This window comes from Halomonas dongshanensis, from assembly GCF_024790395.1.
Lineage (GTDB): Bacteria > Pseudomonadota > Gammaproteobacteria > Pseudomonadales > Halomonadaceae > Vreelandella > Vreelandella dongshanensis.
Genome location: NZ_JAJISC010000009.1, coordinates 115,344 through 169,404, shown reverse-complemented (window position 1 = coordinate 169,404; position 54,061 = coordinate 115,344). Strand labels below are relative to the sequence as shown.

General features: G+C 57.1%; 67 protein-coding genes (2 of these 67 only partly in view). 60 read left to right on the top strand and 7 right to left on the bottom strand.

Annotation, left to right across the window (positions count from 1 at the left end; genetic code table 11):
- From LLY24_RS17330 to LLY24_RS17260, 15 genes are all read left to right on the top strand, one after another.
- On the top strand, nt 1–616 hold the 3' portion of the coding sequence (locus LLY24_RS17330) for a ParA family protein (protein ID WP_259037562.1). 260 nt of this gene lie to the left of the window's left edge; the window shows 616 of its 876 coding nt (coding positions 261–876); its start codon lies off the left edge, out of view; it ends in the stop codon at nt 614–616.
- A complete protein-coding gene (gene dnaB / locus LLY24_RS17325) occupies nt 606–2,015 on the top strand; it encodes a replicative DNA helicase (protein ID WP_259037561.1) in 1,410 nt (469 codons plus the stop codon). Before LLY24_RS17330 ends, dnaB begins: the two co-directional genes overlap by 11 nt.
- Entirely contained in the window at nt 2,012–2,848 is an 837-nt protein-coding gene (locus tag LLY24_RS17320) for a hypothetical protein (RefSeq protein WP_259037560.1), read from the top strand. Before dnaB ends, LLY24_RS17320 begins: the two co-directional genes overlap by 4 nt.
- Nucleotides 2,845–3,714, top strand: a complete 870-nt coding sequence (locus tag LLY24_RS17315) for a DNA adenine methylase (RefSeq protein WP_259037559.1) — start codon at nt 2,845–2,847, stop codon at nt 3,712–3,714. The genes LLY24_RS17320 and LLY24_RS17315 overlap by 4 nt, the downstream gene beginning before the upstream one ends.
- Entirely contained in the window at nt 3,707–3,937 is a 231-nt protein-coding gene (locus tag LLY24_RS17310; RefSeq protein WP_259037558.1) for a type II toxin-antitoxin system HicA family toxin, read from the top strand. Before LLY24_RS17315 ends, LLY24_RS17310 begins: the two co-directional genes overlap by 8 nt.
- Nucleotides 3,934–4,623, top strand: coding sequence for a DUF2786 domain-containing protein (locus LLY24_RS17305; RefSeq protein ID WP_259037557.1), 690 nt, complete (start codon nt 3,934–3,936; stop codon nt 4,621–4,623). The genes LLY24_RS17310 and LLY24_RS17305 overlap by 4 nt, the downstream gene beginning before the upstream one ends.
- The gene (locus LLY24_RS17300) at nt 4,616–5,122 is read left to right on the top strand and encodes a hypothetical protein (protein WP_259037556.1); all 507 of its coding nucleotides are present in this window, start codon (nt 4,616–4,618) and stop codon (nt 5,120–5,122) included. Before LLY24_RS17305 ends, LLY24_RS17300 begins: the two co-directional genes overlap by 8 nt.
- Nucleotides 5,119–7,164 (top strand): ParB family protein, encoded by a 2,046-nt coding sequence (locus LLY24_RS17295; RefSeq protein WP_259037555.1) that lies wholly within the window; start codon nt 5,119–5,121, stop codon nt 7,162–7,164. The genes LLY24_RS17300 and LLY24_RS17295 overlap by 4 nt, the downstream gene beginning before the upstream one ends.
- Complete coding sequence (locus LLY24_RS17290) at nt 7,164–7,775, top strand: DUF2857 domain-containing protein (protein ID WP_259037554.1); 612 nt, start codon at nt 7,164–7,166, stop codon at nt 7,773–7,775. Before LLY24_RS17295 ends, LLY24_RS17290 begins: the two co-directional genes overlap by 1 nt.
- Complete coding sequence (locus tag LLY24_RS17285) at nt 7,775–9,025, top strand: STY4528 family pathogenicity island replication protein (RefSeq protein WP_259037553.1); 1,251 nt, start codon at nt 7,775–7,777, stop codon at nt 9,023–9,025. The genes LLY24_RS17290 and LLY24_RS17285 overlap by 1 nt, the downstream gene beginning before the upstream one ends.
- 98 nt (nt 9,026–9,123) lie before the next feature.
- Nucleotides 9,124–9,897, top strand: coding sequence for a PFL_4669 family integrating conjugative element protein (locus LLY24_RS17280; protein WP_259037552.1), 774 nt, complete (start codon nt 9,124–9,126; stop codon nt 9,895–9,897).
- 421 nt (nt 9,898–10,318) lie between these two features.
- Nucleotides 10,319–10,765 carry a DUF3158 family protein gene (locus tag LLY24_RS17275; RefSeq protein WP_259037551.1) on the top strand — a complete coding sequence of 149 codons (447 nt, stop codon included), beginning with the start codon at nt 10,319–10,321 and terminating at the stop codon, nt 10,763–10,765.
- Between the two features lie 111 nt (nt 10,766–10,876).
- Nucleotides 10,877–11,359 carry a single-stranded DNA-binding protein gene (locus LLY24_RS17270; protein WP_259037550.1) on the top strand — a complete coding sequence of 161 codons (483 nt, stop codon included), beginning with the start codon at nt 10,877–10,879 and terminating at the stop codon, nt 11,357–11,359.
- A 30-nt stretch (nt 11,360–11,389) separates the two neighbouring features.
- A complete protein-coding gene (locus LLY24_RS17265; RefSeq protein ID WP_259037549.1) occupies nt 11,390–11,986 on the top strand; it encodes a hypothetical protein in 597 nt (198 codons plus the stop codon).
- 174 nt (nt 11,987–12,160) lie between these two features.
- Nucleotides 12,161–14,182 (top strand): DNA topoisomerase III, encoded by a 2,022-nt coding sequence (locus tag LLY24_RS17260; RefSeq protein WP_259037548.1) that lies wholly within the window; start codon nt 12,161–12,163, stop codon nt 14,180–14,182.
- A 16-nt stretch (nt 14,183–14,198) separates the two neighbouring features.
- Here LLY24_RS17260 and LLY24_RS17255 read toward each other — a convergent pair whose 3' ends face one another.
- On the bottom strand, nt 14,199–15,035 hold the full coding sequence (locus LLY24_RS17255) for a tetratricopeptide repeat protein (RefSeq protein ID WP_259037547.1): 837 nt from the start codon (nt 15,033–15,035) through the stop codon (nt 14,199–14,201).
- A 1,072-nt stretch (nt 15,036–16,107) separates the two neighbouring features.
- Here LLY24_RS17255 and LLY24_RS17250 point away from each other — a divergent pair.
- The 24 genes from LLY24_RS17250 (at nt 16,108) to LLY24_RS17135 (ending at nt 35,664) form a co-directional block, all read left to right on the top strand.
- Nucleotides 16,108–16,545 (top strand): CCDC90 family protein, encoded by a 438-nt coding sequence (locus LLY24_RS17250; RefSeq protein WP_259037546.1) that lies wholly within the window; start codon nt 16,108–16,110, stop codon nt 16,543–16,545.
- Nucleotides 16,546–16,648: 103 nt separating this feature from the next.
- A complete protein-coding gene (locus LLY24_RS17245) occupies nt 16,649–17,185 on the top strand; it encodes an STY4534 family ICE replication protein (RefSeq protein ID WP_259037545.1) in 537 nt (178 codons plus the stop codon).
- Between the two features lie 168 nt (nt 17,186–17,353).
- Nucleotides 17,354–18,127: a hypothetical protein gene (locus LLY24_RS17240; RefSeq protein ID WP_259037544.1), complete on the top strand. Its 774-nt coding sequence runs from the start codon at nt 17,354–17,356 to the stop codon at nt 18,125–18,127.
- A 474-nt stretch (nt 18,128–18,601) separates the two neighbouring features.
- On the top strand, nt 18,602–19,087 hold the full coding sequence (pilL2, locus tag LLY24_RS17235) for a PFGI-1 class ICE element type IV pilus protein PilL2 (protein ID WP_259037543.1): 486 nt from the start codon (nt 18,602–18,604) through the stop codon (nt 19,085–19,087).
- Complete coding sequence (locus LLY24_RS17230) at nt 19,077–19,811, top strand: hypothetical protein (protein WP_259037542.1); 735 nt, start codon at nt 19,077–19,079, stop codon at nt 19,809–19,811. The genes pilL2 and LLY24_RS17230 overlap by 11 nt, the downstream gene beginning before the upstream one ends.
- Before the next feature lie 10 nt (nt 19,812–19,821).
- A complete protein-coding gene (locus tag LLY24_RS17225; protein ID WP_259037541.1) occupies nt 19,822–20,538 on the top strand; it encodes a TIGR03759 family integrating conjugative element protein in 717 nt (238 codons plus the stop codon).
- Between the two features lie 42 nt (nt 20,539–20,580).
- The gene (locus LLY24_RS17220; protein WP_259037540.1) at nt 20,581–21,315 is read left to right on the top strand and encodes a lysozyme family protein; all 735 of its coding nucleotides are present in this window, start codon (nt 20,581–20,583) and stop codon (nt 21,313–21,315) included.
- Between the two features lie 33 nt (nt 21,316–21,348).
- Nucleotides 21,349–21,897, top strand: a complete 549-nt coding sequence (locus LLY24_RS17215; RefSeq protein ID WP_259037539.1) for an integrating conjugative element protein — start codon at nt 21,349–21,351, stop codon at nt 21,895–21,897.
- A complete protein-coding gene (traD, locus tag LLY24_RS17210; RefSeq protein WP_259037538.1) occupies nt 21,894–24,071 on the top strand; it encodes a type IV conjugative transfer system coupling protein TraD in 2,178 nt (725 codons plus the stop codon). Before LLY24_RS17215 ends, traD begins: the two co-directional genes overlap by 4 nt.
- Nucleotides 24,058–24,762: a TIGR03747 family integrating conjugative element membrane protein gene (locus tag LLY24_RS17205; protein ID WP_259037537.1), complete on the top strand. Its 705-nt coding sequence runs from the start codon at nt 24,058–24,060 to the stop codon at nt 24,760–24,762. The genes traD and LLY24_RS17205 overlap by 14 nt, the downstream gene beginning before the upstream one ends.
- A gap of 181 nt (nt 24,763–24,943) precedes the next feature.
- Nucleotides 24,944–25,291 (top strand): integrative conjugative element protein, RAQPRD family, encoded by a 348-nt coding sequence (locus LLY24_RS17200; RefSeq protein WP_259037536.1) that lies wholly within the window; start codon nt 24,944–24,946, stop codon nt 25,289–25,291.
- 40 nt (nt 25,292–25,331) lie between these two features.
- The gene (locus tag LLY24_RS17195; protein ID WP_259037535.1) at nt 25,332–25,508 is read left to right on the top strand and encodes a TIGR03758 family integrating conjugative element protein; all 177 of its coding nucleotides are present in this window, start codon (nt 25,332–25,334) and stop codon (nt 25,506–25,508) included.
- Nucleotides 25,509–25,612: 104 nt separating this feature from the next.
- Nucleotides 25,613–25,987, top strand: coding sequence for a TIGR03745 family integrating conjugative element membrane protein (locus LLY24_RS17190; protein ID WP_259037534.1), 375 nt, complete (start codon nt 25,613–25,615; stop codon nt 25,985–25,987).
- 10 nt (nt 25,988–25,997) lie between these two features.
- On the top strand, nt 25,998–26,375 hold the full coding sequence (locus LLY24_RS17185; RefSeq protein ID WP_259037533.1) for a TIGR03750 family conjugal transfer protein: 378 nt from the start codon (nt 25,998–26,000) through the stop codon (nt 26,373–26,375).
- A complete protein-coding gene (locus LLY24_RS17180; RefSeq protein ID WP_259037532.1) occupies nt 26,372–27,022 on the top strand; it encodes a PFL_4703 family integrating conjugative element protein in 651 nt (216 codons plus the stop codon). Before LLY24_RS17185 ends, LLY24_RS17180 begins: the two co-directional genes overlap by 4 nt.
- Nucleotides 27,019–27,873 (top strand): TIGR03749 family integrating conjugative element protein, encoded by an 855-nt coding sequence (locus LLY24_RS17175; protein ID WP_259037531.1) that lies wholly within the window; start codon nt 27,019–27,021, stop codon nt 27,871–27,873. The genes LLY24_RS17180 and LLY24_RS17175 overlap by 4 nt, the downstream gene beginning before the upstream one ends.
- Nucleotides 27,870–29,345 carry a TIGR03752 family integrating conjugative element protein gene (locus LLY24_RS17170; RefSeq protein ID WP_259037530.1) on the top strand — a complete coding sequence of 492 codons (1,476 nt, stop codon included), beginning with the start codon at nt 27,870–27,872 and terminating at the stop codon, nt 29,343–29,345. The genes LLY24_RS17175 and LLY24_RS17170 overlap by 4 nt, the downstream gene beginning before the upstream one ends.
- Nucleotides 29,308–29,790: a TIGR03751 family conjugal transfer lipoprotein gene (locus tag LLY24_RS17165; RefSeq protein ID WP_427854575.1), complete on the top strand. Its 483-nt coding sequence runs from the start codon at nt 29,308–29,310 to the stop codon at nt 29,788–29,790. Before LLY24_RS17170 ends, LLY24_RS17165 begins: the two co-directional genes overlap by 38 nt.
- Nucleotides 29,791–29,936: 146 nt before the next feature.
- Entirely contained in the window at nt 29,937–32,747 is a 2,811-nt protein-coding gene (locus LLY24_RS17160; RefSeq protein WP_259037529.1) for a conjugative transfer ATPase, read from the top strand.
- Nucleotides 32,740–33,294 carry a DUF2726 domain-containing protein gene (locus tag LLY24_RS17155; RefSeq protein WP_259037528.1) on the top strand — a complete coding sequence of 185 codons (555 nt, stop codon included), beginning with the start codon at nt 32,740–32,742 and terminating at the stop codon, nt 33,292–33,294. Before LLY24_RS17160 ends, LLY24_RS17155 begins: the two co-directional genes overlap by 8 nt.
- Entirely contained in the window at nt 33,264–33,917 is a 654-nt protein-coding gene (locus tag LLY24_RS17150) for a hypothetical protein (protein WP_259037527.1), read from the top strand. Before LLY24_RS17155 ends, LLY24_RS17150 begins: the two co-directional genes overlap by 31 nt.
- On the top strand, nt 33,914–34,687 hold the full coding sequence (locus tag LLY24_RS17145) for a DsbC family protein (RefSeq protein WP_259037526.1): 774 nt from the start codon (nt 33,914–33,916) through the stop codon (nt 34,685–34,687). The genes LLY24_RS17150 and LLY24_RS17145 overlap by 4 nt, the downstream gene beginning before the upstream one ends.
- Nucleotides 34,684–35,271 carry a hypothetical protein gene (locus LLY24_RS17140; protein ID WP_259037525.1) on the top strand — a complete coding sequence of 196 codons (588 nt, stop codon included), beginning with the start codon at nt 34,684–34,686 and terminating at the stop codon, nt 35,269–35,271. The genes LLY24_RS17145 and LLY24_RS17140 overlap by 4 nt, the downstream gene beginning before the upstream one ends.
- A 123-nt stretch (nt 35,272–35,394) precedes the next feature.
- Nucleotides 35,395–35,664 carry a hypothetical protein gene (locus LLY24_RS17135; protein WP_259037524.1) on the top strand — a complete coding sequence of 90 codons (270 nt, stop codon included), beginning with the start codon at nt 35,395–35,397 and terminating at the stop codon, nt 35,662–35,664.
- Between the two features lie 34 nt (nt 35,665–35,698).
- Here the strand turns inward: LLY24_RS17135 and LLY24_RS17130 are convergent, their stop codons facing one another.
- Entirely contained in the window at nt 35,699–36,595 is an 897-nt protein-coding gene (locus LLY24_RS17130; protein WP_259037523.1) for a hypothetical protein, read from the bottom strand.
- Between the two features lie 188 nt (nt 36,596–36,783).
- On the opposite strand from LLY24_RS17130, the gene LLY24_RS17125 reads away from it, so the two are divergent.
- The 5 genes from LLY24_RS17125 to LLY24_RS17105 are packed head-to-tail and all read left to right on the top strand — an operon-like array spanning nt 36,784 to nt 41,481.
- On the top strand, nt 36,784–37,212 hold the full coding sequence (locus LLY24_RS17125) for a TIGR03757 family integrating conjugative element protein (RefSeq protein ID WP_259037522.1): 429 nt from the start codon (nt 36,784–36,786) through the stop codon (nt 37,210–37,212).
- Nucleotides 37,209–38,159 (top strand): TIGR03756 family integrating conjugative element protein, encoded by a 951-nt coding sequence (locus tag LLY24_RS17120; RefSeq protein ID WP_427854574.1) that lies wholly within the window; start codon nt 37,209–37,211, stop codon nt 38,157–38,159. Before LLY24_RS17125 ends, LLY24_RS17120 begins: the two co-directional genes overlap by 4 nt.
- A gap of 3 nt (nt 38,160–38,162) precedes the next feature.
- Nucleotides 38,163–39,587, top strand: a complete 1,425-nt coding sequence (locus tag LLY24_RS17115; protein ID WP_259037521.1) for a hypothetical protein — start codon at nt 38,163–38,165, stop codon at nt 39,585–39,587.
- Nucleotides 39,587–39,964: a hypothetical protein gene (locus tag LLY24_RS17110; RefSeq protein ID WP_259037520.1), complete on the top strand. Its 378-nt coding sequence runs from the start codon at nt 39,587–39,589 to the stop codon at nt 39,962–39,964. The genes LLY24_RS17115 and LLY24_RS17110 overlap by 1 nt, the downstream gene beginning before the upstream one ends.
- Entirely contained in the window at nt 39,961–41,481 is a 1,521-nt protein-coding gene (locus LLY24_RS17105; RefSeq protein ID WP_259037519.1) for a conjugal transfer protein TraG N-terminal domain-containing protein, read from the top strand. The genes LLY24_RS17110 and LLY24_RS17105 overlap by 4 nt, the downstream gene beginning before the upstream one ends.
- A 40-nt stretch (nt 41,482–41,521) precedes the next feature.
- Here LLY24_RS17105 and LLY24_RS17100 read toward each other — a convergent pair whose 3' ends face one another.
- Together LLY24_RS17100 and LLY24_RS17095 are read right to left on the bottom strand one after the other, a co-directional pair.
- Entirely contained in the window at nt 41,522–41,779 is a 258-nt protein-coding gene (locus LLY24_RS17100; RefSeq protein WP_259037518.1) for a hypothetical protein, read from the bottom strand.
- Nucleotides 41,780–42,017: 238 nt separating this feature from the next.
- On the bottom strand, nt 42,018–42,287 hold the full coding sequence (locus tag LLY24_RS17095; protein WP_259037517.1) for a hypothetical protein: 270 nt from the start codon (nt 42,285–42,287) through the stop codon (nt 42,018–42,020).
- A gap of 197 nt (nt 42,288–42,484) precedes the next feature.
- Here LLY24_RS17095 and LLY24_RS17090 point away from each other — a divergent pair, with 197 nt between their 5' ends.
- The 3 genes from LLY24_RS17090 to LLY24_RS17080 are packed head-to-tail and all read left to right on the top strand — an operon-like array spanning nt 42,485 to nt 43,717.
- Nucleotides 42,485–42,739 (top strand): AbrB/MazE/SpoVT family DNA-binding domain-containing protein, encoded by a 255-nt coding sequence (locus LLY24_RS17090; RefSeq protein ID WP_259037516.1) that lies wholly within the window; start codon nt 42,485–42,487, stop codon nt 42,737–42,739.
- Complete coding sequence (locus LLY24_RS17085; RefSeq protein WP_259037515.1) at nt 42,736–43,083, top strand: type II toxin-antitoxin system ChpB family toxin; 348 nt, start codon at nt 42,736–42,738, stop codon at nt 43,081–43,083. The genes LLY24_RS17090 and LLY24_RS17085 overlap by 4 nt, the downstream gene beginning before the upstream one ends.
- Nucleotides 43,084–43,114: 31 nt before the next feature.
- Nucleotides 43,115–43,717 (top strand): hypothetical protein, encoded by a 603-nt coding sequence (locus LLY24_RS17080; RefSeq protein ID WP_259037514.1) that lies wholly within the window; start codon nt 43,115–43,117, stop codon nt 43,715–43,717.
- A 26-nt stretch (nt 43,718–43,743) separates the two neighbouring features.
- On the opposite strand, the gene LLY24_RS17075 is transcribed toward LLY24_RS17080, so the two are convergent.
- The 3 genes from LLY24_RS17075 to LLY24_RS17065 all read right to left on the bottom strand — a co-directional run bounded on the left by LLY24_RS17075 (nt 43,744) and on the right by LLY24_RS17065 (nt 45,387).
- A complete protein-coding gene (locus tag LLY24_RS17075) occupies nt 43,744–44,031 on the bottom strand; it encodes a type II toxin-antitoxin system RelE family toxin (RefSeq protein ID WP_259037513.1) in 288 nt (95 codons plus the stop codon).
- A 3-nt stretch (nt 44,032–44,034) separates the two neighbouring features.
- Nucleotides 44,035–44,325, bottom strand: a complete 291-nt coding sequence (locus LLY24_RS17070; RefSeq protein WP_259037512.1) for a hypothetical protein — start codon at nt 44,323–44,325, stop codon at nt 44,035–44,037.
- Nucleotides 44,326–44,925: 600 nt separating this feature from the next.
- On the bottom strand, nt 44,926–45,387 hold the full coding sequence (locus LLY24_RS17065) for an Rrf2 family transcriptional regulator (RefSeq protein WP_259037511.1): 462 nt from the start codon (nt 45,385–45,387) through the stop codon (nt 44,926–44,928).
- 110 nt (nt 45,388–45,497) lie between these two features.
- Between LLY24_RS17065 and LLY24_RS17060 the strand changes: the two genes are divergently transcribed.
- From LLY24_RS17060 to LLY24_RS17000, 13 genes are all read left to right on the top strand, one after another.
- Nucleotides 45,498–45,980, top strand: a complete 483-nt coding sequence (locus tag LLY24_RS17060) for a DUF2938 domain-containing protein (RefSeq protein WP_259037510.1) — start codon at nt 45,498–45,500, stop codon at nt 45,978–45,980.
- Nucleotides 45,981–46,255: 275 nt separating this feature from the next.
- Nucleotides 46,256–47,323 (top strand): helix-turn-helix domain-containing protein, encoded by a 1,068-nt coding sequence (locus LLY24_RS17055; protein ID WP_259037509.1) that lies wholly within the window; start codon nt 46,256–46,258, stop codon nt 47,321–47,323.
- Nucleotides 47,304–47,486: a PIN domain-containing protein gene (locus LLY24_RS17050; RefSeq protein WP_259037508.1), complete on the top strand. Its 183-nt coding sequence runs from the start codon at nt 47,304–47,306 to the stop codon at nt 47,484–47,486. Before LLY24_RS17055 ends, LLY24_RS17050 begins: the two co-directional genes overlap by 20 nt.
- A 21-nt stretch (nt 47,487–47,507) precedes the next feature.
- The gene (locus tag LLY24_RS17045; RefSeq protein ID WP_259037507.1) at nt 47,508–47,792 is read left to right on the top strand and encodes a PIN domain-containing protein; all 285 of its coding nucleotides are present in this window, start codon (nt 47,508–47,510) and stop codon (nt 47,790–47,792) included.
- A gap of 196 nt (nt 47,793–47,988) precedes the next feature.
- On the top strand, nt 47,989–48,303 hold the full coding sequence (locus LLY24_RS17040; RefSeq protein WP_259037506.1) for a type II toxin-antitoxin system TacA family antitoxin: 315 nt from the start codon (nt 47,989–47,991) through the stop codon (nt 48,301–48,303).
- On the top strand, nt 48,303–48,845 hold the full coding sequence (locus LLY24_RS17035) for a GNAT family N-acetyltransferase (RefSeq protein WP_259037505.1): 543 nt from the start codon (nt 48,303–48,305) through the stop codon (nt 48,843–48,845). Before LLY24_RS17040 ends, LLY24_RS17035 begins: the two co-directional genes overlap by 1 nt.
- Before the next feature lie 452 nt (nt 48,846–49,297).
- Nucleotides 49,298–49,522: a hypothetical protein gene (locus LLY24_RS17030; RefSeq protein ID WP_259037504.1), complete on the top strand. Its 225-nt coding sequence runs from the start codon at nt 49,298–49,300 to the stop codon at nt 49,520–49,522.
- 101 nt (nt 49,523–49,623) lie between these two features.
- Complete coding sequence (locus tag LLY24_RS17025) at nt 49,624–50,160, top strand: hypothetical protein (RefSeq protein ID WP_259037503.1); 537 nt, start codon at nt 49,624–49,626, stop codon at nt 50,158–50,160.
- A gap of 85 nt (nt 50,161–50,245) precedes the next feature.
- On the top strand, nt 50,246–50,644 hold the full coding sequence (locus LLY24_RS17020) for a hypothetical protein (protein ID WP_259037502.1): 399 nt from the start codon (nt 50,246–50,248) through the stop codon (nt 50,642–50,644).
- Between the two features lie 114 nt (nt 50,645–50,758).
- Nucleotides 50,759–51,910 carry a DUF3275 family protein gene (locus LLY24_RS17015; RefSeq protein ID WP_259037501.1) on the top strand — a complete coding sequence of 384 codons (1,152 nt, stop codon included), beginning with the start codon at nt 50,759–50,761 and terminating at the stop codon, nt 51,908–51,910.
- Nucleotides 51,911–51,925: 15 nt separating this feature from the next.
- A complete protein-coding gene (locus tag LLY24_RS17010) occupies nt 51,926–52,204 on the top strand; it encodes a hypothetical protein (protein ID WP_259037500.1) in 279 nt (92 codons plus the stop codon).
- A gap of 74 nt (nt 52,205–52,278) precedes the next feature.
- Nucleotides 52,279–52,875 carry a hypothetical protein gene (locus LLY24_RS17005; RefSeq protein WP_259037499.1) on the top strand — a complete coding sequence of 199 codons (597 nt, stop codon included), beginning with the start codon at nt 52,279–52,281 and terminating at the stop codon, nt 52,873–52,875.
- Between the two features lie 16 nt (nt 52,876–52,891).
- A protein-coding gene (locus LLY24_RS17000) for a DUF6094 domain-containing protein (protein WP_427854573.1) crosses the window boundary here: on the top strand, nt 52,892–54,061 show its 5' portion. 9 nt of this gene lie beyond the right edge of the window; only the first 1,170 of its 1,179 coding nucleotides appear in the window; the start codon lies at nt 52,892–52,894; its stop codon lies beyond the right edge, outside the window.

Below are 54,061 nucleotides of genomic sequence, written 5' to 3'. Positions count from 1 at the left end.
CGACTATCGGAACCAACTGCAGCAACTATTGCTGAACGCCCCGAATGGTCGCTTCCGACTAATCGACCTGCTCGATCGCTTTGCTGATCGCTACGACGCCATTCTGATCGATACGCAGGGCGCACGCTCCGTCATCCTCGAGATGGCCGTGATGGCCGCCGATCGGCTGATTTCTCCCATTGTCCCCGAACTGCTCACCGCCCGCGAATTCGTGCGCGGCACCCAAGGCATGCTCGACGAGCTACGCGAGTTGGCACGCTACACCCGCTTCGAAGTGCCTCCGGTATCCATCCTGCTCAATAAGATGACCGACCAATTGCGTGATGCTCGGGACATCGCTGAGAGCATACGAAGCATGTATGCAGAGGTCGAAGATCACGGCATCAGCGTGCTTAAAACGCCGCTGGTCAATCTTTCGGCCTATCGTTCTGCCGCACTTCAAGGCCTCCCTGTCCATCGTGTCGAACCGCGCAAGCCTTCCAGCCGCAAGGCTCCGGCCTGCGCCGATCAGCTCAAGGCGGTTGCCATCGATCTCTATCCCGAGTGGGCTGATGCCATTCGAGCGGTAGGTGCTACCTCTCCCAACGGTAAATCGGGGGTGGGGCATGTCCATTGAGACCGTATCTCCGGCATCTCTAGAAGCAGAGGTCATGGAGCTCCTCCCACCGCATAGCATTGAGGCCGAGCAATCCACGCTGGGTGCGTTGATGCTCGACAACACAAAGTGGGATGACATCTGCGAAATCGTTGATGCGGGCGCTTTCTACCACTACGCGCATCGACTGATCTTCAAGGCAATGGAGGAGCTTTCGCACGATGAGAAGCCGCTGGATGTAGTGACGCTCTCCGAGGTTCTGGAGCGTGATGGGCATCTCGATACATGCGGAGGGCTTTCCTGTCTGGCCGAGTTGGCCCGCAATACGCCGTCGGCGACCAATGTAGTCGCTTATGCCGGCATCGTGCGTGAGCATTACCGTCGTCGGCAACTGGCCAACATGGGGCGTGATCTTAGTCAGCGGGCGCTGGATGGACAGCAGCTCAGCCAGGCGTTGATTGACGCCACCGAGCGTCAGTTGTTCGAGCTGGCCGAAAATCGGCAGTGCAAGGAAACCGGCATACGTCCAGCGTTGATGGCCGCGATCGACACTATTGATCGCGCCTTCAACGCCAAGGATGGCATTACCGGCACACCCACCGGCTATCAGGATCTCGACGCGCTCACCTGTGGCTGGCAGGACTCGGATCTAATTGTCATTGCTGGTCGCCCATCAATGGGTAAAACCACGCTGGGGATGAACCTCGTCGAGAATGCGCTAGTGGCCACGGCGGGGCGTACTGAATTGGCCACTGCACCGATCTTCGTCTTCTCGCTCGAGATGCCAGAGGAGCAACTGATGCTTCGCCTGATGGCGAGCATGGGTCGACTGGATTTAAGTAAGCTCCGCTCAGGAAAGTTGGAGGGTGGGGAATGGGAGACGCTGACGGCTTCCACAAACCGCATACTTGGGTTCGAGAAGCGCCTGTTCGTGGACGACGCCAGCGGTCTCTCAGCAACCTCGCTCAAGTCTCGTGCTCGTCGTCTAATGCGTCGCCACGGCAAACCGGCGCTTATCCTCATCGACTACCTGCAGCTACTCGAGGAGCCTGGCTGCGAAAACCGTAACACCGAGATTTCCGCGATCTCGCGCATCCTCAAGGCCACCGCCAAGGATCTCAACTGCCCGGTGGTGGCACTCTCGCAGCTCAACCGTGCACTTGAAAATCGCCCCAATAAGCGGCCCTGCATGGCCGATTTGCGCGACTCCGGCGCGATTGAGCAGGACGCCGACGTCATCGGCTTCGTCTACCGCGATGAGGTCTACGACACGGATAACCCCGACAACAAGGGACTAGCCGAACTGATCATCGGCAAGCAGCGCAATGGTCCTACCGGCACGGTGCATCTGGCGTTCGTGGGCTCGAGCACCCGGTTCGAGTCTTTGGCATGGAAACAGGTTCAGGAGGGGCGGTCATGACGCAAATCACACTCAGCCAGCCATCAACCCTGGTATATAACTGGGTCGAATCGGACAACCGGTGTCTCCATACGCTATGGGTGCAAGTCGATACATATATCATCACTGAGGAAGTTTTGGCTTGGGTCGATGGCGAGTCTCTCCAGAGCGCTATTGATGGTGGGGAGCTACCGGCTGGCACTCAGCCTAACTGGTTTCACGTATTGCTGGTCGATGAGAAGGGAGCAGTTGATAGCGTCTTAATGGGCCATGAAACGTGTGGTGGATCGTCCGCGACTGGTCCAGTAGAGCGCTTTATTGAGCATCAAATACAAGAGAAACTTGAACGCCTTCGTAAAAGTGGGCGACCGTCGGCATATCCCCTACAACAGATCACGATCAAGTCATTATCTACCGACAGCGCTACTCCACTCCGATACAGGGCAGAGGCGTGTCTCAATGGCGTTCTGCTAAATCCTGTTTTGCCTGCGAGTGTTGGGGAGAAGGAGACGGGACTAACGCTGCGCGAGCAAATGCGCTGGTTGAACCGTCCTTACATTATTAGCAATGAGAGTGAAGCAGAGAGCATCTTCGATGTGTTTTGTTTCGATGACAGCGCTATTGGAAGTGTGCCTTCCAGGTGGGGGCGTGTCGATACTTTGGAAGCAGCGCTTGAGATCATACGATGCAAGACGAACTCACTGGATCCGTTAAGGGAGCTTTATGAGCTCCAGAAGTTAGAAGTTCTTTTACTGTCTTTTCGTGACGATTTAACAATATTCAAAGAGAACCTTCTCTCCGACGAACCGCTTCCACGGACGTTTGATGACGATGGGCAGGAGGAGTGCCCATGACCATCAATGCTCCTCTCATGCGCTACCACGGCGGTAAATTTCGCTTGGCACCTTGGATCATGGCGCATTTTCCACCGATGTCTGCCTTCGATGTCTATGTCGAATCCTTTGGCGGCGCCGCTGGCGTGCTCCTACAGAAGCCACGTAGCTATGCCGAGGTCTACAACGATCTGGACGGCGATGTCGTTAATCTGTTCGAGGTATTGCGTAGCCACGAACAGCGTGAGTGCCTCATTGAGCAGGTTGCTCTGACGCCCTATGCGCGACTCGAATTCAAGCGTGCTTGGGATCCTGTGCAGGATCAAGTAGAGCGTGCTCGACGCCTGTTAATTCGTGCCTATATGGGGTTCGGATCTGCAGGTGCGACGCGAGGCAATTCCGGCTTTCGCACCGACACTCGACGAGCTCATGGCACGACACAGCATCACTGGCAGCGCTTGCCCAGCGTGATCGGTCGTGTCGCTGAGCGCCTGTCGGGTGTACTGATCGAAAACCGAGATGCTCTGACAGTGATTGCCCAGCATGACTCACCGCGCACACTGCACTATGTCGATCCTCCTTATCTAGAGGAAACCCGGGAGAAGGGGCATCGACATGTTTATGGCTACGAGTTGAGCGATCAGCGTCATATCGAATTGCTTGAGCATCTCCGGCTCGCCAAGGGCTACGTGATCCTCTCCGGTTACGATGCCCCTCTCTATCGAGAGACGCTGCGCGACTGGCGTATGGCCCGGCGGCATGTACAGGTATCGGCCCAACGGGGCTCGGGTCAGCGTACTGAGTGCCTTTGGCTCAACCCGCGCGCGGCTGAATGGGCCGGACAGATGGAACTCAATCTGCCGTGTCAGGAGGTGGCCTATGCCTGACGCACTCCCGATCCGCTGCTCGACCCGCGCCTTGAAGCGTGTAGTACGTTATGCCGTGACTCACGGCTGGCACGTCGAGCGTACACGAGGCGGTCACGTTCGTTTCATCAAGCCGGGCTGCCCGCCCGTATTCACTGGTTTTTCACCCAGCGATGCGCGTGCCGAGAAAAACGTGCTGGCACGACTGCGTCGGGTACATCGGCAACGGGGGAAAGACGCATGACTCCCGATCGCATCCTTCGCAAGATCGAGCGCTGCCTGGCGCTATCGCGCTCTGCCAACGAGCACGAGGCCGGAACGGCCCTGCGTCAGGCGCAGCATCTGATGGACGAGTACGGCGTCAGTGAGATCGATGTCGCGGCATCGACCATCGACCGTGTGGCCGTCAAGTCGCCAACCGGGCGCAAGCCGCCGCGCTGGCTCGATCATCTGGCCAGCCTGGTCAATGCCGCCTTCGGTACCGCCACGGTCTACGAACCGCGTCCCACGTTCGAGAGCTGGCAGGGGTACTTCGCCTTCCTCGGCGAGGCGAGCCAGGTGCGCATCGCGGCGTATGCCTTCGAGGTACTGCAGCGTCAGCTGATCAGCGATCGCAAGTCATTCTTGAACGGTATGCACAAGCGCGCGAAGCGCGTCACGAAGACCCGCCGGGCAGATGCCTATGCCTTGGCATGGGTCGTTGGAGCGTATGAGCACATCGTTCCGGTGCAGAAGACGGAGGCGTTGGTCGCGGCGATCGAGCACTTTCAGCAGCGCTTCTACCCACAGCTCGAAGCGATGGTGGCCATCGATCGCGGTCAACGCCGGGACGATCAGCGGGCAATGGCTCGGGGGTACGCCGCTGGTCGTAACGCGCGCTTGCATGGTGGCGTTGATCGCGACCAATACAAGGAGCTCTCCCATGGCTGAGATATTAACGTTTCCGACGCGTGCTGCGACTGGTCGGGGCATGGAGCGCTATCTACAGGACCGAGAATGTCTGGCCCTGGGACTGCTCGATCCCTTTGCCAGTTGGGTCGAGACACTGGAGTCCTGGTTCGCCGCGCACCCCCGGGCGCACAACAAGCGCAATGATGCGTTGCGCTTGCTGCTCGTCGATACCTGGCTGGTCTTCCATATGGCCTGCGACAAGGCCAGTCGGCTCGAGATGAAGCCGCACCACCACCTGCGCTGGGCGCAGCTCCAGTATTTCGACCTTAGCGATTTCGAACTGCTGGTGATCGTCAACGACAACCTGCTCGACCTGCGTCGTGGCCTGCAGGCGCTATGCCAGCAGCATCCCCCGCAGACGCGCAGTGACCTGAGTCTGCACGGGTTGAGCCAGAGCATTGATCGCCTCAACCAGCAGTTGAACTATTTTTTCGATTCTGATGGCTGCGCTTCGCGGCAGCCGGAGTGGACTTCATGAGTAAAGCATCCGTTACCCCCGATCAGATTATGGCCAAGTTGAACCAGCCGGGGCCGATGCTCAAGAGCCAGCCCACCGATCGGCTGCCAGCACCGACCCGCGAGCAGGCGATGTCGCTGACGCTGGATCAACTGCGCCCCTACGATCGCAATCCTCGTACTCATCGCAACTCGAAATATGAGGAGATCAAGGCATCGATCAAGGCGGTCGGGCTCAAGCAGAAGTTGACCGTCACGCAGCGTCCCGGTGATGACCGCTACATGATTTCCGACGGAGGCAATACCCGCCTGACGATTCTCAATGAGCTGTACCAGGAGACAGGCGATCAGCGCTTCTACCATCAGGATTGTCACTTCATTCCGTGGCAGGGCGAGATCTACGTGCTCGCCGGCCATCTGGCTGAGAACGACAACCGGGGTCAGTTGAGCTGGATCGAGCGAGCGCTCGGAATATTTGAGGCCAAGCGCATGATCGAGGAGGAGGAGTACGCTGGCGAGACCATGTCCCAGCGTGAGCTGGCCAAGCGGCTGCGAATGCTTGGGTACACCATCAATCACAGCCATGTCTCGAAAATGCTCTACACCATCGAGCATTTTCTCCCGACCTTGCCGCTGACTCTTGACGCTGGCATGGGCCGTCCCCAGATCGAGAAGCTGATTTCGTATCGCCAGTTCTGTGACGAGTGCTGGACTCGCTGCGCCGACTACTGGATCGAGCACGCCGATGACCTGGGCGCAGGCGAGCAGTGGGCCAACAACGTTGTTGATGGTGATTTTGCGCTGGCCTGGCATGAAGAGATGGCTCAGCTCGATCACGAGGGTCAGACCGAGTTTCGCTGGAACATCGTCGAGGATCGCTTGAAGGGCATGCTCAATGAGCACACCGGGCTGCACTTCAACCCGATCGACATGGCGTGGAAGAACTGGTTCACCGTGCGCAAGTACGCCCGGGCGGCAACGGATGAGGAACGTGCGGATGTCTGGACTACCGTCGATAGTGAACTTGAGCGCCTGCGTCATCCCCAGGAGCGCCACCTCTATCCACCAAAAGTGGACACCTCCTCGGGCGGCTCGTCATCCCGCAAGACGCCGAGTGCCTCCTCGTTGCCATCGACCATCAAAACCTCTCAAGGCGGTAGTGAGCTCCCCGGCAGCGGAGGTGAACTCGACCCCAATGATCTGACATTCGGTGATGGTCAGAGCGACCTCGATCCCACGCCGGAACCGTCGCCGGAGCGCGGTGTGCCGGAGGCTGGCGGGGTGGGCGAGTCGGTCGCCATGCAACAGATGCGCGCCCAGCTAGAGCAGTTAGAGCAGCGCAACGCCGAACTCGAGGCCCAGACCCAGCGAACACCGCTGGCCCCACAGGGTGGTAGCTTCGGTGACGACTGGAACGACAACACCGGTGGGCTGCTGGACAGTGATGGTCTGCTGCAGGAGCTCACACCTCAGCCAACGCGCTCTGCCGAGGAGCAGGCGACCATCGTCGCCGATCTAACGCTCTCTCCTCATCACGAGACGGAAGGCCATCGCCAGTTGCGTCACTGGCAGGCGAAGGAGCACGGCGAGGAGGCCATCGATTTCGAAGCAGCGGCCCTCAAGAGCGTGCCGCTCCAGGACGGTGGTCGCGTTGCCCCGATCACGGATCTTTGGCATGTGCCAACCTGGCGTCGCAACGCCCAGGGTCTACGCATGCAGATCGGTGAAGTGGTCCAGGTGCTGGCCAACTGGGCGGGGGTTGAGGCGAGCGGTTCCAGCGAGGTCATCCGCCTCAACGCTCGCGACGGTATCGGTTACGAACTCGGTCCGCTCGAGGGTGCACCCAGTCGCCGCGCACAGCTCGTTTGGCAATTGCTAGCCGGTCTTGAGGGCAACATCGATCCGGTGATGCCGAGCGATATCTCGCTTCTGGGTGAACTTGTGGGGAGCCATGGTGAGGACACCGAGGTGCGCCTGCCCGACGGTCTTTTCATTCGTGTGTTCTGGCTGACCCGACTGATTCGGGTGCTGCGTGATGTGCTTAAGACGGAGGGGGATTCGTGATGGCGACACCGCAACTCAACCATGCGCTGTTCAACCAAGCGCTAATCCTGATCCGTGAGGGCGACATGCGTCGTGCTCGAGCGTTGGGGTTTCGTGACGACGAACTACAGCGCCTCAGCCGTTTGAGGGCCAGCGAGATCGAGTCGCTGATCCACGAATTTCCGGGCGTGGCTCGATTCGAGCTTGATCACGACACCTTTAAGGCGGCGCTGCGCCGCGTTGATCGCGACCAGGATCGTGATGAACTGGTCGATCACTGCATTCGACTCGGGGCCAGCGTACACATGTTATCCGCCTTCTTCGGGCTGACCCCGAACGACTGCTCGGCGCGTCGCACTTTGCTGGGTGTGCCGAGCCGTCAGGGACGGCTGCCCATGCCGGAAGAGGCGGTGGAGCACGAGGCGTACCATCGTTGGCAGACCATCTCTGACGACCCCGCAGGCCCAGGCGCTGTGGAGGACATTCGCGGCATGCTGGTACTGGCCGAGGAGGTCGCGCTGCCCTTGGCGGTGATTTGGACCCTGATCAAACAGTGGACTCAACCGGAGCAGGCGCGACAGCAAAGCCTGCCTGCTGAGGATGAGGGAATGGTGCGTGAAGGGGTGGCGTGATGAAAAATTTTGACGCGCTCATCGGGCGCGCCGCGTCATCCATGACTCAGCGCCGAGGCGAAGCCGCCTCGGCGTCAAACGGTCAGGAGGATACGCTCGACGGTCTGCTATTCATGGGAAATCCCCATGAAACCGTTCCAAGAGCCTTGCTACTCGACCAACGCCTGGGCGCGGTTGACGTGCTTGGGTGGCAGATGATCCGGTTACTCTCGAACGCCGATCGCACCACCGCATTCCCCACCTATGACGAACTGGAACCGCTATTACGCTCTGGTGCCAATCGGAAGGCGTCACGCAAGACTGTCGCGCGCGTCATCGCGATTCTTCGACTGACCCGTTGGATGACGTTGGGCATGAAAGCGCGCAACACCGACAACGGCCGCATGATCGGCAACGTCTACGTGCTGCACGACGAGCCGCTGGCACCCGCCGAGTCGTTGTCCTTGGATGCCGAGTACATCGAGTACGTTATCCGCTGCACGCGACATCACAATCGCGATGTCGCTGAGGTGGCAAAACTAGTCCGCGATGAACTGGCTGAAGGCGGTGTGCTTGAGCTACCGACCCGACTGGACGTCATCGACCAACGGGCTGAGCGGCAAAGACGTGCTGAGTTTCCAGAGGAAACTCAGTCATTAGACACCCAGTTTCCAGCGGAAACTCAGGCAAATTCACCCAGTTTCCAGCGGAAACTTGGGCAGTTTCCTGAGCGCGAAGACCCTAGTTTCCAGCGGAAACTCATGCGCGAATCAGACACTTACGACGCAGTTTCCGATTTGATCAACCCTACAGTACGTAGTTATACAAACAGTGTATGTAAAACTACCGCGCGCGAGCCGAATGCCTCGTCGTTGATCTGGAGCTGGCCGCTCGAACTGACTGCTGACGAGCGTGAATCGATCACATTCCTGCTGACGGGGCTGTCGACCGAGACGCAGCAGGCGGTGATCGACGAAGCCGCTGGCCGAGTCGATGCCGGCAAAGTCAAGAACACCCTGGGCTTCCTGCACACACTGGCCAAGCGTGCCGCCTCGGACAATTTCCAGCTGACGCACTTTGGGCGAGGTGTGGCCAATAAACGACGTAGCCATGGCCAAGCTGAGGTGAGTGATCAACAGAATCGGGTTTTGGCTGCGCCGGTTGGGGCGGTATCGCCGCCACAACCGGCCGAGCCGGAACCGCAGCCGCTTTCGGAAGCAGACGAAAACGCGCGAAGAGCACTGCTGAAGCGTCTTGGATTGCGACGCTAGAAACCTTTGAGATCGCGCTTAACGTTTTTGATGGGACGGAACCTGATAAATGGTGATGCTGGCACCCCATCCAGTGCATTGACGACTCAGGAGTGATTATGGCCAGCACTGAGCCCCGTGTAGGGCAGCTACGCAGCAAGATCGAGATGACCCTGCACACTTATCCGGCAGTGCTTGCCTGGCACGGGCGCGGGGTCGAAAGCGGAAAGCCTCAAGTGGTCGGACTCAAGCAGTTTTTGTCGCTGGCTGGTCGTGTTCATCAGGCAGCGGGCCGGGACGACCCCTATGCCGATAGCTATTTGATCATGCTTGAGGAGAAGGTCAACGAGACTCGACAGGCGCTGCAGCAACTGGAAGCTCGAATCAGCAGTGTGTTGAAGCAGATCCCAGAAGGACTCGATGTCAGTCGCAATGTCAGTCAGCAACCGTTCGTGACGCCCGTGTTCACTGGCGGGCAGATGGGCTGGCAGGCCGTCATGTTGCTGATGCAGTACGACAGCATCGTGCGTGATGTCCTGCTGGCTCATCACATTGGCTTGCTGGGCAACAAACAACGCGGCGCGATGATTCGTGATCAGGGCGGCCATGCACTGCGTTCGCTCTGCTACGCCCCCGTCAAGTTCCCCGGTTTCAGCGGTGCAACGCGAGATGATTTCGCGGCCAATAACGCCAAAGCAAGAAATGCTCTCGAAAAATATGGTGAGCTGCCGCAGGACATTCTGGAAGGGACGCGCCGCAGCGAGTTTGCGCCGACGATCCGGCGTGAGGAAGCCTCGCTGTCAGGCAACGCCAGTGCACTTGAACTCGAAGGCGCGGACCTGGACGACGATCAATTGCTGCCCCAGTCCGGTGCCTCCGAGGACCAAATCTAGAAGACCAGGCCGGGGTGTTGCCACTGGCAACACTTCCACCCGGGTCGAGCTGGCGTGTTTCCACTGGAAACACTTCCACCCGGGTCGAGCCAGGGTGATTCCGGGGGAATCACTTCCGCCCGGGGCGAGACAGGGTGATTCCGGGGGAATCACTTCCGCCCGGGGCGAGACAGGGTGATGGCACTGCCATCACTTCCGCCAGGGTCGAGCTGGCGTGTTTCCACTGGAAACACTTCCACCCGGGGCGAGACAGGGTGTTGCCACTGGCAACACTTCCGCCAGGGTCGAGCTGGCGTGTTTCCACTGGAAACACTTCCACCCGGGGCGAGACAGGGTGATTCCGGGGGAATCACTTCGCCAGAGGCGGTGGGGCAACGAAACCAAATATTTGCAACGAAAACAGCACAGGACCGTGAACACGATGACTGCACTGGAACAGCACCAGGACTTTGCACTGAATCAGTACGCAAAGGGCCTTTTAAAACCCTTTAAGGGTAAGGGGGAGCTTCTTCGATACCGGGACGAACTGGACGTGGAGTGTCGCCGAATGTGGCAGGAGGCGGCGGACTTTGCCAATCGCTATAACCGCACGGTGGTGCAGGCGGGGCTGTGGCTCAAGGCGCATAACAACAGCGGGGGGCGAGTTCGCGCAGTGCAATGGCGTGATAAAGCTCAGACCCAGATGGGGCGACGCCTTCTCGAAGCCGTACTGCAATATGGCGACGTATCGATAGGCATGAAGCGTCAACTGGTCGAGATAGAGACTGAGCGCGCGATCTTCAACGCCAAGATCGCGGCAGCCACACGCCAGGTCGATCGATTGAATCGCCTGCTCAATGATCTCGATGAGATTGAGGCCATGATCTAACCCTGCTCTCAAGGGTGGAATGGTGAGACTTCGGCCTTAACGTTTCCCACTGACGACCTTGGTCGACTGCCGCCACTGTAGTCAGGCATTTATTCGATTCAGGAGATTCATATGAGCACCCATTTCATGGGCGAGGGTAACATCGGTTCGGATCCAGAAGTGAAGATGTTATCTCCCAACGGTAATCAGCCACCACGTGGTCTTTTGCGGCTGAACGTCCGCTTCGATAATCCGGTGCCGACGGAGAATGGCAATGTCGACAAGGGTGGGTTCTGGGCAAATGTCGAGATATGGCATCGCGATGTCGAGCAGTGGGCACGGCTTTACCAGAGGGGCATGCGAATCATGGTCTCGGGCCGTATGGTGCTGGACGAGTGGAAGGATAGTGAGGGGAATGGCCGGTCTCAGTTCAAGGTGCAGGCCGTTCGCATCGGTATTCTACCGTTCCGTGTCGCCCAGGTCGTGTTTGAGTCGGCGCAAGGTCAGCACACTCCTCGTCAGCCGCCTTCGCAGCAGGGTGCGTACTCCAAGTCCGCTGGACCAGACGGAGAGTGGGACAATCCGGTAAGCACAAATGCGGGCGGACTGGGATAAGCGCATTACGAGCATCAGGAGCGATTCAACATGAGACAAACAAGGAATGCAGGGATAAAGCACTGGGTAGTGGCAGTGGGGGTGGTGGTGTTAGCCGGATGCGCGGCGCAGGATCACTATTACTCGAACGGTGTGTGTGTTACCTGCTTTGACAACCCGGTCACAGGTGAACCGCTGAACTACGACCCTAGCGAGACGCCGCAGCAGGTGGCGACCAATGCCGAGGGGCAAACGGTCGATGCCAAGAGTCTGGGTAATCAGAGTGGCTCCGTCGCTATTGATTCTTACGTCGATGTCGATACTGCCTATGCTCGGATTAAGTCGGCGATGGGGTTCCGTTCTGCCAACGATTTCGAGAGCCCGGAGAGTATAACGGCCAAAATGCAGATGGGCGATGTGGCATGGAAACACGACCGCACGCCGGGGGCCTATTACAATCTCGGCGATTACGGTCGGCAGGCCCTTGGCGGGATACAATATTCGATTCTGCAGCGGGTTCAGATCGAAAAGAATGGCTCGGGCTCGCGTATCCATTACAGCTGGGCGCCGGCTGACCAGCGAACTTTGTATGATGGTGACGCCATGGAATCCCTGCTAACACAGCGACTCAACGCCGCGCTTGACTGAGCATTTACTCGACGACACGCACGCGATTGAGCGGGTTGTCGAGTTTCATACGCGTTGGATGATGCATCCATGAAAACGCGTATTACCTGCTCTAGTTTGATTAACATTCCTCACTGAAGACACTGATCCAGCCCGTTACGCTGAGGCCATACACATTCTGTGAGGCCCGGTGTTATGTCTCGTTTGTTTCTCTGTGAAAAACCCTCTCAGGCGCGTGATATCGGCGCGGTCTTGGGAGCGACCCGTAAAGCCAATGGGTGCCTACAGGGTGATGGCATCGTCGTTACCTGGGCGTTTGGCCATCTCCTCGAGCAGGCCCCGCCCGAAGCCTACGATCCCGAGCTGAAACGCTGGTCATTGGATTCGCTGCCGATCCGCCCGACGCAATGGAAGAACACGGTGCGCAAGGATGCCAGCAAGCAGTTCAAGGTGATCCAGGGGCTGCTGAAGCAGTGCAGCGAAGTGGTGGTGGCCACTGATGCTGATCGGGAGGGCGAAACTATCGGTCGTGAGATTCTTGATGCCTGTCGCTATCAGGGGCGCGTTTCCCGACTCTGGCTGTCCGCGCTCGACCAGGCATCGATTCGGAAGGCGCTGGCCAATATCCGGCCAGGAGAGTCGACATATCCGCTGTATCAGGCGGGACTGGGCCGTTCCCGGGCGGACTGGCTGGTCGGGATGAATCTGACTCGCGCCTTTTCGGTACTGGCTCAGCAGCAAGGGCATCAGGGGGTCTTGTCCGTCGGCCGTGTCCAGACACCGACCCTAGCTCTCGTCGTGCGGCGCGATCAGGCGATCGCGAATTTCGTCCCTACACCGTTCTGGGAGGTGGTGGCCAACCTCCAGGCGCAGGGCGGTTATTTTCAGGCATCGTGGTTGCCGGGCAACGCCGATTGGCTCGACGAGGAGGGGCGTTGCATCAATCGAGAGGCAGCGCGAGCGGTAGCCTCCAAATGCCAGGGCGCGGTGGCGACATTGGCAGCCATCGAGACGGTACGCAAAAAAGAGTCGGCGCCGCTGGTGATGGATCTCGGCACGCTGCAGCAGGAGTGTTCGAAGCGCTTTGGTTTCGGTGCCCAGCAAGTGCTCGATATTGCTCAGTCTCTTTACGAGACCCACAAAGCGACGAGCTACCCGCGTACCGACTGCCGCTATCTGCCTACGTCGATGTTGTCCGAGGTTGGGGCTGTCGTGACGGCGCTCCTGCATTCGGATGAGAAGCTTTCCCCGGTGATCGGTCGACTGGACCAGACGCTCAAGAGCCGCGTCTGGAACGACAGCAAGATCACGGCTCACCACGGCATCATTCCCACCACGGCACCTTGTCGCATTGATCGGATGAGTGAGGAGGAGTTTCGAGTCTACGATCTCGTCCGACGACACTATCTGGCGCAGTTTCTGCCAGCCCACGAGTACGATCAGACCGATGCCAGGCTAAATCTCGTCGGCGAGACCTTCGTCGCGTCGGGGCGACAGATACAGGTCGAGGGCTGGAAAGTGCTCTTTCCCCGAGGGAAGGGCAAAGGGCAGGACGGTGACGACGAGGAGCAAGATGGTTCCGGCGCGCAGGCGCTCCCGCCTCTCCGTCAAGGGGAGAGCTGTTCGGTACAGGATCTACTGGTGAGGGATCGTCAGACTCAGCCGCCGAAGCCCTTCACCGAGGGTGCGCTGATCTCGGCGATGAAGAACGCGGCCCGGTTCGTTACAGATGAGCGGCTACGAGCGCGACTACGAGAGAGTTCGGGCATCGGTACTGAAGCCACTCGCGCTGGTATCATTGAAACGCTACTCAAGCGTGGTTTCATCCGGAAAAAGGGGCGCTCGATTGTGTCGACACCGGTCGGCCAGGGACTCATTGCGGCGTTACCGCCTCAGATTAGCAACCCGGGGATGACAGCCCTCTGGGAGCAGGCGCTGGATCAGGTTGCCGAGGGGGCGATGACGCTTGAGGACTTTATGAAACGCCAAAGCGCGTTGCTCGACAAGCTCATCGGTATCGCGCTTCAGCGTCCCCAATTGAATCTCCCCGAAGCACCGAGCGAGACCTGTCCCAAGTGCCAGGCGAAGATGCGCAAGCGCAAGGGTCGCGATGGACTCTTCTGGTCTTGCTCCCGTTACCCTGAGTGTGACGGCACTAAGCCTATCGGCAAGAGCGGGGTGAAGCGTCGTGCTCGAAACCGGACCAGTAGGCCATGAGAGGAGGTGTATTTTTTCATTGCGTTGAAACGTGCTCTTCATCTGCCGCTTCTTCGCAGCCTTGCTGATAATTGGACGACATGCACACGCTAGCTCGCTCCTCCGCTTCGGCTTTAGCCTCTTCCGACATTACCTCTTCCAGGTCACTTTTATTGGAGCTTGTCATGTCGCTTGTGGCCTCACCAATGGTGTACCACATATAAGCTGTTGTATTGTCTTGATCTACTCCGGATCCAAATTCGTATTGCGCTCCAAGTGCAAATAGGGCCTCGGTATACTCTTGCGCCGCAGCAAGACGAAACCACTTTATCGCTTCTACACGATCGGTTGGTACACCCCAGCCGTGCTGGTACCTTCGCCCAAGCTTGTGCTGAGCTTCAGCGTCACCTTCTTCAGCGGCGAGCCGATTCCATTTCACACCTTCAGAGGTAAAAGGAGCCATGTTGCTAAGCTGGATCATGGCTTCTATGCTGCCTTCCCCGGCGGCTAAAATATACCACTCGCTTGCTTCTTCTCTGCTTCTTTCAATGCCCCAGAACGCGTCATTCATGCTGTTGTGGTACACATCCCCAATTTTGTAGAGCGCTCCCGCATGATTCTGTTCGGCAGCCCTGTGCCACCATTCTAGTGCTTCAACGCCGTTGCTTCTGACTCCTCGCCCCCTGTTGTACATGAACCCGAGTGTGTACTGGGCTTCGGCATTACCTTGTTCTGCGAGCGGCCTCAATTCCTCCAGTGCGCTTGCATAATCTCCTGACTCATAGGCTGCTATTCCGGCATTCAGGTCGTTTGCTACTCCAAGGGTGGGAAAAAGCATTAACGCTACGGCTGAGTACTGAATAAATTTTTTCATTGGCATCCTTTCCATCATACCTGTGGTTTTGAATTGACCGATAATGGCACTGTGCAGGGAGAGACCTAACACCAAACGTTGCAATTCAGTGGTGGGCTTAGGTCATGGCAGCGAAGAGTTATGCCATAACGGTGCAAACTATTACAAATCGTGCAGCAACTCTCGCACGAAACTGTGCTTAGTTGACTTGAGTTGTTGCCTAAGAGCAGATTTTTCAAAAAATGAGGCATCCCGAGCCGTGAGCAAAGCTTATGGCTCTCTGCAATAAAGAGGAAAAAGCATTCTGCCTTGCCAGATTGGCGACACTCCTCGATAATTGCCCGTGTACCCCGTTGCCAACTGGCGGTTATCAGTTGGTCCCTTTGGACTCTTCTTGAGTCCGAACCCAAAGCGCTATCACCTGGCGAAAGAGCGCACCCCTTCGCAAGGCTCTCTTGCACTACATTGGCATGTATGCGGGTTCCAGGTTCCTTATGTTTCAGGTCGACCGGTCGTCGACCATTTCTTAAAGCCTATCTCGACCAGCCAGCGAGCCATCTCCTGTGGGGTGGCTCGTTGGCCGGTTGGACTTTGTTTCACAGCGGCGGAGCCCACCGCCTGACCCATGGGCTCCCTTTGTGCGGGGATCCGCGCACAATCGTATCGGTCCAGCGCCATGATTCGGGACCGGATGCAGCGGCAATCGTTACCATGACTACGAGGGGCATGGCCGATAGTCGGCATAATGGCTGATTCCTACTTGCTACCCGAGCCGGTATCGGTAGTTAACTAGACGCGCAGTACTAGTCCTCAATCCCAAGGCGAGGCGACGAGACTTCGTTGCCCCGGCTTGCGATTGGAGATCAAGATTGGGGGTTGACGCCGTGACGATGTGGCGCAATCCTATTGGTGTAAGCCGCTGGTCACTGACGGTTATCAGTGACGCCCTTTGCCTTCGGGCAATGCCCAAAACCGTAACGCATTCTGAGAGACGGTGCCTATTGAGGCTGAATGCTACCTAACGGCAACCCATCTGGGGATTCACCTCCCTAATGGGCGTGTCTCCCCCATAACGATTAGGAGGAGACCGGAGATGTCCATGTACGCCATTGATACGCTGGAATTTGCTAAGCGATTACGCACGGCTGGGCTCTCTCAGGAGCAGTCTGAGGCGATTGCGGAAGCGCATGGCCAGGCGTTTCGCGAAGCAGCGGAACATACCCTGGCTACCAAGCAGGATTTGGCTAATCATCCTACGACGGTAGAGATCAAGCAGTTGCTTGAGCCTTATGCCACAAAGCAGGATATTACAGAGCTTCGCTCTGAGCTGAAGCAGGATACTGCAGAAGTTCGCTCTGAACTGAAGCAGGACATTGCAGAAGTTCGCGCTGAACTGAAGCAGGATATTGCAGAAGTTCGTTCTGAACTGAAGCAGGATATTAAAAGTTTGGAACTGAGAATGACAAGTCGCCTTGGCGCGATGATTGTGGCAGCAACGGGCATCATGCTCGCGGCGATGCGCTTCATGTAAGTCATTCACGCACTTTCTTTTTTATACCCATCCGGGGGAGAGCTTTCCCCGATGGGGAAGGTGTATCTCCTGGAATCATTGACTTGATCCAAGGAGTAACACCATGTCCAATTCGACTGATAACCAGTTCTTCGATCTCCATATCACCGGCGTTGGCTACGTCAATCGGATCCGCAAGGTCACACCCAAGCGTGGCGATGCCTTCTGGGCTTGCGACATATCCGCATTGAATGGTCCCGCCAATGAGGTTGAGTATCGCCGGTTCGACTGCCGCGTTAGTGGTGCTGAAGCGGAAAGGCTGGTTAAGAAGTTCGCCGCAACCGTGGTTGATCGTAAGGCTAAAGGAGTCAACGAGCCCAAGATCCTGATCGGTTTTAAGCTCGGCGATCTCTATCCCGATCTTTTTACTCGGACGAAGGGTGACCGTGCTGGTGAAACAGCGGTGAGTCTCAAGGCGCGTCTACTGTTCATCAATTGGGCCAAGGTGGATGGCGACAAGGTTTATGAAGCGCCACGGCGTGAAGAAACCTCTTTCGACGACACTAAGACCCAGGAACACACTTCACCGACTCAGAACGTTGCTGTGCCTAACCGATCCTCCGTTAGTGGGTCGGTCGGTGCAGCTGAAGCAGTCGTCTGATTCTACCTCAACCACCTCACCCTCCGGGATAGCGTTAGCTTCCCGGGGGTGTGGTTCAACCCACTTGCTTGCGGGGAGATAGAACCACCTCTAAACCTATCACCCAATCGGGGGCCACGCCCCTGAAGGGATGGCTCCTATTCATCCAATAGACGAAGGAGCAATCCCATGAGTGACACACTTACTTACCAACTGGCTCAAGAAGACGTGGATGTGATCTTGGCGGCGCTGAGACTATTGCAGCGGACATTGGGATGGGACATACCCGATGAGATTCAGGATATCGGTGGAGAAAGCCTTGATGTGGTCAATATCGACAGGCTATGCGAGAGGCTTAATCTAGACGGTAACGCTGATGATCAGGATGAGCGCGACGTACTGATCCGGCGCTTTCGCGCCGAGCTGTCGAGACCGGACTGGAACTCGGATACAGCGGCCAATCTGGCAACGGCCTTGGGCGATGCAGGTTGGCCAATATTTACACCTCTAAGTGAGGGGTGGTATCTGGATGTCGAGGATGGCTGCTATGCCGTCGCGGCTTGCGCGGATGGTCCGTTTCAGTCCAACGCCCAAGCCGTCACATCGATTGCCCTACAGTTTGCCACGGGGAGTCGATGGCACGGTCAGGTACTCGACAGCATCGGTATGACTGCCTGCGGGCATGGAATGCCGTTGATGCGAATCCTGGGCTACGGTCCCAATGCTATCGACGTTGTGGTTTGTAATGAGCTTCGCCCAGACGACTGTCTCGAGATTGGCTATCGCCCGCATCCGTTTGAGTCGGCCACTTGGTCGGTCTTCCGGCGCGACACCAGTAACGGTGAAGTAAAGTGGATCGCCGATCAGCCTGACCAGCGGGGAGCGTTGCGATATTGTGCTGCGAAACTTGGCGTGGCACTTAACGATGAAATATTGAAGTCGTTTTCCACCTACTTTCAGTGATTCACTCCAAGCGCCCTTCGGGGCGTTTTTTTTGCCGCCAACCACGTTGGGCTGTGCCCTGGATTGACCCTGAAGTGGCATCCTTGCCCGACAGCATCCTTGCCGATGTTCCTGGGGTCGTATCGTCCCTTGCGCGCATCTTGGAACAAACGCTGCGCAATTGATAGGGCCCTTGAAAGAAATAGCCCAAGGCTCCGATCGTTTTCTGAAGGCGAGATAGCCGACCGTTCGCAAAAGCCTTGTTAGTGTAATTAACATTTCCCGTCGCAAGTACCGTCGGCCTTCGGCACGGTGAACCAGATCACGAACATTCAGGTTCCCCGCGCGAGGCCAAACTCGATGTATCCCTTCCAGAAACCCCGTGTCGTCCTCTTAGGATTTTTGATTGCGCTGATCGCTGGCTGCGCTCATCAACAACAGCCGCCGCCCAGTGAGAGTGAGCGTTTGTCAGCTGACTACCCCGACGCTGAGAATATGACCCTTCCTTACAGCGCGGGTATGCGTTATCCACGCGTAGTGACCACTGGGCTGGATCAGCCCACTCATGAGGTCGAACCCGATGTCTACCGTGATCGCGATACGTCGCGAGTCGAGGTGATACGAGGCGGGCGATATGCCCTGGTCACGGCCAGCGCGACGTTGCAGCAGCGCAATCTCCTCGAACAGACCGTCAATGTTTCGATCCCTGCTTCTATGAGTCCGTCGGTGGAGGACGGCTTGCGTTACACCCTGCAGCACACCGGTTACAGCCTCTGTGCGCCGCAGGGAAAGCCGCAGCAGTTGCTTTATAGCCGCCCTCTGCCAGCAGCACACTTCCGCCTGGGACCGATGCCGCTTCGCGAGGCGTTGCAGGTGCTCGCTGGTAGTGCTTTCGAGGTTCAGGCCGACCCCATTGCGCGCAACATCTGTTACCAAGTTCGCGATCAGCGACTGATCGAGGAAGTTGGCCATGACAGGTGATCGCCAGACACCCAAAGAGAGGCGTCATCGTTGGCGTCCGCTGCGATTGATGCTTATGGGGCTTGGGATTCTCGCCATTCTGGTGCTGCTCTATTTGATCCTTGTTGATAGTGAGCCTGAAGGGCCAACGCTTGAGTCTCGGCTGCAGTCCCAGCAGCAGGTCATCGACCAACTGCGCGTGCGCATTGAGGAGTTGCAGAGCGGCCAGGATGAGCGCCGCAGCCAGGCCGAGGGCACCAGTAACCGCCTTGGCGAAATCGCCTCGCGCCTCAACGACCTCGAGGCGAGCCGACAGGATTCGCCGCTGCAGGCGCTGCCCGAGCGCGTCCAAGCGCTCTCCCATCGCGTCGATGAGCTATCCAGTTCCGTGGACGTGCGGTTCAGTGCGGCGCAGGAAAAAGAGCAGTCACTCGAATCGTCGATTGAGGAGTTGCGCATGCTCCGAGCGAACCAGCAGACCAGTACCCAGCAAAGCCAGCCCAATCGGCAACGTCAGGCCCGCCCCCAACCCGAGCCGCCGTCACCGCCTTTCTCAGTGTCTGGCGTGGAGCTGCGAGGCGGACGCAGCTATCTAGCCGTGGCATCCGGGGCTGCTGGGCGCTTGAGCGATCTGCGCCTGGTTGGTGAGGGGCAGAACATCGGGCAGTGGCATCTGTCGTCGATCGAGGGCCACTCGGCGGCGTTCATCATCAACGGCCAGACCGTGGTCGTTCCGGTTCCTTGAGGAGGGCCCCATGACGCTTAATCGCAATCAACGCTTGTCTACCGCGCTGCTGCTGTTCGCGGCGTTGCCCGTTTGGGCTCAGCAGGGGCAAGAGAGTGAAGCGACTCGTATCGAGCAGACACGACTGGAGCAGAGCAGCCAACGGGCTGCCGAGGCTTGGGGGCTGAACCAGCAGGAGTATCGACGCTATGAATCGATCATGGAGGGGCCGCGTGGCATTTGGTCTCCGGGGCTGGATCCGCTGACCGCATTGGGCTTGGAGGCTCGCAGTCAGGCAGAGCGTCAGCGGTACGCCGAGAAGCTGGTTGAGACCGAGCGCGCTCGCGTTGAAGCGGAGCTCGCGTTTCAGCGTGCCTACGACGATGCCTGGCAGAGACTTTATCCCAACGACATGCCAGTCAATTCATTCTCTACGAGAGGCGGTGAAGACGCGACACGATCGGTGTTCGGCAGCAACCCGTCGGCAGCCAGTCAACGCCTGAATGTGGTGGTGGCCACCGAGGGATGCGATCAGTGTGAAGCCACCGTAAAGCGTCTGCTCAATAACGGCGTGGTCATGGATATTTGGGTCGTCGATTCCAACGGCGACGATGATCGTATTCGACGTTGGGCGGCTCAGATCGGCATCCCGCCAGCGCAAGTGCGTGCCGGTACGGTGACGCTCAATCATGGTGGCTCACTGAACGTCGACAGAGCTGAGCTGCCGAGCGTCGCGCCGAGGGGGTAAGCGATGATGCCTAGCACGCTGAAAGTGGTGATGACTGGGCTGATGACGATCATAGTTGCCGACGTGGCTCACGCCCAGCAACCCGATATTCCATCAGCCTATGTGGTCGCCGCCGAGGATCATGGTGTACCGCCGGCGGTGCTCTACGCAGTAGCCAGCGCGGAATCGGTGGTCCGTCTCGATGCGGGGCGCCGCCCTTGGCCTTGGACGTTGAACGTCGCTGGCACGTCGATGCGCTTCGGCGATCGCAGTTCCGCGTGCCAGGCGTTGACCGATGCGCTTGAGACAACCCAGATCGTCGACGTGGGGATTGCACAATTGAACGTGCGCTGGCAACCGCAACTGTTTGGTGCTGGTCAGCGCTTTGCGGATCCCTGTGAGGGGCTCGACCCCTATGCCAACCTGGATGAGGCAGCGGCGTTGATTCGAGGCCACTTCGATGATGCTGGCGACTGGCTGATCGCCGCCGGACGCTACCATCGTCCGGCAGGTGGTCGTCCTGCCGAACGTTATCGGGCCGTGGTCAGTCAGGAGCTGGCTCGGCTTGGTACATCCCCCACGCTAGAAATAGGCTCATCGGCACGTATAGCTGCACGCCAGACCTCCAGACCAACGCGATTCCATCGATCTGAAATGACGTCAGTTGAAAGCGACAGCTTGATGTCGCCGGATGAGGCGCTGACCTGGGTGAGCCCTGGGCCACGAACGCCAGATTCTGACGTCACTTGGATAACGCCAGAACGGCGCCCCTGGATAGCCGAAGTCGCACTACGATAGGAGACCCCGATGAAACAATCACGCTGCCTCAGCATGCTATTGGTAGGTGCGATCGCGCTGCTGTCGACATCTGCATTAGCTCAGACTCCCGTCGAACGTCCACCGGGGCTGCCTCAGCTGACGGTGGTTGCCGATCACGGGGGGGAGTCGGCACGACCTTACTACGTGGCGATCAAGGGGGCCGGGGTCGGTGAGGAGGAAGGCTACTCACCGCAGCTGGGTGGCGAGGCGCGTCCTGCCCGGCCCTTTGGAGAACAGGACATGCTGCCGCTCGAGAGCGAGCAGTTGACGCCCGGCACCGTGACGCCGCGTCAGTTGGAACTGCCTGGCGGGTTCACGCCCGTTTTTTTGATCGGGGACGACGACCTGTCCCGGCAGTGGCTGGTCCAGCGCGGCGATATTCTGCGTGAGATGAATGCCGTGGGGCTGGTTGTGCAGGTAGCCGATGAGCCGTCCCTTCTAGCACTGCGCGACGTGGCCCGAGGGCTTGAGCTTCGTCCTGTCTCAGGCGATGGGTTGGCCGATCGATTGGGTCTTCGACACTATCCTGTGCTGATCAGTCAAAGAGGGATCGAGCAATGAGCAGCAACCATCCCCTCGAATCGCTCCTGCGACCGGCCGTCGAGCTTTACACTGTTTGGACCTGCGCTGGCTGTGCGCTCCTCTGCATCTGGGCGCCCTGGTCGCTGGCACTCACACCCAGTGTCGGCATCTCCACCGCCGCTGGATTTGCAGCCTTGGGTGCATGGCGGTTTCGACAGGCCTGGGTTGTTCTTCGCTATCGCCGCAATATGCGGCGATTACCGCGCTTCGCGCTGCCAGCGCGTAAGGTGCCCTTGAGTCGGCGGAGTCTTTGGTTAGGCAAGGGCTTCAAATGGGATGCACAGCACACACAGCGCCTGCATGAATCACGTCAGCCCGCCGCCAAGGTCTATGTCCAGCCGAGTGTGTGGTATCAGCGCGCTCGTCGTTTCGAGCAGTCGAGGGAGCGCGGCGCGGTCGGCCAACATATTGCAGCGCTGCTGCGCTGGGATTCGATGCTCAATCCGGTGCGCCCGCTCCCACCGGTCGGCGGTCGACCGGCACTGCATGCCGTTGAGTGGCGAGAGCATGATGTCTGGATGCCGTTGGGTGAGCGGGTGGGGCACACCTTGGTCGAGGGAACGACGCGTGTCGGCAAAACGCGCTTGGCCGAGATTCTGATCACCCAGGATATTCGGCGTGGTGACATCACGATCTGCTTCGATCCCAAGGGGGATGCGGATCTGATGATGCGCATGTATGCCGAGGCGCAGAAAGCCGGACGGGGTGATGAGTTCTACATCTTCCATCTGGGCTGGCCGGACGTGTCGTGCCGCTACAACGCCGTGGGACGCTTTTCGAGGCTCTCCGAGGTGTCGACCCGCGTGACCGGCCAGCTCTCAGGTGAGGGAAACTCCGCTGCGTTTCGTCAGTTCGCTTGGCGTTTCGTCAACATCGTGGCGCGCGCTCGGCACGCCTTGGGGGAGCGCCCAAGTTACGGCCAGATCCTGGCTGACGTGGTAAACATCGATGCGCTGTTAATGCAGTACGTTCAGGAGACCTTGGAATCGCAGATGCCGGGCTCGAACCAGCAGATCACCGACATTGAAGGCAAGCTCAACGATCGGAACATGCCGCGCAATATGGTGGGGCGTCACAAACGTGTCGTGGCGATTGTTCAGTACCTGCAACAGCCCGAGGTCATTGAGTCGCTGAGCGATCCTGTTCTGGATGGTCTGCTTTCTGCTGTGCGTTACGACAAGACCTACTTCGACAAGATCGTGGCCAGTTTGCTACCGCTGCTCGAGAAGCTGACCAGCGGCAAGATCGCCGAACTTCTGAGCCCTGACTACGACGACATCGAAGACGAGCGCCCGATCATCGATTGGCAGCAGATCATTCGCAAGAAGGGGGTGGTTTATGTCGGGCTTGATGCGCTAAGCGATTTTGAGGTCGCTCAGGCGGTGGGCAATTCGATGTTCGCCGACATCGTCTCGGTGGCGGGCCATATCTACAAGTTCGGCTCCGAGGATGGCCTTCCCGGCGAAGGGGGCAGCCAAAAGCTGCCGATCAACCTGCACTGCGATGAGTTCAACGAGCTGATGGGCGACGAGTTCATTCCGTTGATCAACAAGGGTGGCGGTGCTGGCATCCAGGTGACGGCCTACACCCAGACGCTTTCGGATATCGAGGCGCGCATCGGCAGTGCGGCGAAAGCCGGGCAGGTGGTAGGTAACTTCAATAACTTGGTCATGTTGAGGGTGCGCGAGGAACGCACCGCGCGATTGCTGACCGATCAGTTGGCCAAGGTCAATGTCTCGACTCGTCTGATGGTGTCGATGGCCAGCGACAATGCCGACGTGAACAGCGATCAGGACTTTAGCTCATCGGCAGGGGATCGTATTGGTACTGAATCAGTCGAGATGCTAACGCCCAACGACGTCATCAATCTCCCCAAGGGACAGGCCTTCGCGCTGCTCGAGGGCGGCCAGCTGTGGAAGATCCGTATGCCGCTACCGTTGCCGGACAAGACCGAGGACGTGCCGAAGGACGTGGCTGACATCGCGGGTCGCATGCGCGCCAAATACGCCACGGGCGACCAGTGGTGGACAGGTGTTATGCCGCCGCCAATTCACATGGATTTCAGCAATCCCCCGAGCCTGCATGAGCCGGTCGAGCGGGATGCCGTTGTGGTAGAAGACGCAGCCGGGGAGGTGAGCCATGGCGAGGGATGAGGCGCCGGCTCAGCGTGCTGAAAAAAAGCGCAGCGGGCTGATCGGAACGCTGCTGAAGTTGCCGTTCACGCTTATCTGGATCGTCTTTATCTCTATGGTATGCAGTGTTGTGATCGAGTGGGTCGGGATCTATTTTGGCTGGTTCAGTCAATCAGGCGCCGAGCATGCTCGTCAAACCATGATGACTGAGATGGGTTATCTGGATAGCCAATTCTCTCAATCGCTGCTGGTATCGTCCCCGGTCGAGTTCGCCACGATGATCGTAGACACCTGCTATGAATGGCTATTTGTGAAGTCCGGCATCGCGGGCTGGATCGAGCAGGGGGCCGATGCCGTGGGCTGGGCAGGGACACTGAAAACGTACCTGCAGGCGGCTATGTTCGTGACGCTTATGACCCTCACGCGCTGTGTCATTCTAGTGCTGACGTCGCCGTTGTTCCTTATGGCCGCCTTGGTGGGGTTGATTGATGGATTGGTAAGCCGCGATCTGCGTCGCTTCGGGGCAGGGCGCGAATCGGCGTTTATTTATCACCACGCCAAGCGCATGGTGACACCGATATTCCTAACCGGTTGGCTGATCTACCTATCGCTACCGTTTTCGATCCATCCGAACCTTTTTCTCCTGCCCTGTGCGCTGCTGTTTGGGCTGATGATCGCCATTGCAACCGGCAGTTTTAAAAAGTATCTCTGAGGCGTTCTGAACCAGTGCGCTATCGTCAACGGCCCGACTCTACGAGGATGATTGGGCCTCTCTAACTTCTTTTGCCCCTTCAAGAATGCCCCGCTTTTTCGCTTAACGTTTTGAGCTGATCCCCGAGTGCGTTGCCTCGAACATGGAGCCATGTCGCCACCACTTACGACGGGACTCTGCCATGACGGTGCGCCAACGCTCTCCACTCACTTCTTTGCTCACAGGGTTATTGCTGGCCGGCAGCTTAGCAAGCCCTACTCACGCTAATGATATCGATGAGATTCAGCGTCGAGACCTAGCCCTGATTCAGACTCAGATCGAGCAGATCAAGATCGTGGTCGATCGCATCGACGCCAGACAGCAGAACGCCGACCCCGAGTCCACTCGGGTGTACTTCGACATCCCACGTCTACGCGATGACCTGCACTCCATTACCAGCGGTATTGATGCCTATTTAGCGCCTGATCGTCTTTTACCCCGTCAACTGCGCGTGTTGGGCGGTGACTATCTCGATGATCGAGGCCAATAGTGGAGGCGTTCGAGGCGGGAGCTGGCATGGGGGGCAGGAGTTGTCCTGGCTCATCGCAGGAGTGGGCTGCAGCGTTGCGATTCTACTCATTATTTGGATTCTGATGTCGGCGTATCGAGGCTGGGTCAAGGGGCGGGTCGACGGCGATATTTTATCGGCTGTGGTGATCAAGTCGATTCTGTTGGTGTTGTTGTTTTTCTGGTTGTTCCTGTCGTGACAGGGATGACTCGAAGCTCCCCTCGTCGGGGAAACGATGAGCTCACATGGGCTCTGGGTTGTAAGGGTTAACCATCCATCTCTAAAGGCTTAAAGGACACACTCATGTCTCTCTCATCCTACTATCGTCGCCTCTCCAACCGGATTACTCACGGTTGCCAAAAGCTTGTGGTGTTACTTAGTGCCACCGTACCGGGGATCGCGCTGGCACAGCTTCCTGCTCTGGAGGAGCCCACCCAAGGGGGCGGCGGGATTCGCTCTACAGCACAGGGATATATGTACGACGGATTTATCCTGGCGGGACTTTTACTCAGTACGGCTGCGTTCATCTGGGTTGGGATCGGCTGTCTGTCATCGTTTAATGAAGGTCGTGCGCGAGGTGAGTGGACCAAGTTCGGTGTGACGGCATTTGTGGGTGTGGTGCTCATCCTGGTCATCATCTGGCTCAGTACAGAAGCTGCTCCGATTCTGTCTCAGTGAGGGCAGCGCCATGGCAAGCATCGATTTTTTACCGAAACGGATCAACGACGCGCCGGTGGTGTTTCGAGGCATGACGCTTCGAGAAGTCTGCATCATGGCGGTGATGGGGATCGTGGCAGGCATGGTGCCAGGTATTGCACTGGCATTCCTGCTCGGTATGCCTGCCATGGCGCCCACCATCGCCGTGGCGGTCATGGCATTCGCATTGGTGGTCGGGGGCACGGTCATGCGTCGACTGCGCAGAGGGCGTCCGCCCTCTCTGCTCTATCGCCAGATTCTGTACAGATTTGCTGTCCACGGTATCAACGTGGGGAGCGAGGTGCTGATTACACGCTCGAGCACGTATCGGGTGGGGCGTGAATCACGCGGGCAAGGAGAGTTGAGATGAGCCGCTTGCGAAATGCATTAGGTGCTCGCGATGCCCATATCGTGACGTTACGCGTGATGATTATCGTGTTGGTGTTCGCGTGTACAGGATTGGGGCTTGGCTGGTATAGCGCACCGAAGCATCTGACGATTTCCATTCCTCCTGATCTGCGTAGTGGTTCGACACAGAAGTGGTGGGAGAAACCACCCTCGGCAGTTTATGCCTTCACGACCTATGTCTGGCAGCAGATCAATCGCTGGCCAACCGACGGTGAGGCGGACTACAGGCGCAATCTTTATGCGTATTCACCGTTTCTGACGCCTTCCTGCCAAGCAGAGTTGAACGAGGACTATCGCTTCCGCAATCAACGTAATGAGTTGAATCAGCGAGAGCGCAGTGTGTTCGAGATACCTGGACGCGGGTTCAGTGACGAGGCATCTGGTCCGGGCTCGGTCGAGATCGTGTCGCAAGACCAATGGATCGTAAACCTGGATCTGGCGGTTAAAGAGACCTACGCCGGCACGCCTATCCGTGATGTCTATATGCGCTTCCCAATCCGAGTCGTACGCGCTGACGGGGATCCCCAGAACAATAAATGGGGCATGCAGATCGACTGTTTGGCCCGCCCGGCTCAGCGTCTGCAAGTTCCGCAGGAGGACGATGTATGAAGCACTTCAATGCGATCCTGGTGAGAAGCCTGTTGTACCTCTCGTTATTGAGTGTTGCCTCTCAAGCGCATGCTGTCGAGATTCTTCATTGGGATCGTAAGCCCTTAGCGGTTGATCTACCCGTTGGAACCGAGCGGGTGATCATCCTTGATCGTAACGTCCGGGTTGGACTACCCCGTGACATTGCCAGCGCCGAGACGTTGAGGGTACAGAGTGCGGGTGGTGCTCTGTATCTCAAGGCGAATGCGGCCTTCGATACTCAGCGTGTGCGGATACAGGATGTCGAAACAAGTGAGGTCGTGTTGCTCGACCTTACTGCCAAGGAAAGTGGAGCCAGCGATGAAGATATTCGCGTGGTTATTCCAGAGGACACAGGGCGTGGAGGTTCGGCCAGTGCATTTGTGGAAGAGGGGCTTGATCGAGATGAAAGTGCAAGCACGGCGACTTCCTTGGGAACGCCTGTCCCTATCGTTTTGACGCGTTTTGCCGCTCAGTCGCTTTATGCGCCGAGCCGTACGATCGAACCCGTACCTGGATTGGATCGAGTCGCCATGCAATTGCCAGAGAGTCTGCCCTCTCTTCTGCCGTCACTGCCTGTTATGGCAACCCCCCTGGCCGCATGGAAACTCGATAGTTGGACCGTTACAGCGGTGAGGATCACGAATAATGATCCATCGAGAGCGTTCGAATTAGATCCTCGCTGGCTACAAGGCGACCTCTACAGTGCAACGTTCATGCACCCGGTGTTGGGACGACAAGGCAGCGTCGAGGACACCACGACCGTCTTTATCGTGACCAATGGACGTTCCTTGGCGAATGCGCTTCCGCTCTCTCAGAGAGGTGACTCATGAAGCTTAAAGGCAACATGCTGCTCAAGGTAGGGGTGCCGGTGATGGTCTTTGGCATGATCCTGATCGTTATCAAGAGCTGTAGTGGCGATAACGTGCGTCAGGTGCAAGAAGACACGCAAGATGCGACCCGGACGTTGTCCAGAGAGGAGATGGATGCGCTCGGCATCAGTGGTGATTCCTCTCAGGATACAGTTGCCACATTAGTGGGAAAGATGAATGCCTGGGAGCGTCAGCGTCAACGAGATCAAGAGCGAATGGAGTCGCTGATCGACGAAAACAACCGACTGGCAGATAGGGCTTCCAATGTGGATCGCGCGGTCAACGAGGCTATCCAGCAAGAACGCCAGCGACAACAGCAAGCACGTGAGCAAAGTGAACAGTCGCTATTAACGCGTTTCGAAGCGCGAATGGAGCGGTTACTACCCAGTAGCAATAAGGCCGAAGAGCGTAGCGATAACAACGATTTGCCCATCGGACTTGGACTGGAAGGCGGCGGTGGCCCCACAGCAACTTACTCAGATTCAACGGGGCTGACGTGGGTCGAACCGATCGATCAACAGCAGCATGATGGTCGTACCAGAACGGGACGGCAGGATGAGGAGCCGACCTTTCCGACATCGTTCACTGCAGTAAGTGATGCGGCGTCTCGGACGGTACGTGCTGTTGATGAGAGGGTCTCAGGAGAGCCCAGCGTGTCGACGGTGGAGCCCGTTTACACCATTCCTGAGAACTCGACTCTGATGGGATCGCTGGCGATGACCGCTTTACTGGGGCGTGTGCCTGTTGATGGTGCCGTCAATGATCCGTATCCGTTCAAGGTGATGATCGGCAAGGACAACTTAACAGCCAACGGCATTGAGCTGCCCGAGGTTCAGGCGGCCATTGCCAGTGGGACTGCAACGGGAGATTGGACGCTTTCTTGCGTGCGCGGGAACATCCAATCCCTCACCTTCGTCTTCGCGGACGGGACGATCCGCACCATCCCTTCACCAGACGACGTGAATCAGGGCGGCGGCAACGACAACCGCAACACTCAGAACCAGACCATTGGGGGTGGGAATTCCATTGGCTGGATCAGTGATCAAGCCGGTCTTCCCTGCATCAGCGGTATGCGTCGCAGTAATGCACAGCAGTATCTTGGCACTCAAAGTTTGCTGACGGCAGCCGGTGCTGGAGTCGCAACGTTGCTATCTGATGATGACGCCACGTCGATTACCTCGTTCGGTAGCGATGGTTCGATCTCTCAAGCCATGAGCGGCAATCAGGCCATGGGGCAAATTCTGAGTCAGGGCGTCAATGACATGAGCAATTGGGTCAACCGACTTTACGGTGAAGCCTTTGCTGCCGTTTATGTACCGCCGGGCCAGCATGTGGCGATACACATCAACAAACAATTGCCGATCGATTACGAGACCGAAGGGAGGAAGGTGCGCTATGACACGTCAACCGCAACCACAGTCGGGCTCGACTGAGCTTAGCGTTATGTCGCGAACCATGATCGCCGCCCTGGTATTGGTCGGCCTGGGGTTACTCACGGGCTGTGCAACGTCCAAAGATGAATTGATGCCAACTAATGGCATGACTATGCAGGAGCTTTGGCAACAGGGCTCCAGCATGAGTGCGGGCGACGCTGGTCAGCAGAACATCGCCGCGACACGGGCGACGCTACGTCGTCCGATTACGTCAGCCGATATGGTCGAAGAGCAAACTCGCTATACCCGTGAAGCGGCCAACGAGATACATAGCCAGTTCTCGCGACTGCCCAACCCTGATTTAGTGATTTATATCTATCCGCATTTGGCTGGTCGCGATCAAAGCGTTCCCGTGCCGGGTTACTCGACAGTTTTCCCTCTGTATCAGAAACCGCATTACGCGATGCCGGGAGAGACGGCGCGTCCGCCGGGGAGGACGCGCTGATGTCTTCCTTCAATGCCTTCATGAACCGACTCTTTGCTTCTAAGAAGGAACCGACTGCTGCAATGCAGGAGCAGGGTAAAGAGCATGGGGATCGTCAAACGGCCCTCAATGAGCGTGCATTGCTGACAGATGAAACGGGTCGTCCTATGTCGTTACCGCGCGGAAAGATGCCAACCGTCGGTGACATTCGTCGTCAATACGAGCGAGCACCGTCGTTCGCTAGTCGGCTACCTTGGATGGAGTACCTGCCCGAATCTGGATGCTTTCTGCTCGAGGACGGGGTGTCACTAGGGGTTGTCGCTGAGGTGACGCCAGCTCCCACGGAGGGGCGCTCGCTCGAGGCGCTGGAAGCAGTGCGTGATCAGATCGAAGCGGCACTGCAGGATAGTCTGCCGGAGCTGGATGCCAACCAGTGGGTGGTGCAGCTCTATACCAAGGACGACACCGATCCCCGCGAAGATCTGCAGCGCATTCGCGACGCGATACCCGAGGAGCTACGCAACACCGACTACACGAAAGCGTGGCTGGCCAGCATGGAGGCGCATTTCAAGGCGATCTCTCGCCCAAATGGCCTGTTCGAGGATGACATCATCACGCAGACAGCGTGGCGTGGCCAGACTCGCCGTACGCGCCTAGTGTTGTATCGCTGGGTCAGTCGTAATAACAAAGCGAAGCTCGGTGAGCATCGATCACGGCTTTCGCCGGAGGCGCTGATCAACCACGTCTACGGTAAGCTGGAGTCGAAGCTGGCCAGCGCCGGACTGCCAGTGCGGCGCTATGACGGTCGTGATTTCCACCGGTGGATGATGCCGCGCTTTAATCCGCGCCCGGCGTTTTCCCCGGACGACCCTCAGCGCTTTTACGACGTGTTCGACTATCCGGGTGACGATCCCGACGTCCAGCTCTGGTCATACGACTTGGCTGAAGGAATGCTCGCGAGCTCTCCTCGCGCGGATGCTGAATCCGGGCTCTGGTATTTCGATGGGCTGCCGCAGCGTGTTATCCCCGTCGAGGAGTTGCGTAAGGTGCCCAAGGTTGGTCACCTGACTGCCGAGATTTCGCGTGGCCAGACATCGATTCGCAACGCTACGTTCGACGTGTTGCCGCTGGGCGTCGAAGCGTGCATGACGATTGTGGCCATCCCTCAGGAGCCCCTGGAAAGCCACATCGATCAGCTGGCCAAGAAGGCGGTCGGCGACAGCGTACTGGCCGTGAACGTTCGCGAGGACTGTGAGCAGGCGCGGAAGTATCTCGGCAAGGACCACAAGATGTACCAGTCGGCACTGGCGTTCTTCGTCAGTGGCCACGATGAGGCGGACCTGGATCGACGCGTCATGGATCTGACGACTCAGCTCAGCACCGCCGACCTCAAGCCCGTCGAACCCGAAAATGAGGTGGCCGCGCTCAATACCTTTCTGCGCTGGCTGCCGATGAACTTCGATCCCGAGATCGATCGCAATAATCGGTGGTACACCCGATTCAACTTCGTGCAGCACCTGGCTAACCTGGCGCCACTCTACGGGCGAGCCAGGGGCACGGGACATCCCGGCATCAGCTTCTTCAATCGCGGGGGCGAGTCACTGACGTTCGACCCGCTCAATAAGCTCGATCGTAAACAGAACGCTCACATGTTCGTATTCGGCCCGACCGGCGCCGGTAAGTCGGCAACGCTCAACTCGATGTTGGGGCAGGTGGTGGCGATGCGTCGGCCGCGCCTGTTCATCATCGAGAAGGGCAATAGCTTCGGCTTGCTCGCCGACTATTTCGAGCGCATGGGGCTGTCGGTGAACAAGGTCAAGCTCGCCCCGGGAGCGAATGCCAAGCTTCCCCCTTTCGCCGAAGCCCATCGCTTACTCGATCCAGAAATGCGTGAGCGCCGTGTCGTTCGCGATCGTCAGGACTACGGTGAGTCACCTGATGACCCTGCCGCCACGCCCGATGATTTGCTTGAGGCGATCGGCACGGATGTATCGGATGAAGAGGATGTCGAGCGCGATCTGTTGGGTGAAATGGAAATGATGGCGCGGATGATGATCACTGGCGGAGACGCTAAAGAGGAGGCTGACTATCGCCGAGCAGATAACCGCATGGTGCGTGATGCGGTAATGATCGCTGCCGAGAAGTCCGCTGAGGAGGCACGCCAGTGCCTCTCCGAAGACGTTCGCCAGGCGTTTTACTCGCTTTCCCGAGACGAAAAGCTGCCTGAGGGCCGCCGCAACCGCGCCTACATGATGGGCGAGGGAATCGGCATGTTCTGTGATGGGTTCGACGGACAGGTCTTCAACCAGGCCGGGGAAGCATGGCCGGAGTGCGACGTTACCATTATCGACCTGGCGCACTATGCCAACCCCGGTTACGAGGCTCAGCTGGCTCTGTCAGTGATGTCGATCACCAACATGATCACCACCATGGCCGAGCGCGATCAGTACAGCGGCCGCCCCATCATCCAGGTCATTGATGAGTGCCACCTGTTGACGGCGAATCCTCTGCTCGCACCTTTCCTCGTTGGCGTGGCCAAGATGGGGCGCAAGCTCAACCACTGGCTCTGGCTGGCGACCCAGAACGTCAAGGATTTCCCCGATGTCTCGGCGAAGATGCTCAATATGATGGAGTGGTGGTTGTTGCTCAACATGCCACCTAACGAGATTGCTGAAGTCAGCCGCTTCAAGACCTTGACCGACGATCAACGCCTGCTGGTCGAGTCGGCGACCAAGGCGTCAGGCAAGTACACCGAAGGCGTGGTGCTGGGTGGGAGGCTTCAGTCGCTGTTTCGCGTTGTGCCGCCCAGCCTCTACCTATCGCTGGCCGGGACCGAGCCCGAGGAGAAGGCGGAGCGGGCCGCGATTATGCGAGAGTTTGGCTGCTCGGAGCTCGATGCCGCCATCAAGGTGGCAGAAAAATTGGATCGGTTGCGTGGGCTCGAGACGGCGGCTTCGGGAGAGTCCACTCATGGCTGAGATGTTGGTTCTCATTACGGCGGCGCTGGTGATCGTCGTCTTCACGTTGTGGCAGCTCAAACGGATGGTATCCGGCGGACGTCGTTACCCCTACATCCCTCAAGAGCGGCTCAACACCCCAACCGAGCAGGCTTTTTATACCGCCGTCCAGCGGGCCGTTGGAACAACCGTCTTGATCGCTTGCAAGGTTCGGATTGCTGATGTGCTACAGGTGCGCTTTCGTCAGCGTCACCGTCGCGATCAGCGATGGTGGCATTACTTTCGCCTGATCAGTTCTAAGCATGTCGATCTCGTGGTGTGCGAGCCACACGGTGGACGAATTCTTGCTGCCATCGAACTCGATGATCGCAGCCATCGCCGTGGTGATCGTCAGCGCCGCGACCGTTTCGTTGATGATGCCTTTGCGTCGGCGGGCGTGCCGTTGCTGCGCTTTACAGCCGGCGGTCGCTATGACGTACAAAAGATTCAGGAGCGCTTGGCGCCTTACCTCACGACCTCGAACGAAGGATCGGATACATGCCCCAACACCAGGTCGATAACGTCATGAGCTTCGACGCGAGAGAGCGGACGCTGCATTTGCTACCGATACTGCAGGTCGATCCCTTTGATGGTGTCGCGCTTGAGGACATCACCTTGTCAGTATCGGTGAGCTGGCTCGACGCTCCCGTCGTCCCGGAGTTGGGCTGGACTATACGTCAGCCATACCCTAACCGACTCTACTTTGTGGCAGGAGCCAATGATTGCCACCTGGGCAACTTCATCACGCTACCAGACGGACAGCAAGCTGGAGAAGTCACCTTCCATTGGACGGTGAGTGCTTCGGCGTTACCTCCCGGCCACTTCAAGGTTACACACCGGCTTGACCTAGTCTTTGGCGAAGGAGACGGAAACACATGGTCGATGGACGTCGCCAACTGGTGGAGCCTGAGTGAGTTTACCAACGAAGAACATTCTACACCCGAGATTGGCCGCAACAGGTTCTCTCGCATCAAGCGGCAAGGATTCTCACCGGGTCGGCGCGCCCAGGTCAGCGAAGTTCTGCGAGATGGATGCCGTTATCTCGATATTCACGAGTCCCTAGAATTGCCAGCAATTACGTTGAGTGACTGCTGGACCATCGATACCTACGGTGGAGATGTTGTCCACGAATGCCTGGAGGCGCTGCAATGAAGATTATCAAGTTCTTAAGCGCTGTTGGTCTGAGCCTAGTGACGCCCCTGTCAGCACAGGCAACCGGCATTCCTGTGCCTGATGTGCCGGACATGACACCTCCCGCTGCGCTGCGAGACCTGACACTCAATGGCCAGCCCGTGACGACGGACGCCATTCGGCGGGTAAATCTGGAGGGACCAATCTATGAGGTGCGGCTACGAAATGGAGACACGTTCTACAGCGACGCTCAGGGACGTTACATGGTTGTGGGGAGTCTTTACGACAACGGCCCCGACGGACTCATCAATGTCACCGAGCAGCATAACCGTCAGGATCGGCTGGACCAGCTGAGTGCCATTCCGGATGGGGGTACGGTGGATTATCCCGCCCAAGGCGAAGAGATCGGACGCATCACCGTCTTTACCGATACGACCTGTCCCTACTGCCAGAGGCTGCATCAGGAAATCGAACAACTGAACGAAGCCGGCATCGCCGTGCGTTATGTCCCATTTCCACGCGCCGGTACTCACTCACTGGCGGCCAACCACCTTGCTCAGGTGCTGTGTTCCCAATCACCGACCGAGGCCATGACACGGGCTTTCCAAGGTGAGGCGTTAGAGCTAACCCCTGTTGAAAGCTGTCAGTCTGCCGTTGCGGAGGGCTTTGCGCTGGGACAGCGGTTTGGCGTGCAGGGCACACCGTCCATTGTCTTGCCCGACGGCGAGATGGGGGAGGGCTACGTGCCCGCACAGCAGCTGATTCAGGCAATCGAGAGAGCTAACTCATGAATTCGATGCGACAGCGACAGATTTTTACTGAAGCCATGCAGTTTGCGATCGATGACAACGAACCGGCTACGTTTCTACGTTTGTGGCTCGCGGGCGACTGGGATTCTCTCACGCGCGAGTGGCCGAGCTACCCGATCCCCTGCGAACTAAAGCAAGGGCATCAACCTGCCCCGCTTCTCATCAACGCTGGCTCAAACGGCGTGGTGAAAAGCTCCAGAATCCTGGATGAATGGCTGTCGAGTCAAATGGCAATCATCAAGGAGACGGGGCCTTTCCAGACGGGCTGTCTGTGGTTCTATCGGGCCGGCGTGCAACATTTGGCCCTCGACTTGGTGGCTAGCGATCGGGAGCTGAACGTCACGATAGCGATCACCGAGTGCTTGAGGCTACCGGCCTCCCTTCAAGATGACCCTTTCATTGAAGTATCAGATGCCGTCGATGCTTATTACCTGGCGACACTGATCGCACATGAGCTGAATATCGAGTTCGAGCCTTATGTTTTGTCTGGTCCTCTGAGCACAGAAAGGCTCCGGAGGTCATCAACGACAAGAGAAAACGAGCGTCACAAGTATCTTGAACCCTGACTCAATCTTTCCGTATCGGAAACATGCTGCATGTGTTTAACGTTTTCCGATGACTGGCACTACACCTCCCAGTGACACTGGCCCTGGGCTAGCACGCATTACCAAGAGAGGAGATTTTTGATCATGACCGATGATAGAGATAGTGCGCTTAACAACCCAGCAAGGCTTAATGATTCCCCTCCGCCCCGTGAAGAGGCCGACCTTAGCTCTGACGAGTACATGGTTTTTGCGATGAAAGACAGCCATCACGCTTTCAGCCTTGGGCTCGAAACTGTGTTGGAATGCATTCGTGCTGCAGAGCTGGAAGGTGCCGTTCCTAAACTCCCGACGCAATGGTGGTGGGATCTACAGACACGCTACTCGCTAGACTTCAAGCACGCCCCGCTGGATTAGCAATCTATGGTGGTCGATGTCCTTTGGGCAGGTATCAGCGAGTCCCCAAGATTTTCTCCGCCAATTCCACCAATTCTTTCCGCCGGGGCCGCTTTGCCCTTTCTGGCGACATATTGAGCAGGTTTTTGAAGTGATCCCGGTTGAACTCGATTGTCTGTCGATAAATTTCCCTGGCATGAGGAGGTCGCCCGGTAGTGACTTGCATCACCATGGTTTCTTGGAGATGATGATCTCTGTGGCGTGCTCTGTGATGGATAAAGCAGACATCCAGTGATAAATATTTACCTTCTTGCCAACCAATCCGATGACTTTTATGGTCAATCACCACGCCTTGCACTTGATGTTCCTCTATAGCTGCAAGCAACTCTGAATTATTAAACACAACGCGCCCCGCTAGGCTCTTGGAGACCGTCATATAGGCAAATACCCAAGGAATATTCTGGAGGGTTGCCCCCATGTAGAGATGTCCATTCCAATCCCTGTAATCCTCTAGCATTTTTTCGGCTAGGGCAGATGAAATTCTGATCCCAATATCCTTCTCCAACAAATAAACTACTCGGTCGAAATTAGGCACAAGGATATCCAGTATCTTGTCGCCCAGGGGATCCGCCGCAGGTCTTTTAGATTTTCGATCATATTCCTTAGGGTTAGAGTAAGGGCAGTTTTCGTAGGCCCAGTCGCGATACTCTGCAAGTCCTTCGACATTACCCTGATAGTGGCGTGCATAAGGGGTGTCGGTGTTGGCTAATTTAAACAGAAAGCCCAGGATTAAAATTGGATTGTCACACCCGGGGCATACAGCGAAAGTGGCTGGGTTACCGCTACGGTTGTTGGTGTACCAGGGGTTTCGCTTGCCGGTAGAGGATTCAAATGACTCCTTATTCAATGGAAGTTCGCCCCAATCGGACTTTTGCAGTTTGTAGACATCCATGTTGGACTCTCCAGATTAACGTTGTGCACTAGCCGCTCTGCAATCATTAAGTTCAAGGAGCAGCTGACAATATTCGTGTGGGCTCTTAAGCTGCCGAAAACCTTATCTGATCAATTTAACATTCTCTACTGTCCCATCGCCTCCCACCCGGTACACCTGTGCGTTGATACCGCCGTGGGAGCCCGTCTATGACCTTCTTTCCTCAGCTGCGGCCATGTGCCGTGTTGTCCTCGCTCTGCCTACTGGCTTGGGGCCAGAACGCTGTCGCCGGCATTGAGGTGTTCACGACTGCCGGTGAGCTAGTCGTCAACGTGCCGTCATCTGCTGCCGTCATCGAACTGGATGCGCCTGCCCGTCTTGATGCGCAACTATCAGAAGGTCTTCCTGCGGATCCCGACGGTGCGAAGCAGGTTCTCGAAACGCGTATGAGCGGCCCCGAATGGCAGCAGACGCTCCAGGACTATGGCCAGTTCTATCAAGGGGTAGCTCGCGCTTGGATGCTGGGTATAGAGAAAGTACCGGCCGTCGTGGTTGACAGTCAGTACGTGGTGTACGGCGAACCGGATATTCGCCGGGCGCTCGAGGAGATTGAGCACGCAAGGGGAGAGCAGCCATGATGCGCCTTCTCTTCATGATGCCCGTGATCTTTGTGCTGTCGACTGTGGTGGTCAGCATGACGAGTGCATCACGTGCTCATGCCATCACGACGCCAGAAATCATCCAATCGTCCTTAAGCACGCAATGCTTGGATTATCAGCTCATTGGCATCTGCGCTTGGCTTCATTGTTCGGCCTTTAGCGGCTGTAGGGTACGTACCTCGATCCGAGTGAAGCACTACATTCCCGAGTTGGTTGTCAGCGCCTACGAAAACACAGGTGAAAACCCTTGGACCGAGATGGCGATGCTTTCTCCACCCCTTGGGAATGCTCTGGGAGGTGGATCGGCACGTGAGTCTGTCGCGCATCAGCACTCGAACACGCATTTCAAGAACGTCGATGCTATCGGTCACCCTTCAGAAGCCTTCTACCAGTTCGCCAGAGGTTTCGGCTGGTTTTGTGACAGCCAGGCGCAGCCGTTCAGACCCTATTTCATTTCGACGTTAGACGCGTTGGCGTGGCGATCAGGAGTGCCTGAAATGGCGTATCCCGAGGCCCTAACACCCGGCGTGCGAGAGATGGGAGCCATGGGCGATCTATGGAGCCCGATCTATCCGCGTAGCGGCTTCGTGTCTCAGACCCATGACTACAAGGTAGCGGCTTCAACGGCGCAGCGTGCTGCTGATGTGGTGACGCGTAGCGGGCAGCCCCATGTGTACCAGTCGTTAATCGCGAGGCACTCGCCTAATAGCGGCATCTGGGGGCCTGGCCCCGTTAGGGAAGGCGACCGCAAGACCCATCAATGGCAGCCACTTGCTCCCAACATGCGCATGTCCTGCTCAATCTTTCCCGATGGTGGCGAGAACAATCAGCTCCAGGATCCAGGTGATTATGCATGGGCGCTTTGGCGGCCCTATCGCTGCTGCCAGAGGCGGGGGCAGGAACTGCTGTACTTCACAGGAGAGTAAGTCATGAAACGTACCCTACGGCCTCTGGTCTTCGCAGCTGCTTTTGGCGTGCCCGGACTGGTTCAAGCGCAATCGACAGACCGCCTCTACTACGACATCGGCGGTGCTGCTCCTTTCGGCGCATCGGCTAGCATTGGGCATGGCCCACGCGCGCATGGGCTGGGTATCAGTTGGAATGTTAATGCGACGTGCGGCAACTTTGATATCGGCGCGACAGTGAGTAATCAGCTCAACGGCATCACCAATGGTTTCCAAAATATGATGGGAAGCGTGGTTCAGAACGCCACTGGTGCGGTGGCCAGCCTGCCCGCGATGATTATTCAGCGTTCCAACCCCGCGCTCTACGACTTGCTGACTAATGGCGTTATGCAAGGACGACTTGATTTCGATCAGTCGAAGCTTTCTTGCCAACGCATGTCCGAGGCATTGGCCGATGCAACGATCGGTGGCCAGATGCAGCAAGGCGCGATGGCCGAAAATTGGCAGGATATTGCAGCACATAATACAGACGCGGTAGCGGCGCAGGAGCAAGCCGAAGCTCAGGCTGGCAACGCCGGCCGGACATGGGTCGGTGGCCAAAAACGCGGTGGGAGTGGCCAGGAGCCGATGCGCGTGGTCGAAGATACGGCTCGGGCTGGTTACAACCTGCTTTATGGGCGCACCGACCCGACGAGCAGTGAAGCGATCGCCGGCGGCGGCGGGGGGTGGGGAGCAGTCTCGACCTCGAATGGAGACTGGATTGGTGGCGGCGCCGTCGGTGGCAACGGAGGAGCTGATAGCGGCGGGCATGGCTGCCAAGGCGGTATGTGTACCATTTGGGGTTCGCCCACAGAGGCCGCCGAGTGGACCAGGAGGATTGTTGGCGATACCGAGCTGCGTTCATGTGACGGGTGCGAAAAATCTGAGTCTATCGCCGGTACCGGGCTGATCCGCGAGCTCGAGGAGGAGCAAAGTAGCATTCACGAGACGCTGATTGACATGCTCAGTGGCGGTGAAATTACACCTTCGAAGCTTAATGACGTCTCTGCAGGCAATGGCTTGGCCGTTTCGCGCGGGGTCATTGAAGCCATGCGTAGTGATCCGCAAGGGCCACTGTTGGCACAGCGGCTGTCCAGTGAGATGGCGCTGGCCAGGACGCTGACCAAGGCCATGTGGGGGCGGCGCACACTCATGGCCGGCTCGAGCGACCCTGGCATCGAAAGTAATCCCGAAGGCATGACCGTATTGGATCGTAAGATCGACGCCCTCAATCGGGACATTGAGCTACTGCAGAGCGAGATGGATATCCGTCGATCCCTTGCCAGCAACGCGGCCCTCCAAGCCTTACAACGCGCTGCCAATCGTGCAGATGGCTCTAGCCCGAATGAAACGACGCTCCCTGCGCCTGTGCTGGATGAGCGTGGGCGCCCGTTAGAGGGGGATGAGTGATGTTCCTCAAACGACTGATCGATCCACGTCGATGGCCATCCCCTGTCGTGTTCGTGGTTGTGCTAATCGGCATGTTTCTACTCAGCGGCATGATCGTCTTGCTGAGCATTCAGATGATGGGAAGTCGAGAAGCTTTCATGGCGGTGAAACAAGCGGCGCTTCCGTGGCTATTTGTATGGCGTTGGATCTGTTACGCCGTCCTCATCGTTGCCTGGGTCAAACGGTGGAAACCACATGTGCTGACACGTCTTAGCCAAGACAGGGATGGTGGGGCAGCCGCCCGTGAACGGCTTAAGCGCCTGGAGGCGCTGACGTTAGGCGTCATGGCCACCATCGAACTCTTCAATGTGCTGGATTGGCTGGGAGGTCAGGCATGAACGCAGAGCTAAATGTCAGCGATTACTTCGAGATGGTAATGCTGATGATCGGGTGGGTGGTACACAACGCGCTCTGGTCATCGTTGATGCAGACTGGTTTGGCCCTGCTTCCTTTTGTTGCACTCATTGCGTCTGAGTGGTTCAAAGTCCGTCAGGAAGGCGAGGATGAAGGTAACAAGGGAGTGCTGCTGATTGCGCGTATCGAGACTCGGCTCTACGCCATGGTCATCTGCTACGCCTTCACCTGTGTCCCCATGATGAGCCTGTCATTCAATCCCGTGAATGCGATTCAACGGACAAATGATAGTGGCCAGTCGTGCACTGTCGCCATGATTGGGCAGGGGCAGTGGGGCAGTAATACCCTCAACTCGATCGGCGGCCAGTCAGCGGAGATTCCGCTCTGGTGGGCACTCGTACACGCTGTCTCAAAAGGGGTCACCAATGTAGCGGTCTCGAGCATTCCTTGTGCCCCAGATCTTCAAGCGATCACCTCAGAGATTGATGCTCAGGCCATCACTGACCCTGGATTGAGACGCGAAGTAGGAGAGTTTCAGCAACAGTGCTACGGCGCGGCACGCAATCTACTCTTCCAGCAAGGAGGAAGGATCGATGCACGCAGGGGACAAGATGTCGACTGGCTGGGTAGCGAGTATTTCCTGAACACACCAGGCTATTACGATTCGTTTTACGCGGGCCGACCGATAGTAGGCTTTCCTTATGATGCCAATCGTGACCAGGCGCGCCCCGGTACAGGCCCCGGACGCCCGGGGTATCCCACGTGTAGGCAATGGTGGGAAGACAGTGAAAGTGGCCTCTACACCCGCTTGCATGAGCAAGTCGAACCCAGAATTTGGGATGGCATCCGCTCGATTTTCTCATCGACCGACGCCGAAGGCGAGGTCATCAGACGATTGATAAGCAACCGAGCAGGCACGGCAAACGGCAATCAAGATATAGCTGTAACAGGCTATGGCAATTTGGATGGGAGCGTTGAAGATGCCATTTCGATGGTCGCTGGCGGCGCTGGGGGCGCCATGGGCGCCGTGGTGGGTAAGGCAGGCATGGATATGCTCAAACGTGCGCTACCTATGGTGCAGTACATCCTGATTATGGCCGTGGTGATCTGCCTGCCCTTCGTGATGACGATCTCGGGCTACTCATTCAAGGTAGCTGGCACAGCGAGTTTTGGGCTATTCGCGCTCTGGTTTTTGACCTTCTGGTGGGAGCTGGCACGCTGGATCAATTCAAACCTGATCAATCTGCTCTATAGCTCGGATGCCGCCAAGATGTCGTACCTTGCCGCCGGGCAGAACGCTTATGACAAGTTGGTGCTGGTATCTGTCGAGTGGGCGACGTTCTTGATACTGCCCGGAATCTGGGTGGCGGTGCTGGGTTGGGCTGGGATGAAAGTTGGTCAAGGCGTGGAAGGCAGCCTCAAAGCTGGTACGTCAGGAGCTAAGGACGCCGGTGACAAAACCTCACAACATGCTGAAAAAGCTGCAATGAAGAGATTATAAGGAGACACCTGAGAGCGGTTTCTAGCTGCTCTCAGGCTTGTCAATCATCGTCAACCATAACTCCACCGGAATAATATCCATATCCTGTTGGGCCATAACCATAGCCATCAGGTGTCGTATCTGGATAAATATCTGCAGTATTGCTCGGCCCAGAGTCTGCTGCAGACTTCGCTATTGCACCTATAAAACCAACCGTTCCCGCAACCGCAACTCCCCCAGCAATTTTGCTTAAATCCCACGCAAGTTTCGCGGTAGCTTTACGGCCTTTTGGAGTCGTAACGAGTTCTGTGAGTTTCATATATACCTCCGCCGTATACAGCCCTATCCATACTACCTACCCTAGCGCTGTTGCTATATCGATGCAATGTTCTGCTTTGACACATACCTGGTATGTGGGTAGCTATACTGGTATGGACTGGGCTCAGGTCGGTTCAGCAATAAGCAAAAGCATTGGAGAAGGAACCCCTGGAGCAAAGTCTGCTGGAAATGATGGAGCGGATCTGGCGCTGCGACCAAGGAAAGTGGTTGATCAAGGGCTATTGATCTGAGTTCTTCTCAAAAGTGCTACGACGATCAGAAAAAGTCTCGAATCCATCGGAAGACCTTCCGAAGCTATTAATAGATCGTCTCAGGGCTTCAATGTCATGATTTGAAGCAGGTCTAGAAGTGATTGCATGTATGACATATTCAGCAAAGCTGATAGTGCCAGCAACAGCCACCTTCCCAGCAATTTTACTTAAATCCCACGCGAGTTTTGCGGTGGCTTTACGGCCTTTTGGAGTCGTAACGAGTTCTGTGAGTTTCATATATACCTCTGCCGTATACGGCCCTATCCATATCACCTACCCTAGCGCTGTTGTCGTGTCGGTGCAATGCTCTGTTGCCGAACCAGTCAGGGATTCAAGCATCAAATGGCGTTGTAGAAACGATGTATCTACAACGCTCTTGCCAGCAGGGTGACATGTGTCTACGCTGTAGATACGAAATGGCTAAGAGGTGGTTCATGGAACTCAAGATTCAAAAGTGGGGCAACAGCGCAGCCGTACGGCTTCCTGTCGACCTACTCCGCAAGCATGGTTTGCATGATGGTGATGTGCTGGAAGTAGAAGATGTACCCAACAAATTGGTACTCAAGCCCGTTACTTCAAAGCCGAAATACACGCTCAAGGAGCTGCTTGCTCAGTGCGATCCTGATTCTCCCGAGCCCGACGAGTTAAAGGCCTGGCATGATATGAAGCCGGTGGGGCGCGAGGAATGAAGCGAACAAGGTTCAAGCGTGGGGACATCGTTCGAGTCAATCTCAACCCTACGGAAGGGCATGAGCAGCAGGGGGACTTCCGCCCGGCACTGGTGCTGACTCCGGCAGCATTCAATCAGTTCGGTACTGTGGTGATTGCTCCAATCACTCAGGGGGGGAGTTTTGCCCGCCATGCAGGCTTTGCAGTGCCACTGACAGGGGCTGGTACTCATACCCAGGGCGTCGTATTGGTTAACCAGATCAGAACCGTGGATTTGTTGGCCAGAGGGGCTCAGAAGGTCGAATCCGTCCCCGACTATTTGGTTGATGACGCCCTCGCCAGGGTCCAAACACTATTCGACTGAGGAAAACACGGGAGCTAATAGGGGGAGTGGCATGGATGTTCTGAGTAAGGTTGAATTCTGGCAGGTTGATGGCGAGGTACTGGACACTGACCGGTACAGTGAAACCCATGTCCAGACCCGTGGTGGGGGAGGCTATGCCCGTGCTCCATCCGTTCGTGTAAGCCAAACGGCACACCAGGATGTCTGGATTCGAGAGAATGATGGCCATGAACGTGCCATCCAGCTTGAAGGTACCAACATACCATTGCGTCCAAGCCAGCGAATCACAGTAGTTTGTGCACAGCGGCGGGATAACGGTACAGGTTGGATGTGTGCCTTGATCAACCACGCGACGGGCCAGACGCACGAAATCATCTCCCCGAAGGTGCTGCAACAGCGTCTTCGTTTGGTGCGTATCACCGGGCTTTCGTTCATTCTCGCGCTGGCAGTCGCTGCGCTGATCGTATTCCTTACAAAGCCACCAAGCGGATATTTTGCACATCCATGGCGTATGGCCGAATGGGGCTGGGCTATTGCGGCTGGTGTCGTTGTACTCTGTTTGGGTGGCTGGCGAAAGTCCCGCCTCGCGGGCCGAGCCGCCAAGGCATTAAAGGCACACATAGATGCAGCTATCACGCGTGCGAAGCAGACCTAGTCGTAAAATCAAGCATGCTCAAGAGGCTAAACGCGCCGATCGGCAAGGTCGTACACTTCTTCATCCCGACGAGCCCCTACAGCAATGATGAGCACGTGGATTGCGAGCCCATCGATCTTATAGACGATTCGCGTGTTTCCGGTGCGAATCCGCCGACAGCCGGTCAGGGAACCTCGAAGCGGTTTGCCAAGCTTGTCTGGTTCGCCATCGCGAATCCTCTCTTCAATGACATCGAGGATGCGATTCGCGGCGGCAGAGCCGAGTCTGATCAGATCTTGTTGCGCGTCAGGATGGTAGATCACATGCCAAGCCATGCCTCAATCGTCCTGACTGAAGAGAGACCGCATATCATCGTGCGAGATGGCTTGGTCTGGCTGATAGCTCCCCAGCCGGTCTCGGGAGATAGCTTCGATACGAAGGTTTTCAAGCTCATCAATGAGATCTTGATATGCCTGGACGTTCATCAGCACAGCAGCAGGCTGGTTGTCCTTGAAGACAACGAGTTTATCAGAAGCACGTGATGATACCTCTTTAAGCCGGGCACTGAAGGTGCGCGCCATGGTAGTCGCTGATACTGCGTCTTCTGGACGTTCAAGTAAGGTTGCCATGAGCCTCCTTTTTTAGCGCATTAAACTACATTTTATTGTGTGTTTAATCATATGTTGATGTGGGCCGCCTCGCAAGCGAATCGCCTGCCGATTACAGGCGGGCAATATTCGCTTCTCTCCAACGAGGGAAAAGGGTAAAGGGCCTTCACCCAAAGGGGGAGAAGGGAAGGGGGAATAAGGGGAAGGGGCTTACCCGTTTGGCTACAGGCACAAACCCTAAAAGGTCGGGCAAAAGGGCCAAAAGGTGCTCTGCCTCAGTAGCCTCTCCAGTATCTCGTCCAACGCGTGGCCGCAGTCCAAAGGAAGTGCGCTTTGGTAGCGCGCTCCATGTAGGTATGCGCCTGATGAAGCTGACTTTTTAGCCCCAGAACTTCCATCTTTAGAAAGTGAATTTCCTGCTCCCTCTCGCTCATCTGAATAGCGCTGTCGCTGTTCCAGTGCAATTTGGTTAGTGCATCACTCATGCCGGCATCGGCAATCCATGAGCATCGTTTACTCTCCTGGCCGGAAAAAATGACCTTCCGAGTCAAGGCCTGATACCTCCAGGCCAAGCAGCGTGCAGCGCATAGCTTGGTTATCTGCTGGGTGAGGGCGGCGATCTCAAATATGGATCTCTTCCAGCGTAGCCGGACCACCACGCTCAGCCAAACGCCGATGGAAATCAGCACTGAGGGCTGCGAGCGTGATTTCGCCAAAGCGGGCCATGAGACGTGCCTCGGCGTCGGCGAGTGCCTCGCTAATCGAGATGTTGACAGCTTCCTCGACGAGACACTGAGTATTGTCGGACCTGTTGCCGATTGCGAACAACTGGGGTGACCCAAGAGCTTCGTACACGTCTTTAAGCGTCACCCGCTCAAGTTCACAGGATAGCGTCCATCCTCCGCCATGGCCTTTTACTGAGCGGACATACCCCTGTTCGCGTAGGCCGCCCATGACGCGTCTTACCACGACTGGATTCGTGTCTAGCGCGCGTGCAAGCGCCTCGGAAGTAACGGGTCTGCCAGCCTCTGCCATGTGCAGTAGCACATGGAGAGCGCCAGATAATCTGTTATCTTGTCTCATGTAACTTCATAAATTACGATACGGTGACTGTGTCGTCCTGAAACCAGCCCAATAAATGGCATGGACAGGGCGATAGCGCAACCGCCGTTTTACATTGAAGGAGTAACATCATGAACTTGCTGGAAATTCTGGCGGTAGGTGTAGTTGCGACCGCAGCTTCCGATATTTGGCAACAGGCACAAAGGCCTGTCACCGGAATCCCCGCCGCTAATTGGCCAGTAACAGGCCGCTGGGTGCTTGGATGGAGGGAGGGACGGTTCTACGATCCCATGATTGGATCGCGGACGCGGCTGAAGGGTGAGGCTACGGTTGGCTGGTTATTCCACTATTTGATTGGTGTGATCTATGGGGGGATTTACCTTTACCTGGCTTATGCGGTGTTCAACACGCTACCAACCCTGCTCAATGGTCTTATCTTCGGCCTAATCACCCTTGCGGCCCCTTTTCTGCTCATGAAGCCAGCGCTTGGCGGCGGCTTGTTCGGTCTAAAAGCTCCTGAACCACGAAAGGGATTATTCCTGAGTATCAGTGCCCATGCGGTGTTCGGAGTCGGACTATATGTCGGTGAGCTGCTCTATAGAGGACTTGTCTGAGAGCAGGATCCTGATCATATGGCTCACGCAGATGATGAGCCAAGGTGCCACTCGTATTGATTTACCAGTCGAACCAGTGTCTGCGCCTATGCAATGGGCTTCGATCGTCACTGCTTTCGGCTTCTCACTGCCGGACGAATGCAATCGCAGTGTCCCCCGTCGCTCACGGCAGTCAGCACGCCAATACATTCATCTGTCCGAATCGACTTAGGTTGTGTGGGGTCGAGTTTACATCTATCATAAAATTTTGGTTTCCATAAACCTTGGGGGACAGCATGATTGGAGAGCGACTGAAGCGCGCCCGCGCTGCTGCGGGTTTTTCCATGTTGTCTCTGGGCCAGCACGTTGGCGTCAGCGCCAACATGATCAAGAAGTATGAGCATGATGAAAATATGCCCAGCTCTGGTGTATTGGTACGGCTGTCCAAGGCGCTCAACGTGCGTACCGAGTACTTTTTTCGCCCAATGCAGGTCGAGCTAGGCCAAGTCGAGTATCGCAAGCGCTCATCGACACCGGCAGCCATCCTCAAGCGTATCCACGCAGATGTGTTGGATCAGGCGGAGCGTTGGCACGAGCTTGCAAACTTATGGCCGAATTTCCCAGTGGCTGATTTTGTGCTACCAGATGGATTGCCAGATCGGATCGAGACCCTGGATGAAGTAGATACCGTCGCCGACGGCGTGCGGTCAAGCTGGCAACTGGGTCAGAACCCGATCCCAGACCTCGTCGATGAACTTGAGGCGCGAGGCATCCTTGTCATCATGACCGATGTCGATCAACACGCGAAATTTGATGGTCTCCAAGCACAGATCTCGGGATTACCCGTTATCGTCGTGTCCACCAACTGGCCGGGAGATCGTCAGCGTTTCACTCTGGCCCATGAGTTGGGGCACCTGCTGTTGCAGGGACGACTGGCGACCGCGCTGGATGAAGAGCACGCGTGTAACCGATTTGCGGGTGCATTTTTGCTCCCAGGGGGACCTATGCGCCTACAGCTTGGTGAAACACGCCATCGTCTTGAGCCAAAGGAACTCTACCTGTTGAAGATGGAGTACGGGCTGAGCATGAAAGCCTGTCTCTATCGTGCCAAGGATCTCGGCATCATCACCTCGTCGGTTCATCGTGGCATGATGATTCAGTTTTCTAAAAACCGCTGGAATAAGGTTGAGCCAGGTCGTGCCTATCCGCCGGAAACCACCTTGACGTTCCAACAGCTCGTCTACCGGGCGCTTGGCGAAGGTATTCTCGGAGAGTCCAAGGCGGCAGAGCTCATTGGAATACCCTTGATGCGGTTCCACCAGGAGCGGAAGCTGGAGCAACTGGATGCAGTTGCTGATCAGTGACGCCAACATACTGATTGATTTGGAGGAAGGTAGGGTGCTGGAGCGTCTATTCCTGCTTCCCTACCAATTCAGCGTCCCTGATGTACTTTTTGCCAAAGAATTGGAAAATCAGCATGGTTATCTACTGGATATGGGACTGTCCCAGTGCGAGCTCACTCCCTAGACACTACAATATGCTGCTGGTTTGATCGCTCATTCGTCTGGTGTCAGCAGCAATGATTGTTTTGCGCTAGCCCTTGCTCAGCAGGAGCGTTGTCCTCTTCTTACAGGCGACCAACGACTTCGCAGCGTTGCCGAACAAGAAGGTGTGGTGGTGATGGGGACTATCTGGGTCATTGAACAACTGGTGCAACATCAACACCTCTCTGTCAGAACTGCAAAGAATGCCTATGAGAGGATGCGCGAGAACGTCAGACGCCTCCCTTGGGATATTGCTTTTCGCAGCCTGGATGAATTGGATCCCCTCTAACTATACAGCCGCAGGACATTGATCGGCGAGTCACCGCATCTGGTGTTCCTCGGCTACTTCCCATCTCCAGGTTCACTCCGATCATCCAACCCTGAGATCATCCTCGTGGTCAACTGAGAAAACGAAACTTTTTCTCGAAATGTACGCCTAACAGGCGTACACTGCTATGCGAAGATAACACGCAAAGGAGGTCAACATGTTGGCCGAACCAATTCCCGAAGCCAGCACTGAAGCTCGTCAGCGCAACACCGAACGCTTTGGCTTCCGCACAACACCGCGTATCAAGCAAGCCATTGAGCAAGCGGCCTCGCTGAGCGGCCAGGACATGTCTGCGTTCGCGCTATCTGCAGCGTATGAGCGTGCAATGGCCACTATTCGAGCACACGAAGTGACGCGGCTCACGCCTGAGGATCACCAGGCCTTCTTTGAAGCCCTGGAGAATCCGCCGACACCGTCCGAGAAGCTGCGCGCCGCGTTCGCTAACCACGAGGAGAAGGTGGTGCATCGCTAATGCTAGAAACCGTTGCCATTGAGCCGCTCGATACGGATAGACATGATCGAGCGGCTTTTTCGTCCGGGGTCGAACAAGTCGACAACTTTCTGCAGAAAACAGCTGGCAAGCTGCTGAAAGGGGGCACGGCTAAGGTGTTCGTGGTGGTAAACCCTCACCAGAATCCCGATGCGATCCTCGGTTTCTACTCCATCAACGCTCATAGCGTAGACTATGGGGAGCTTCCCAATCGCTACCGGCGATATGCACTGCCAGGCGGCGGTATCCCCGCCGCGTTCATTGGCATGATGGGAGTTACTCAAGAAGCCCAAGGGCATGGGATAGGAGGTTTGCTCCTTGCCGATGCGCTCAAGGGAGCCTACCTGGCCTCACATCGGGTAGGAACGGCCGTGGTGATGCTCGACGTCCTGGATTGCGGAAACCCGGAAGCCGTGGACCGTCGGCAAAGTTTATACGACGGATACGGATTCCAGCCTCTACCCTCAAATCCGTTACGAATGTTTATACCTATGGCAACTGTCGCGGCGCTTCAAGTCCCATAGCCCTCCGACCGGTATTCCCCGCGAGCTGCCACCAAGGTGGAAAAATGATCAAGAAATGATGATGAGTTATGCAAGCGGATGGAAAGTAGTAATTGAGAGAACCGAGCGATTCAATCTAAGGGTTCCCCCGCAGCAACAAGATAGTGCCATTTAGGGATTGAATCTACCACCGTCTCGTATGCAGGGTGCACGTAAATCATTGAACATAAAGCACCTTCAGGTTGGTGGCCGTCACTATACATCTAGGCTCTTGCATAGCGTTCACGACCCTTTCATACTTCATCTGTACCACGTTGGCTGCTAACGGCAATAGCAGCGCCTTTTGCCTTCGGGCAATTCCCGAAGCCGTTAACGCATCCCGAGAGACGGCGCTCGATTGAGCTGGATGCTACCTCACCCCCAGGGAGATATCCCTGGACGGGAGTCTCCCGTATAACTAGAAGGAGATTCTCATGAAACACTCTATCTCGCTATATGACGCTCTTCGTGATGTCAACGTACCGTCAGAAAAGGCCAAAGCGGTCGTTGATGCTCTGGAGGATGACATGCGTGATCTGGCAACAAAGCAAGGGCTAATAGAGCTGGAACAGCGGTTAACTCAATCGCTGACTATTCGTCTGGGCGGCATGTTGGTGGCTGCTGTGGCTTTTCTTTCCGCCATCAAGTTCTTCGCCTAACGCCTTTCTCAACACTCGACCGTTGTTTGTCGATTCCACCCATTGGGGAGCACTTCCCCGGGTGGGGATGGTGTATCTCCCCGATCCACTGGAGCTGCACCATGAATCCTTTCCAAGGCTCTCGAGCCCTGCTGTTCTCCGTTCTGATTCCGCTCATGCTGCCACAGGTCATTCCTGATCCACTCCGCTGGATCTGGCTGACGCTAGTCGCCTTGGTGGTGTTAAAGCGCCTTGGCCTCATCAGCTTTGGCTTCGGCGGTAGTGCGTCTAGCAATGAGACTGAAGCGTCAGATTCCGTCAAGACGGGGTCGACTTCTCATCGCCGTGGCGTTACTCACCAAGGGATGATCGTTGCCCATGGCAACGCGCCTTATCAGTTCGACGAGGCCAACCGCCTCAGTTACTACATCACGCTGCGGTCTGAGTGTGGTGACGACAAGACCGTGTGGGGGATCGATCTCAAGCGCGTAGCGCGTGAGACCCCGTTGGCTGTTGGCGATACTGTCGCGCTCGAGTTTCTCGGGCGTAAAGCGGTGGTCGTTAAAGAGCCGGTTCGCAATGTTCAGGGCAAGATCGTGAATCACCGTCAGGTGAATACACATCGCCATACCTGGAAGGCACACGTTCTGTCGGCATAAACCAAGCGGTATTCACCCCATGGGGAAGTTTCCTTCCCCATGGGGCGAGGTGCTTCCCCGTTTTCGTTCCCGAGGAGAAGTACCCATGAATCGCAATATTCACAACGGCAACATCCGTATCGATCTTACCGCCAAGGCGCAGCGATTAGGGCTCTGCCCTAATCGTCGAGACGTAATGGTTCAGATGGAGCAGCCTCTCGTCCACGAGGTGATTGCGCTGCTTCAGAGAACAGAAACAGCGCATTCGACTAATGCAGGACAGCACTGGATAGATCGCCTTGACGCGTTCCTGGAGCAAGCGCGAAACGAACTATTGAAAGCGCCTGCAGGAAGTCGCTCGTTCGATGTCGACATAGCAGTGCCTCATCATGCTGTTGGTTTACCTAAGCCATTGTTCGTAGGCGTTCATGCTGAGTTGGAGCAACAGTTCGGCAAGCAGACGCTCGTATTCTCGTTGCCTGGATATAAGCCTTTGGCTGCCTGAGTACACGCTATTTCACTTCCGAAAGCCCGGTTTGCCGGGCTTTATTTTCTTCAACCCCGACCGGGATTCGCTCCCGGTGGGGGGTATCTCGGTTGTCATCATGAGGTTTCGACGATGGCCGACATCTATCAAGCAATCACCGATCGGATTCTGGAAAGTCTCGATCAAGGACATCTGCCCGGTATCGGACACCCCTGGGATCCGTCGAGCCGAACGCCACTCATACCCTGTAATGCCGTCTCCGGTCGCCAGTACAGCGGCATCAATGTGCCACTGCTGTGGGGCGAGGCCGAGGGTCGCGGGTTCTCCCAGGACCGTTGGCTCACCTTTCGCCAGGCGAAAGAAGCCGGGGGTACGGTACGCAAGGGTGCCAAGAGCACGCTCGCGTGCTTCTACAAGCCCATGAAGCGCGAGATCGTCGACGCCGCCGGCGAGCCGGTACTCGACGACGAGGGCAACCCCAAGGAGAAGCACTTCGCTATTCTGAGGGGCTTCAATCTGTTCAACGTTGACCAGTGTGACGGCCTGCCAGATGAGGTCACGAATCCGCCGGCGACGTCGGTCAAGGGATTCGACAGCGTGAACGCGTTGGACGACTTCATCGACGGCTGTGGCATCAAGGTCACGCACTCACTGGATCGCGAAATCGCGGCGTATTACCCCCGGCAGGACAGGGTATTGATGCCCGCGAAGGAGCGTTTTCACGATGCGGAGAGTTACTACAGCATCACATTACATGAACTCACCCATGCCACCGGGCATGCATCGCGCCTGGCCCGTATTGGGATAACCGACCCCGAGCCGTTCGGTTCCGAACGCTACGCGCTCGAGGAACTGGTCGCGCAGCTGGGCTCAGCCTTCCTGTGCGGACACTTCGGCATTCGCAACGAGGCCTTCGACGCCGCCTACATCGCCAGCTGGATCAGCGTGCTGCAGGCGGATAAGAAAGCCATCTTTCGCGCCACCGGCGCGGCACGTCTGGCAGCGGAATTCCTCAAGCAGACGCACGAGGAAAACCGCACGCCGACATCGACCGATCAACCACAGAAGGAGAGCGCCGAGGTTAAGCCGAATCGCCGACCGCAGGCGGATGATCAGGACATCGAGCTTTTCGGGCATCAATGGCCACTGGGCGACAGCGTCAAGCTGGATTCCACGGTCGATCGGGGTACTTTCCGTGCCCAGGTCACTCGCCTGAAGCAGATGGGTTATCAATTCGATGCCACGACACAGACATGGACCTATTCGTCTGCTGCAGCGGCTTGAAACCTGAGGGACAGCATGTCGACCACTCAACCCATGGCGCCGGCGTTCTCGGCATTAACCGAAACCCAGCTCCACACCATCGAAGATCTGCTCTCGAACGATGAGGCTTCGTCAGATGAGGAACTCATCACGTTCTTTATCTCGGAGGGCATACCCGAGGCCTCGGCGCGGCAGGCACTGACCTATCGTGATCGGTACCTCACCACGATCTACCTCAACAGGCACACCCCGATTAGTCTTGAGCGTGACGCTTGGCGTTATGACTCGAAGGCGCGTCGCTTCGTGCCTGCCTGATTCAACACTCAACCCCCGGGGGCGATGACTGCCCTTGGGGGCAGCTCGTCCCCATCCTTGTCGATGGAGACAGCATGTCACCTGCAACCCCGCTCTGGCGTCTCGAGGAGGCGCCAGAGCTTTTTCTGGATAGCTATGTCGCCGATGGCGACCGCGCGGTCTTTCTGTCCCTGTGGGGGCGGGATACCGCCATTCACGAACTGATGGCCAAGCTGACCCTGCCCATCGCCGAAGGCGGCTGGACGGGTGTCACGCTCCAGCGAGACGGTCAGTCAGTCGCTCTACAGCTGGATCGTGAACGCCTGGCCAAACGCACGACGCGGACCTATCGGCAGACGCGGTTCGGCAGCCTGCTGAACCTCTGGCTGTTCGATCAACGCTGTCAGGATCCGGATCGCGCCAATCGTCAGTGCTACGCGATCTTCAACGAATGTGACTCGCGACAGGACAAGAGCGCGATGCTCTGGTCACGTCTGCGAGATCTCGCTGCGTTTCCGTTGCTGGATCCCTGGCGACCCACGGTCATCCAGTTGCTCCTCGAGCACGGGGCGATCCGCATGCTCGACCGGACGTCCGAGCGCTTATCCGGCGTCTGGATCGATCTCTCGCTGGCCAGCGTCCAGGACGCCATCGGTCAACTCATCCACTCCGGCGATCTCGCCATGCAATGAACCTGGGAGGGCCACCATGGCTCTGATGTTTCCACGCCTGGCGCGCAACTTCGCCAAGAACGGCTACTACCCGACCGACGAGGTCACGATCGAACGTGTTCTCCAGGCCGTAGGCACTTCGCATGACCAGCGGGTGCGCATTCTGGATCCGTGCGCCGGCGAAGGCCACGCGATCCTTGAAAGCGCCCATCGGCTGGGCCGGGAGCGAACCGATGTCTACGGTATCGAGTACGATCTCGAGCGAGCGCGTCACATGCAGGGCTTGGTCGACGTCGGCATCCAGTCGGATCTGATGGATACCGTCATATCGCCGCGCTCGTTTGGCATGATGTTCTTCAATCCACCCTATGGCGATCTCGTCAGCGAGACCGGCGGGAGCAAGGGATACGCGGGCAAAGGTAGGCAGCGTCTGGAAAAGCTGTTCTACCAGCGCTGTGTTCACCTACTGCAGTACGGCGGGATCCTGGTGATGATCGTGCCGCACTACGTCTTCGACGATGAGCTGTCTAGCTGGGTCAGCCAACACTTTGATCGCGTCACGGCGTTCGAGGCCGCGGTCGATACCTTCAAGCAGGTCGTCGTCTTCGGCGTTCGCACGAAGCGCAATGCACTACTGGCCAACGACAGGACCAAACCCAACAGGAAGATGTTGCAGCAAATCGGACTGGGAGAATTCAAGCCCGAGCCGCTGCCCGAGATCTGGTGTGATGGTCTGTATGACGTGCCGCCGGCGATCGGTAACACACCTCACTGCTACCGCATGTCGCTGGAACCCGAGCAACTGGGGCAGGAAATCGATCAGTTGGGCGGGCTATGGCCCGACTTCAACCTCGCGTTCTGGACCGATGGGGCCACGCAGCGACGTCCGCTGCGTCGGCTGTCGAGCTGGCACCTCGCGCTGTCACTGGCAGCCGGAGGAATGTCAGGCATCGTGACCTCGCGATCGGGGCGTCAGCTGATCGTGAAGGGCGATACTTTCAAGGAGAAGTCCTCGAAGGTCGAATTCAGCGAAGACGCCGATGGCAACGTCAGCGAGCGTCGCATTCTGACCGATCGTTTCGTGCCAGCCATCATGGCCTGGGACGTGACCCCGGGCTCTCCCGACAAGGGGCGACTGTTCAAGATCACCTCGACGTCGGCGCATGACACACCGGCACAACCTGAACCGACCGACTCGGATGCCGAG

Bases quoted from the DNA above. Each gene is read 5' to 3' on its own strand.
- LLY24_RS17105 (WP_259037519.1), top strand. From the start codon at position 39,961: ATGAACGCAGAGCTAAATGTCAGCGATTACTTCGAGATGGTAATGCTG.
- LLY24_RS17010 (WP_259037500.1), top strand. From the start codon at position 51,926: ATGTCGACCACTCAACCCATGGCGCCGGCGTTCTCGGCATTAACCGAA.
- LLY24_RS17085 (WP_259037515.1), top strand. From the start codon at position 42,736: ATGAAGCGAACAAGGTTCAAGCGTGGGGACATCGTTCGAGTCAATCTC.
- LLY24_RS17320 (WP_259037560.1), top strand. From the start codon at position 2,012: ATGACGCAAATCACACTCAGCCAGCCATCAACCCTGGTATATAACTGG.
- LLY24_RS17050 (WP_259037508.1), top strand. From the start codon at position 47,304: ATGCAGTTGCTGATCAGTGACGCCAACATACTGATTGATTTGGAGGAA.
- LLY24_RS17080 (WP_259037514.1), top strand. From the start codon at position 43,115: ATGGATGTTCTGAGTAAGGTTGAATTCTGGCAGGTTGATGGCGAGGTA.
- LLY24_RS17265 (WP_259037549.1), top strand. From the start codon at position 11,390: ATGAGACAAACAAGGAATGCAGGGATAAAGCACTGGGTAGTGGCAGTG.
- LLY24_RS17255 (WP_259037547.1), bottom strand. From the start codon at position 15,035: ATGAAAAAATTTATTCAGTACTCAGCCGTAGCGTTAATGCTTTTTCCC.
- LLY24_RS17185 (WP_259037533.1), top strand. From the start codon at position 25,998: ATGGCAAGCATCGATTTTTTACCGAAACGGATCAACGACGCGCCGGTG.
- LLY24_RS17165 (WP_427854575.1), top strand. From the start codon at position 29,308: ATGACACGTCAACCGCAACCACAGTCGGGCTCGACTGAGCTTAGCGTT.
- LLY24_RS17090 (WP_259037516.1), top strand. From the start codon at position 42,485: ATGGAACTCAAGATTCAAAAGTGGGGCAACAGCGCAGCCGTACGGCTT.
- LLY24_RS17190 (WP_259037534.1), top strand. From the start codon at position 25,613: ATGTCTCTCTCATCCTACTATCGTCGCCTCTCCAACCGGATTACTCAC.
- LLY24_RS17300 (WP_259037556.1), top strand. From the start codon at position 4,616: ATGGCTGAGATATTAACGTTTCCGACGCGTGCTGCGACTGGTCGGGGC.
- LLY24_RS17065 (WP_259037511.1), bottom strand. From the start codon at position 45,387: ATGAGACAAGATAACAGATTATCTGGCGCTCTCCATGTGCTACTGCAC.
- LLY24_RS17035 (WP_259037505.1), top strand. From the start codon at position 48,303: ATGCTAGAAACCGTTGCCATTGAGCCGCTCGATACGGATAGACATGAT.
- LLY24_RS17125 (WP_259037522.1), top strand. From the start codon at position 36,784: ATGACCTTCTTTCCTCAGCTGCGGCCATGTGCCGTGTTGTCCTCGCTC.
- LLY24_RS17095 (WP_259037517.1), bottom strand. From the start codon at position 42,287: ATGAAACTCACAGAACTCGTTACGACTCCAAAAGGCCGTAAAGCCACC.
- LLY24_RS17275 (WP_259037551.1), top strand. From the start codon at position 10,319: ATGACTGCACTGGAACAGCACCAGGACTTTGCACTGAATCAGTACGCA.
- LLY24_RS17135 (WP_259037524.1), top strand. From the start codon at position 35,395: ATGACCGATGATAGAGATAGTGCGCTTAACAACCCAGCAAGGCTTAAT.
- LLY24_RS17280 (WP_259037552.1), top strand. From the start codon at position 9,124: ATGGCCAGCACTGAGCCCCGTGTAGGGCAGCTACGCAGCAAGATCGAG.
- LLY24_RS17100 (WP_259037518.1), bottom strand. From the start codon at position 41,779: ATGAAACTCACAGAACTCGTTACGACTCCAAAAGGCCGTAAAGCTACC.
- LLY24_RS17070 (WP_259037512.1), bottom strand. From the start codon at position 44,325: ATGGCAACCTTACTTGAACGTCCAGAAGACGCAGTATCAGCGACTACC.
- LLY24_RS17145 (WP_259037526.1), top strand. From the start codon at position 33,914: ATGAAGATTATCAAGTTCTTAAGCGCTGTTGGTCTGAGCCTAGTGACG.
- LLY24_RS17040 (WP_259037506.1), top strand. From the start codon at position 47,989: ATGTTGGCCGAACCAATTCCCGAAGCCAGCACTGAAGCTCGTCAGCGC.
- LLY24_RS17270 (WP_259037550.1), top strand. From the start codon at position 10,877: ATGAGCACCCATTTCATGGGCGAGGGTAACATCGGTTCGGATCCAGAA.
- LLY24_RS17175 (WP_259037531.1), top strand. From the start codon at position 27,019: ATGAAGCACTTCAATGCGATCCTGGTGAGAAGCCTGTTGTACCTCTCG.
- LLY24_RS17245 (WP_259037545.1), top strand. From the start codon at position 16,649: ATGTCCAATTCGACTGATAACCAGTTCTTCGATCTCCATATCACCGGC.
- LLY24_RS17055 (WP_259037509.1), top strand. From the start codon at position 46,256: ATGATTGGAGAGCGACTGAAGCGCGCCCGCGCTGCTGCGGGTTTTTCC.
- LLY24_RS17290 (WP_259037554.1), top strand. From the start codon at position 7,164: ATGGCGACACCGCAACTCAACCATGCGCTGTTCAACCAAGCGCTAATC.
- LLY24_RS17215 (WP_259037539.1), top strand. From the start codon at position 21,349: ATGCTATTGGTAGGTGCGATCGCGCTGCTGTCGACATCTGCATTAGCT.
- LLY24_RS17150 (WP_259037527.1), top strand. From the start codon at position 33,264: ATGCCCCAACACCAGGTCGATAACGTCATGAGCTTCGACGCGAGAGAG.
- LLY24_RS17305 (WP_259037557.1), top strand. From the start codon at position 3,934: ATGACTCCCGATCGCATCCTTCGCAAGATCGAGCGCTGCCTGGCGCTA.
- LLY24_RS17250 (WP_259037546.1), top strand. From the start codon at position 16,108: ATGTCCATGTACGCCATTGATACGCTGGAATTTGCTAAGCGATTACGC.
- LLY24_RS17120 (WP_427854574.1), top strand. From the start codon at position 37,209: ATGATGCGCCTTCTCTTCATGATGCCCGTGATCTTTGTGCTGTCGACT.
- LLY24_RS17160 (WP_259037529.1), top strand. From the start codon at position 29,937: ATGTCGTTACCGCGCGGAAAGATGCCAACCGTCGGTGACATTCGTCGT.
- LLY24_RS17005 (WP_259037499.1), top strand. From the start codon at position 52,279: ATGTCACCTGCAACCCCGCTCTGGCGTCTCGAGGAGGCGCCAGAGCTT.
- LLY24_RS17115 (WP_259037521.1), top strand. From the start codon at position 38,163: ATGAAACGTACCCTACGGCCTCTGGTCTTCGCAGCTGCTTTTGGCGTG.
- pilL2 (WP_259037543.1), top strand. From the start codon at position 18,602: ATGACCCTTCCTTACAGCGCGGGTATGCGTTATCCACGCGTAGTGACC.
- LLY24_RS17155 (WP_259037528.1), top strand. From the start codon at position 32,740: ATGGCTGAGATGTTGGTTCTCATTACGGCGGCGCTGGTGATCGTCGTC.
- LLY24_RS17015 (WP_259037501.1), top strand. From the start codon at position 50,759: ATGGCCGACATCTATCAAGCAATCACCGATCGGATTCTGGAAAGTCTC.
- LLY24_RS17020 (WP_259037502.1), top strand. From the start codon at position 50,246: ATGAATCGCAATATTCACAACGGCAACATCCGTATCGATCTTACCGCC.
- LLY24_RS17230 (WP_259037542.1), top strand. From the start codon at position 19,077: ATGACAGGTGATCGCCAGACACCCAAAGAGAGGCGTCATCGTTGGCGT.
- LLY24_RS17140 (WP_259037525.1), top strand. From the start codon at position 34,684: ATGAATTCGATGCGACAGCGACAGATTTTTACTGAAGCCATGCAGTTT.
- LLY24_RS17220 (WP_259037540.1), top strand. From the start codon at position 20,581: ATGACGATCATAGTTGCCGACGTGGCTCACGCCCAGCAACCCGATATT.
- LLY24_RS17075 (WP_259037513.1), bottom strand. From the start codon at position 44,031: ATGGCTTGGCATGTGATCTACCATCCTGACGCGCAACAAGATCTGATC.
- LLY24_RS17130 (WP_259037523.1), bottom strand. From the start codon at position 36,595: ATGGATGTCTACAAACTGCAAAAGTCCGATTGGGGCGAACTTCCATTG.
- LLY24_RS17285 (WP_259037553.1), top strand. From the start codon at position 7,775: ATGAAAAATTTTGACGCGCTCATCGGGCGCGCCGCGTCATCCATGACT.
- LLY24_RS17170 (WP_259037530.1), top strand. From the start codon at position 27,870: ATGAAGCTTAAAGGCAACATGCTGCTCAAGGTAGGGGTGCCGGTGATG.
- LLY24_RS17200 (WP_259037536.1), top strand. From the start codon at position 24,944: ATGACGGTGCGCCAACGCTCTCCACTCACTTCTTTGCTCACAGGGTTA.
- LLY24_RS17225 (WP_259037541.1), top strand. From the start codon at position 19,822: ATGACGCTTAATCGCAATCAACGCTTGTCTACCGCGCTGCTGCTGTTC.
- LLY24_RS17310 (WP_259037558.1), top strand. From the start codon at position 3,707: ATGCCTGACGCACTCCCGATCCGCTGCTCGACCCGCGCCTTGAAGCGT.
- LLY24_RS17295 (WP_259037555.1), top strand. From the start codon at position 5,119: ATGAGTAAAGCATCCGTTACCCCCGATCAGATTATGGCCAAGTTGAAC.
- LLY24_RS17060 (WP_259037510.1), top strand. From the start codon at position 45,498: ATGAACTTGCTGGAAATTCTGGCGGTAGGTGTAGTTGCGACCGCAGCT.
- LLY24_RS17110 (WP_259037520.1), top strand. From the start codon at position 39,587: ATGTTCCTCAAACGACTGATCGATCCACGTCGATGGCCATCCCCTGTC.
- LLY24_RS17205 (WP_259037537.1), top strand. From the start codon at position 24,058: ATGGCGAGGGATGAGGCGCCGGCTCAGCGTGCTGAAAAAAAGCGCAGC.
- dnaB (WP_259037561.1), top strand. From the start codon at position 606: ATGTCCATTGAGACCGTATCTCCGGCATCTCTAGAAGCAGAGGTCATG.
- LLY24_RS17025 (WP_259037503.1), top strand. From the start codon at position 49,624: ATGAATCCTTTCCAAGGCTCTCGAGCCCTGCTGTTCTCCGTTCTGATT.
- LLY24_RS17260 (WP_259037548.1), top strand. From the start codon at position 12,161: ATGTCTCGTTTGTTTCTCTGTGAAAAACCCTCTCAGGCGCGTGATATC.
- traD (WP_259037538.1), top strand. From the start codon at position 21,894: ATGAGCAGCAACCATCCCCTCGAATCGCTCCTGCGACCGGCCGTCGAG.
- LLY24_RS17240 (WP_259037544.1), top strand. From the start codon at position 17,354: ATGAGTGACACACTTACTTACCAACTGGCTCAAGAAGACGTGGATGTG.
- LLY24_RS17180 (WP_259037532.1), top strand. From the start codon at position 26,372: ATGAGCCGCTTGCGAAATGCATTAGGTGCTCGCGATGCCCATATCGTG.
- LLY24_RS17030 (WP_259037504.1), top strand. From the start codon at position 49,298: ATGAAACACTCTATCTCGCTATATGACGCTCTTCGTGATGTCAACGTA.
- LLY24_RS17315 (WP_259037559.1), top strand. From the start codon at position 2,845: ATGACCATCAATGCTCCTCTCATGCGCTACCACGGCGGTAAATTTCGC.